The organism is Acinetobacter sp. WCHA39 (assembly GCF_002165385.1).
Taxonomy (GTDB): Bacteria; Pseudomonadota; Gammaproteobacteria; order Pseudomonadales; family Moraxellaceae; genus Acinetobacter.
The window spans coordinates 1-46,523 of the sequence record NZ_NHRP01000024.1; the positions used below are offsets into that span (position 1 = coordinate 1).

General features: G+C 38.2%; 40 protein-coding genes and 4 pseudogenes. 32 read left to right on the top strand and 12 right to left on the bottom strand.

Translation table 11 applies throughout. The annotated features are described in order from the left end of the window. Together CDG56_RS12050 and CDG56_RS12055 are read left to right on the top strand one after the other, a co-directional pair. Positions 1 to 140 (top strand): annotated as a pseudogene (locus tag CDG56_RS12050) (IS4 family transposase); the annotation flags it as partial. 18 nt (positions 141 to 158) lie between these two features. Continuing rightward, positions 159 to 1,103: pseudogene (locus CDG56_RS12055) on the top strand (D-amino acid dehydrogenase); the annotation flags it as partial. Positions 1,104 to 1,150: 47 nt separating this feature from the next. Here the strand turns inward: CDG56_RS12055 and CDG56_RS12060 are convergent. Further along, a complete protein-coding gene (locus tag CDG56_RS12060) occupies positions 1,151 to 1,798 on the bottom strand; it encodes a hypothetical protein (RefSeq protein WP_087536144.1) in 648 nt (215 codons plus the stop codon). 98 nt (positions 1,799 to 1,896) lie between these two features. On the opposite strand from CDG56_RS12060, the gene ispF reads away from it, so the two are divergent. Then, positions 1,897 to 2,388: a 2-C-methyl-D-erythritol 2,4-cyclodiphosphate synthase gene (gene ispF, locus CDG56_RS12065; RefSeq protein WP_087547999.1), complete on the top strand. Its 492-nt coding sequence runs from the start codon at positions 1,897 to 1,899 to the stop codon at positions 2,386 to 2,388. Here ispF and CDG56_RS12070 read toward each other — a convergent pair. The 5 genes from CDG56_RS12070 to glnL all read right to left on the bottom strand — a co-directional run bounded on the left by CDG56_RS12070 (position 2,376) and on the right by glnL (position 7,725). Next, positions 2,376 to 2,900, bottom strand: coding sequence for a protein tyrosine phosphatase family protein (locus CDG56_RS12070; RefSeq protein WP_087548000.1), 525 nt, complete (start codon positions 2,898 to 2,900; stop codon positions 2,376 to 2,378). The genes ispF and CDG56_RS12070 overlap by 13 nt on opposite strands. A gap of 151 nt (positions 2,901 to 3,051) precedes the next feature. Beyond that, positions 3,052 to 3,972: an ornithine carbamoyltransferase gene (argF, locus tag CDG56_RS12075; protein ID WP_087548001.1), complete on the bottom strand. Its 921-nt coding sequence runs from the start codon at positions 3,970 to 3,972 to the stop codon at positions 3,052 to 3,054. Between the two features lie 361 nt (positions 3,973 to 4,333). Further along, positions 4,334 to 4,993, bottom strand: coding sequence for a TetR/AcrR family transcriptional regulator (locus CDG56_RS12080; RefSeq protein ID WP_087548002.1), 660 nt, complete (start codon positions 4,991 to 4,993; stop codon positions 4,334 to 4,336). Between the two features lie 148 nt (positions 4,994 to 5,141). After that, complete coding sequence (gene glnG, locus CDG56_RS12085; protein ID WP_005216038.1) at positions 5,142 to 6,629, bottom strand: nitrogen regulation protein NR(I); 1,488 nt, start codon at positions 6,627 to 6,629, stop codon at positions 5,142 to 5,144. Beyond that, entirely contained in the window at positions 6,616 to 7,725 is a 1,110-nt protein-coding gene (gene glnL / locus CDG56_RS12090; RefSeq protein ID WP_005160313.1) for a nitrogen regulation protein NR(II), read from the bottom strand. Before glnL ends, glnG begins: the two co-directional genes overlap by 14 nt. A 328-nt stretch (positions 7,726 to 8,053) precedes the next feature. On the opposite strand from glnL, the gene rimO reads away from it, so the two are divergent. From rimO to lpxA, 12 genes are all read left to right on the top strand, one after another. Next, positions 8,054 to 9,397: a 30S ribosomal protein S12 methylthiotransferase RimO gene (gene rimO, locus CDG56_RS12095; protein ID WP_087548003.1), complete on the top strand. Its 1,344-nt coding sequence runs from the start codon at positions 8,054 to 8,056 to the stop codon at positions 9,395 to 9,397. Between the two features lie 51 nt (positions 9,398 to 9,448). Continuing rightward, positions 9,449 to 10,177 carry a UMP kinase gene (gene pyrH, locus CDG56_RS12100; protein ID WP_004662027.1) on the top strand — a complete coding sequence of 243 codons (729 nt, stop codon included), beginning with the start codon at positions 9,449 to 9,451 and terminating at the stop codon, positions 10,175 to 10,177. A gap of 77 nt (positions 10,178 to 10,254) precedes the next feature. Beyond that, positions 10,255 to 10,809: a ribosome recycling factor gene (frr, locus tag CDG56_RS12105; RefSeq protein WP_087548004.1), complete on the top strand. Its 555-nt coding sequence runs from the start codon at positions 10,255 to 10,257 to the stop codon at positions 10,807 to 10,809. Positions 10,810 to 10,814: 5 nt separating this feature from the next. Beyond that, positions 10,815 to 11,564, top strand: coding sequence for a polyprenyl diphosphate synthase (uppS, locus tag CDG56_RS12110; RefSeq protein WP_087548005.1), 750 nt, complete (start codon positions 10,815 to 10,817; stop codon positions 11,562 to 11,564). Positions 11,565 to 11,566: 2 nt separating this feature from the next. After that, complete coding sequence (locus tag CDG56_RS12115; protein WP_087548006.1) at positions 11,567 to 12,394, top strand: phosphatidate cytidylyltransferase; 828 nt, start codon at positions 11,567 to 11,569, stop codon at positions 12,392 to 12,394. After that, the gene (ispC, locus tag CDG56_RS12120; RefSeq protein ID WP_005160305.1) at positions 12,395 to 13,591 is read left to right on the top strand and encodes a 1-deoxy-D-xylulose-5-phosphate reductoisomerase; all 1,197 of its coding nucleotides are present in this window, start codon (positions 12,395 to 12,397) and stop codon (positions 13,589 to 13,591) included. Positions 13,592 to 13,596: 5 nt separating this feature from the next. Next, complete coding sequence (gene rseP, locus CDG56_RS12125) at positions 13,597 to 14,952, top strand: RIP metalloprotease RseP (RefSeq protein ID WP_087548007.1); 1,356 nt, start codon at positions 13,597 to 13,599, stop codon at positions 14,950 to 14,952. A gap of 35 nt (positions 14,953 to 14,987) precedes the next feature. Beyond that, positions 14,988 to 17,501, top strand: a complete 2,514-nt coding sequence (bamA, locus tag CDG56_RS12130; RefSeq protein ID WP_087548008.1) for an outer membrane protein assembly factor BamA — start codon at positions 14,988 to 14,990, stop codon at positions 17,499 to 17,501. Positions 17,502 to 17,541: 40 nt separating this feature from the next. Further along, positions 17,542 to 18,042, top strand: a complete 501-nt coding sequence (locus CDG56_RS12135) for an OmpH family outer membrane protein (RefSeq protein WP_005160299.1) — start codon at positions 17,542 to 17,544, stop codon at positions 18,040 to 18,042. A 3-nt stretch (positions 18,043 to 18,045) separates the two neighbouring features. Further along, the gene (lpxD, locus tag CDG56_RS12140; RefSeq protein ID WP_087548009.1) at positions 18,046 to 19,116 is read left to right on the top strand and encodes a UDP-3-O-(3-hydroxymyristoyl)glucosamine N-acyltransferase; all 1,071 of its coding nucleotides are present in this window, start codon (positions 18,046 to 18,048) and stop codon (positions 19,114 to 19,116) included. A 6-nt stretch (positions 19,117 to 19,122) separates the two neighbouring features. Beyond that, positions 19,123 to 19,608, top strand: coding sequence for a 3-hydroxyacyl-ACP dehydratase FabZ (gene fabZ / locus CDG56_RS12145; RefSeq protein ID WP_005160297.1), 486 nt, complete (start codon positions 19,123 to 19,125; stop codon positions 19,606 to 19,608). Continuing rightward, entirely contained in the window at positions 19,605 to 20,393 is a 789-nt protein-coding gene (lpxA, locus tag CDG56_RS12150; protein WP_087537067.1) for an acyl-ACP--UDP-N-acetylglucosamine O-acyltransferase, read from the top strand. The genes fabZ and lpxA overlap by 4 nt, the downstream gene beginning before the upstream one ends. Positions 20,394 to 20,438: 45 nt before the next feature. Here the strand turns inward: lpxA and CDG56_RS12155 are convergent, their stop codons facing one another. Beyond that, entirely contained in the window at positions 20,439 to 21,371 is a 933-nt protein-coding gene (locus tag CDG56_RS12155; protein ID WP_087548010.1) for an AraC family transcriptional regulator, read from the bottom strand. 188 nt (positions 21,372 to 21,559) lie between these two features. Here CDG56_RS12155 and CDG56_RS12160 point away from each other — a divergent pair, with 188 nt between their 5' ends. Beyond that, a complete protein-coding gene (locus tag CDG56_RS12160; protein WP_087548011.1) occupies positions 21,560 to 22,804 on the top strand; it encodes an alkane 1-monooxygenase in 1,245 nt (414 codons plus the stop codon). A 154-nt stretch (positions 22,805 to 22,958) separates the two neighbouring features. Beyond that, a complete protein-coding gene (gene gorA / locus CDG56_RS12165; RefSeq protein ID WP_087548012.1) occupies positions 22,959 to 24,311 on the top strand; it encodes a glutathione-disulfide reductase in 1,353 nt (450 codons plus the stop codon). A gap of 67 nt (positions 24,312 to 24,378) precedes the next feature. Here the strand turns inward: gorA and CDG56_RS12170 are convergent, their stop codons facing one another. From CDG56_RS12170 to CDG56_RS12185, 4 genes are all read right to left on the bottom strand, one after another. Next, positions 24,379 to 25,578 (bottom strand): acyl-CoA dehydrogenase family protein, encoded by a 1,200-nt coding sequence (locus CDG56_RS12170; protein WP_087548013.1) that lies wholly within the window; start codon positions 25,576 to 25,578, stop codon positions 24,379 to 24,381. Between the two features lie 15 nt (positions 25,579 to 25,593). Continuing rightward, the gene (locus CDG56_RS12175; RefSeq protein WP_171295159.1) at positions 25,594 to 26,880 is read right to left on the bottom strand and encodes an acyl-CoA dehydrogenase family protein; all 1,287 of its coding nucleotides are present in this window, start codon (positions 26,878 to 26,880) and stop codon (positions 25,594 to 25,596) included. 237 nt (positions 26,881 to 27,117) lie between these two features. Continuing rightward, positions 27,118 to 28,491 (bottom strand): ABC1 kinase family protein, encoded by a 1,374-nt coding sequence (locus tag CDG56_RS12180; protein ID WP_087548015.1) that lies wholly within the window; start codon positions 28,489 to 28,491, stop codon positions 27,118 to 27,120. 193 nt (positions 28,492 to 28,684) lie between these two features. Next, on the bottom strand, positions 28,685 to 28,990 hold the full coding sequence (locus tag CDG56_RS12185) for a hypothetical protein (RefSeq protein ID WP_087548016.1): 306 nt from the start codon (positions 28,988 to 28,990) through the stop codon (positions 28,685 to 28,687). 164 nt (positions 28,991 to 29,154) lie between these two features. Here CDG56_RS12185 and ybaK point away from each other — a divergent pair, with 164 nt between their 5' ends. The 15 genes and pseudogenes from ybaK to CDG56_RS12260 all read left to right on the top strand — a co-directional run. Next, the gene (gene ybaK / locus CDG56_RS12190; RefSeq protein ID WP_087548017.1) at positions 29,155 to 29,622 is read left to right on the top strand and encodes a Cys-tRNA(Pro) deacylase; all 468 of its coding nucleotides are present in this window, start codon (positions 29,155 to 29,157) and stop codon (positions 29,620 to 29,622) included. 318 nt (positions 29,623 to 29,940) lie between these two features. Further along, a complete protein-coding gene (locus CDG56_RS12195) occupies positions 29,941 to 31,725 on the top strand; it encodes an IucA/IucC family protein (protein ID WP_087548018.1) in 1,785 nt (594 codons plus the stop codon). Then, entirely contained in the window at positions 31,718 to 33,199 is a 1,482-nt protein-coding gene (gene acbB, locus CDG56_RS12200) for an acinetoferrin biosynthesis monooxygenase AcbB (protein ID WP_087548019.1), read from the top strand. The genes CDG56_RS12195 and acbB overlap by 8 nt, the downstream gene beginning before the upstream one ends. Beyond that, entirely contained in the window at positions 33,196 to 35,013 is a 1,818-nt protein-coding gene (gene acbC / locus CDG56_RS12205; protein ID WP_087548020.1) for an acinetoferrin biosynthesis protein AcbC, read from the top strand. The genes acbB and acbC overlap by 4 nt, the downstream gene beginning before the upstream one ends. Positions 35,014 to 35,043: 30 nt before the next feature. Then, positions 35,044 to 35,682, top strand: coding sequence for an acinetoferrin biosynthesis acetyltransferase AcbD (gene acbD, locus CDG56_RS12210; RefSeq protein WP_087548021.1), 639 nt, complete (start codon positions 35,044 to 35,046; stop codon positions 35,680 to 35,682). Further along, complete coding sequence (gene actB, locus CDG56_RS12215; RefSeq protein WP_004281762.1) at positions 35,679 to 36,050, top strand: protein ActB; 372 nt, start codon at positions 35,679 to 35,681, stop codon at positions 36,048 to 36,050. Before acbD ends, actB begins: the two co-directional genes overlap by 4 nt. Then, positions 36,047 to 37,282 (top strand): MFS transporter, encoded by a 1,236-nt coding sequence (locus tag CDG56_RS12220; protein WP_087548022.1) that lies wholly within the window; start codon positions 36,047 to 36,049, stop codon positions 37,280 to 37,282. Before actB ends, CDG56_RS12220 begins: the two co-directional genes overlap by 4 nt. 9 nt (positions 37,283 to 37,291) lie before the next feature. After that, positions 37,292 to 39,559, top strand: a complete 2,268-nt coding sequence (locus CDG56_RS12225; protein WP_087548023.1) for a TonB-dependent receptor — start codon at positions 37,292 to 37,294, stop codon at positions 39,557 to 39,559. A gap of 26 nt (positions 39,560 to 39,585) precedes the next feature. Then, a complete protein-coding gene (locus tag CDG56_RS12230; RefSeq protein ID WP_087548024.1) occupies positions 39,586 to 40,842 on the top strand; it encodes an MFS transporter in 1,257 nt (418 codons plus the stop codon). 195 nt (positions 40,843 to 41,037) lie between these two features. After that, positions 41,038 to 43,164: a bifunctional mannitol-1-phosphate dehydrogenase/phosphatase gene (mtlD, locus tag CDG56_RS12235; RefSeq protein ID WP_087548025.1), complete on the top strand. Its 2,127-nt coding sequence runs from the start codon at positions 41,038 to 41,040 to the stop codon at positions 43,162 to 43,164. Positions 43,165 to 43,249: 85 nt separating this feature from the next. Next, positions 43,250 to 43,873 (top strand): 2'-5' RNA ligase family protein, encoded by a 624-nt coding sequence (locus CDG56_RS12240; protein WP_087548026.1) that lies wholly within the window; start codon positions 43,250 to 43,252, stop codon positions 43,871 to 43,873. 2 nt (positions 43,874 to 43,875) lie between these two features. Beyond that, positions 43,876 to 44,394, top strand: coding sequence for a bifunctional adenosylcobinamide kinase/adenosylcobinamide-phosphate guanylyltransferase (cobU, locus tag CDG56_RS12245; protein ID WP_005160251.1), 519 nt, complete (start codon positions 43,876 to 43,878; stop codon positions 44,392 to 44,394). A gap of 1 nt (position 44,395) precedes the next feature. Next, positions 44,396 to 45,466, top strand: coding sequence for a nicotinate-nucleotide--dimethylbenzimidazole phosphoribosyltransferase (gene cobT, locus CDG56_RS12250; RefSeq protein ID WP_087548027.1), 1,071 nt, complete (start codon positions 44,396 to 44,398; stop codon positions 45,464 to 45,466). After that, positions 45,456 to 46,055, top strand: a complete 600-nt coding sequence (locus CDG56_RS12255) for a histidine phosphatase family protein (protein WP_087548028.1) — start codon at positions 45,456 to 45,458, stop codon at positions 46,053 to 46,055. Before cobT ends, CDG56_RS12255 begins: the two co-directional genes overlap by 11 nt. Before the next feature lie 115 nt (positions 46,056 to 46,170). Continuing rightward, positions 46,171 to 46,365 (top strand): annotated as a pseudogene (locus tag CDG56_RS12260) (histidine-type phosphatase); the annotation flags it as partial. 18 nt (positions 46,366 to 46,383) lie between these two features. Here the strand turns inward: CDG56_RS12260 and CDG56_RS12265 are convergent. Continuing rightward, positions 46,384 to 46,523, bottom strand: a pseudogene (locus tag CDG56_RS12265) (IS4 family transposase); the annotation flags it as partial.

Genomic DNA, 46,523 nt, shown 5'->3' on the forward strand with positions numbered 1-46,523 from the left:
CAGTAAGTTTATTTCGCTACGGTTTGGACTATGTTCAAATGGCTATTCTACGTTTGATTGGTTTTGGAAAAAAAGAAGAATTTAAGAAAGTGCTCGCAATTTTAAGGAAGAAAAAGCCTGATAGGACAAGGGCCCTATGAAATTTGTCGTGTACAAAGAAAGTAAATACAATTGAAACAGTTCGTTTGGCGTTGTTAGCAAGACAACGATTATTTGAAATTGCAGAAAAAGAGAATATTGCTTTTGATTTAGAAAAGCGTGGTATTTTGCATATGTACCACAGCAAAGAAGACTTTGATGTCGCAAAAAAAGTGAATGATGTTTTAGTGGAAGGTAAACTTGAACGTCATGCAATTACACCTGAAGAAATGAAGGCAATTGAGCCAAATTTAACTGGTGATTATTATGGTGGATATTACACAGCAGGCGATGCAACAGGTGATATTCATAAGTACTCTGTTGGTTTGGCGGAAAGAACGCAAGCGTATGGCGTGAAATATCGCTTTGGTTTGGATGTTGTTGATGTTAAATGTTTGCAAGATAAAGTGATTGTTAGCTGTAAAAAGAGTTCTGAGAATATGAACTCAAAAGCAGATGAGCAGACCATAATGGAAGCAGACTTAATCGTTGTGTGTGGTGGCGTTGGAAGTTACCAATTAGCCGATATGCTTGGTGATACTGTCAATGTCTATCCCGTAAAAGGATATTCAATTACAGTTCAGCTTAAAGATGAGCGAAGTGTAAAAAATGCGCCTTGGGTCAGCTTGCTAGATGAAAGTGCAAAGATTGTAACCTCAAGATTAGGCGTGGATCGTTTCCGTGTAGCTGGTACAGCGGAGTTTAATGGTTACAATCGGGATATTCGAACAGATCGAATCCAACCTTTAATTAATTGGGTTAACCAAAATTTTGATATTTCAACTGAGCACGCTGTACCATGGGCGGGCTTACGTCCGATGATGCCAAATATGTTGCCTGTGGTGAAACAGGGGAAACATGCGCGAGTATTTTACAATACTGGGCATGGGCATTTAGGCTGGACTTTATCTGCCGCAACAGCGGTATTGATTAGCGAGGAAATTGCACAAAAATTCCCAAGCTAAATATAAAAAGCCGATGTGAAAACATCGGCTTATATCACTTTTATTAATTAATCATACAAACGATAAATTCCTGTAAAACGTTCACAATCTTTTTGCCCACTTTTTATAATTAATAAGGCTTTTTGAAAGTCAAATTGGTACTGGCATTTTTTTTCATTATCAATAATGAGATTCTTTTGTTCGGGAGTGGTGTAGGCAAGTAAAGATAAAGTTTGAGTCTCCACACGATTATTGGGATTACGATAAGCAATTCCTTCGATTTTTAACTTATCTTTATCAAGTTGATGAATCTGAATGTGAACAGGTTGTTTGGCTAAATCACCATGTTCAAATTTTAAATAGTGTTGTGTAAGCGTCTGATTCATTGAAGTATAAAAGTTTAAATCATCTAAACGAACATCAAATTGTTGCTGATAACAATTTTTAGATTTGCATTGTTGGATTTGATTAAGCCAAAGTTTTTGTGTGTCATGTAGTAGTTGAATTGGAGCATCAGTCACAAGATAAGCGGTTAAAAACTTATTATTCAGCTTAGTTCGTTGGTCTTGATATTGCTTAGAACAAATTTTTTTTTGCTCAGCATTCTGTGTTGTACAATTAATCGATGCGGCAAATACAAATGATGAGCAAAAACAACTCAATGTGATGATATAACCAGATTTCTTTAATTGATTTATTAAGGTGTTCAACAGCATAATCACTTATATGTTCAGCCTAATTTGCTCACTGTACTATAGCGAAATAGAAAGCCTGAATACAAGATTTGTTCAGTATATTGTAAAAGGAAAATCATATGGTTGCTCAAATTCGTATTGGACAAGGAATTGATGTACATGCTTTTGAAGAAGGCAATTTCGTTACTTTAGCTGGGATTAAAATTCCGCATACGCATGGTTTAAAAGCCCATTCTGATGGTGACGTGGTGCTGCATGCGCTGTGTGATGCATTGTTGGGTGCATTGGCTTTAGGCGATATTGGACAACATTTTCCTGACACTGACCCAGAATATAAGGGTGCAGATAGTCGTGTGTTGCTTAAGCATGTGTATCAGTTGATTCTGGATCGTGGTTATCATTTAAATAATGCTGATATCACAGTTGCGTGTGAACGTCCAAAGCTCGCAAAACATAATTTAGAAATGCGCCAAAGTATTGCTGATGTACTTGAAGTCGATATCACTCAAATTAGTGTCAAAGCAACGACAACGGAACAACTAGGATTTACAGGTCGCCAAGAAGGTATTTTAGCAACAGCAACTGTCTTAATTTCACATCAAACAAGATGATGTACATTCATCAATGATTGTTCAAGTTCAAGTGTTGCTTTACGACCTTGCAGTTGTAAAGTAATACTATGAATTAAACCTGTCCAAGTCTCATTCGGTTCCCAAATTTCGTGAAGTAATGCTTGAGCCGTTGGCATATCCATATCCATATAAAATTGACGATATAAATACATCAAACTACTTACACGCATGTTTTTGGCACAATGCAGCCAAACAATTTCATTTTGAACAAGATGAGCAATTAAATCTAAAACGAATAAGCATTGTTCTGCACAAGGAAGATCCCAATCAATAGGAATATGAATGTAGTTTAAGCCTAAATCCAAGCAGATTTGGTCTTGTTCAGCTAAATGATTTTCTGATTTGCTTGTCGCAAGATTGATTACTGTACTACAGCCATATTCTTTAATTTGCTGTAATTGTTCAACGCTAGGCTGAGCAGAACTAAATAAATGCTCGTGCACCAAAGAAAAACTAGGAATTTCAGAAAGTGCTTGTTCGAGTGAAGTCATAATGTTCGCTTTGTAGTTATCAAAGTTTCAACCAAGATGAGAAACTTCTTCTAATAAAAGATTTTTCTACTATAAGTGTTTTTATTTAAGTGTTCAATTTAGATCGCAAAAATAAAAACAGCATCATGATGATGCTGTTTTCTTTAGCTATTTAGTCTTTTTTTAAATTCTCATTGAGTAGGAATTCCATCAATGCCTTTTGGGCATGTAAACGGTTTTCTGCTTCATCCCAAACCACTGAATTTTTATGATCGAGCATGTGCTCAGAAATTTCTTCGCCACGGTGTGCGGGTAAGCAATGCATAAATAAACAATCTGGATGAGCCAGATCCATTAATTTTTCATTCACTTGGAAATCAGCAAATGCTTTTTCACGAAGCTTTTGTTCTTCTTCTTGCCCCATGCTTGCCCATACATCAGTTACGATCAGGTCAGCATTAACCGCAGCATCCTCAGCTTTATTAAACACTTCTACACAATCGGCAAATTCAGTCAAAAACTCAGGTTTTGGTTCATAACCTTCAGGTGCAGCAATTTTGAGTTTAAAACCCATCATATGTGCTGCCTCAATGTATGAATTACACATATTATTGCCATCGCCAATCCAAGCAACGGTTTTACCTTTAATGCTTCCACGGTGTTCTTGAAAGGTTTGTAAGTCAGCAAGTAATTGACATGGATGGTGGTCATCCGTTAATCCATTAATGACAGGAACTTTCGAATAAGAAGCAAAACGTTCAACAATATCATGGCCAAAAGTACGAATCATCACGATATTAAGCATGCTTGAAATGACACGTGCTGAATCCTCAATTGGCTCACCACGACCTAATTGAGTATCTCGTGGAGAAAGGAAAATTGCATTACCACCAAATTGGCAAATACCGGCTTCAAAAGAAATACGTGTACGTGTACTCGATTTCTCAAAAATCATTCCTAAGACTTTACCTACAAATGGTTGAAAAACCGTATTTGCATGTTGCATGCGTTTCAATTCTTGTGCACGGTCTAAAATGCGTTGCAACTCTAAAGTTGAAAGGTCTCGTAAAGTCAGGAAATGCCGAAGCGCCATAGTTACTCCCACAATAATTATTGAATAAAAACAATAATTAATTGTTATTTAATGGGTGGTGATAAAAAAGGAATTGACTACTATACTACACCCCAAAAAAAATGCAAAAGAATTAAGGGCCTGTTGCCATTTTCTCTATGGTTGCGACAGAGGACGTTTTTTAGACGATACAAGGCATGTTTTGCGAAATTTAGTGATCTAAATGAGAGAAACATAACGCAGTAGCGGCAAAAAATGTCCCTGTCCCAAAGGGTTGTGGCTAAAAATCCCTCATACCTCGTTATGAAACTTGGCAAGGGAATAGCCATTGCCTGCATTTCACGCCTTGTCTGATGAATTTTTAGCCTACAACGCAACTCATTTATAAAGTGGCAACAGGCCCTAGATTTTGATGAGCTTTTAAGAATAAATCAACGGAATAATTAATATAATCAGTTATTTCAGCGTCATTTGCTGATACTTCTAAACCCATTAAAAGTCGCCACTCGACATCACGTAAAATTCCGAAATACATCATGGCAGAGAAATGAGGGTTAGAGCAGTATATTTCATTGAGGTCGTGTGCCTGACCTAAAGCAAATGCAATCGTATTCTGTATATTTAAAGCACATTGGTCATAAAAATAGTGAGCTAATTGTATATCTTTTTGAGTTTGCTCGGTGAACATGCGCATAAAGGCAATATTTTCAGGTTGAATAATATGTTGATAAAAGCGTTTTAATGTTTGTACAAGGTATGTTCTTAAATTATTTTGTTCTGAAGTGTATGGAAAGCAAACACCTTTAAAAAACACTTCACGACGATAATCACAAATCGCAGTAAAGAGACCTTCTTTGTTGCCAAAATATTTATAAATAGAAGCTTTTGAGCCACCTGCATGATTGACAATATCATCCAAGGAAACCGCATCATAACCTTTTTCAAGAAATAAATCGGTTGCACATAGTAATAAGGCAAGGCGACGTTCTTGACCACGACGAGTTTGAGGTTGTTCGCAACTTGGGTAACAAATATCAGTCATTATATTCAATGAGCGTTAAGGGAATATTTTTATTATAGCAAAAACCATATGTCTTGTATGGCTATGACATTAGATCATGTATCTAAACATCTCAATGTAAAAAAGCGAGTAATGTGATCATTACTCGCTTTTATGGACTGTTTATGATTTATGCTGAACGCACTTCATCGTCTTCATCATCGTCTGTTGAATCCATGCCAAGCTCTTTAAGTTTGCGAGTCAGCGTGTTACGGCCCCAACCTAAAAGCTCTGCTGCATGGCGTTTGCGACCACGTGTTTGTTGTAGGGCTGCATTAATCAAAGTGCGCTCAAACATTGGTGTTGCGATATCTAAAATTTTCATTTCACCATTTTTTAACTTTTGGATCGCCCATTGAGCTAGTAGCTCATCCCAATGATGTACAGCAATTCTTTCAACTAATGCTGGGCTTGTAGCTGATGCATCATTCGTCGACTTCTGTATAGCAACTTGTTTTAGCTCAGCAGGTAGATCTTCTGGATAGACTTCACGTCCAGTAATCATGACTGTTAACCAACGACAAGTATTTTCTAATTGACGAACGTTACCTGGCCAAGGGAGTTGCTGCATATAGTCAGTTGTTTCTGTACGTAAGATTTTAGGACTAACACCTAATTCTTTACCTGCACGCGCCAAGAAATGTTGCGCAAGCATCGGAATATCTTCACTACGATGAGCAAGTTTCGGAATATGAATGCGAATCACATTAAGGCGATGGTACAAGTCCTCACGGAAACGACCTTCATTCACTAACTTCTCTAAGTCTTGGTGGGTTGCGGCTACAATTCGGACATCAACTTTAACTGGAATATGTCCACCAACACGGTAGAACTCGCCATCAGCAAGGACGCGTAGTAAACGTGTCTGGGTTTCAAATGGCATATCACCAATTTCATCAAGAAATAATGTACCGCCGTTGGCTTGCTCAAAGCGACCTTGATGCTGAGTATTTGCACCTGTAAATGCACCTTTTTCATGCCCAAATAACTCAGTTTCGATTAAGTCTTTTGGAATGGCAGCCATATTGAGTGCAATAAATGGTTTGGCACGACGAGGGGAATGCTTGTGTAATGCATGTGCGACAAGTTCTTTACCTGTACCTGACTCACCATTTATAAGAACCGTGATATGGGATTGAGATAGACGTCCAATGGCACGAAACACCTCCTGCATTGCAGGTGATTCACCAATAATTTCGGTTGATTGTAAAGGTGTCGTTGCTTTGGTTGCTTCTTGTTGTTGCAATTTATTGATATGTAAAATAGCACGATTCACTAATGCTAAAGCTTCATCGATATCAAATGGTTTTGGTAAATACTCAAATGCACCAGTTTGGTAACTTGAGACGGCAGATTCTAAATCAGAATGTGCTGTCATGATGATGACAGGTAGATCTGGATGCGTGTTTTTAACTTTAGATAGGAAAGTTAAGCCATCAATTCCAGGCATACGAATATCTGTCAAAATGACATCGGGTGCAGCATCATGCAAACGTTCTAGCGCTGTTTGTGCTTCTTCAAAGTTGGTGACGTCAAAACCTTCTTCTTTAAAAGTTTTTTCGAGTACCCAACGCATGGCACGATCGTCATCAATTACCCAAATTTTATTTCGTGACACGGTCTGACTCCCAAGGTAAATATAAGCTAAATATGGTTTTTCCTGGAACGGATTGACACTCGATCATTCCGTTGTGTTGATGCATGATGTTTTGCGCGATACTGAGGCCAAGCCCTGTTCCCTTTGCTCGCCCAGTCACAAGAGGGTAAAATACAGACTCTAATATGCTTTCTGGAACACCTGGTCCATTGTCTTCAATATCAATTCTTATCGATGAGCGATTCAGAACACCGTTAATTGTGACTAAGCGTTGAATGCGCGTTCTTAAAATTAGCTCTGGTTCTGAATCGACAAAAAAATCTTTATTTTCAGTCATTGCTTGCACAGCATTTACGCTGATATTGAGCATGACTTGAATCAGTTGATCACGGTCAGCCATCACATCAGGTAAAGACAGGTCGTAATCACGAGTAATCTTAATTTTTTTCTTCGTTTGGTTCACAATAAGTGAACGAACGCGCTCTAAAGGTTCATGTACATTAACCAGTTCGTAGCTTGGTAATTGACGTGAACCAAGCATGGTATCTGCGAGATTGGTTAGGCGATCGACTTCACTAATAATAATGTCGGTAAACTCACGATAGCTTTCATCATTTAAGCTGCGAGCAAGTAATTGTGTTGCACCACGAATGCCCGCTAGAGGATTCTTAATTTCATGTGCCACGCCGCGAACTAGTTGGCGTGCGACTTGATGTTGTTGTACTAAATTTTCTTCTTTAGAAATTTTCAACATCCGATCAATTGGATTGAGTTCGATTAATAAAAGTGGGTGATAACTTTTACCTGCATTTAGTTGTGAGACCGTATAATCCACATGGATTGGTTTAAAATTCACATTAATTACAGCTTCGCGGCGTGTGTAATGTTGTCCGCTTTTTAATGTATTTAATAAAGCTTCATGTGTATTAAATGAATCGTCATGTGCATGAAGTAGATTGAGCACAGGCTGACCTGATGCGCGAAGTAAACTAACATCGAATAATGCTTCACAAGCCGAATTTAAATAAAAAATATTAAGTTTACTATCGACCAATAATATGGCAGTGGTCAGATTATCTACGAGCAGTCGATAGTCGATAGTGTTATGTTGATCCATTTGTGAATCGTCCTGTTTTAAAATGGCGCAATAAATATCAATATAGATGAATAGCCATTAACTTCTGAAATGTATTTAATGCAAAATGCAAGCCAACTTTGTATTAGCTAATTTTCAATAACTTAATTCATAAATAATGAGTTTATGCTGTATTTTTCACATAGATTGAGTTATTTCAATATTTTATCATGCTTTAAAATGGTGCGTTGTTAGGGTTTGTTTAAAATTTTGGTTGTATTTTGGTGCATTACACAAAGAGATAGCTTTGTAGCTATGCGGCAGCAAAGAAAAGTCATACAATACGCCGATTCAAGTGGAGCGCAGATTCATGAAGACCCCCAAAGTCGGTTTTGTATCTTTAGGTTGTCCTAAGGCATTGGTAGATTCTGAACGAATTTTAACTCAGTTAAAGACTGAAGGTTATCAAGTTGCATCAGATTACGACGGTGCAGATTTGGTTGTTGTTAACACCTGTGGTTTTATTGAATCTGCAGTGCAAGAGTCTTTAGATGCCATTGGCGAAGCCATGAGCGAAAACGGTCGTGTGATCGTTACTGGTTGCTTAGGTAAAGATGAAGATAAAATTCGTCAAATGCACCCAAATGTGCTTAAAGTTACAGGGGCGGCAGCTTATCAAGATGTAATGGAAGCTGTACATGAATATGTACCAGCTCCTCCAAAACATAACCCATTTATTGATCTAGTCCCAGAACAAGGTGTGCGTCTAACACCAAAACATTATGCTTATTTAAAAATATCAGAAGGCTGTAACCATCGTTGTACTTTCTGCATTATCCCAAGTATGCGTGGTGATTTAGTTTCTCGTCCTGTGGGTAGTGTGTTAGATGAAGCAGCAGCATTAAAACGTGCTGGTGTAAAAGAAGTATTGGTTATTTCTCAAGATACTTCTGCTTATGGTGTCGATACCAAATACAAGTTGGATTTTTGGAATGGTCAACCTGTAAAAACTAAGTTCTATGATATGTGTGAAGCACTTGGTCAGCTTGGTATTTGGGTGCGTTTACATTATGTTTATCCGTACCCACATGTCGATGCAGTTATTGACCTAATGGCACAAGGGAAAATCCTGCCATATTTAGATATTCCTTTTCAGCATGCCAGTCCGCGCATTTTAAAATTAATGAAGCGACCAGCCCATAGCGAAAATACATTAGAGCGTCTGAAATTGTGGCGTGAAAAATGCCCTGAATTGGTGATTCGCTCAACTTTTGTTGTGGGTTTCCCTGGTGAAACTGAAGAAGATTTCCAAATTCTATTAGAGTGGTTAAAAGAAGCTCAATTAGATCGCGTGGGCTGTTTTACTTATTCGCCAGTAGAGGGTGCAACGGCAAATGATCTACCTGATCACGTACCTGAAGAAATTAAGCAAGAACGTTATGAACGTTTTATGGAAGTCCAACAAGAAATTTCTGCTGCAAAACTACAAAAGCGTATCGGTCAAAAGATGACTGTGCTTGTAGATAGCTTGGAAGATGAATTTCCAGTAGCGGTAGCGCGTTCTTACGCGGATGCACCTGAAATTGACGGTAATGTTTTTGTAGAAGATATTGATAAAAGTGTGATTAAAGCAGGTGATCTGCTTGAAGTCGAAATTACAGATGCGGATGAATATGATTTATTTGCAAAGTTAATTCAGATTAAATCTGCTTAATATTAAATGCGATAAAAGAATTTATGAGATTGGTCGGTTTGGAGTAAAAGTATGTCAGCTTCTAAAAATCCACGTTATGCACGTATTTTGTTAAAGCTTTCTGGTGAAGCTTTAGCGGGTAATAAAGATATGGGTATTGATGCCCAAGTATTAGATCAGATGTCACTTTCAATTGCACACTTGGTTGGTTTGGGTGTGCAGGTTGGTATTGTTGTGGGTGGTGGTAACTTATACCGTGGTAGTCAGTTGCAAAAAGATGGGCTTGTAGGTCGTGTAACAGGTGACCAAATGGGGATGTTGGCAACTGTAATGAATGGTTTGGCAATGCGTGATGCATTAGTGCGCCGTAATATTAAAACACGTTTAATGTCTGCACTTCCAATTGGCACGGTTGTTGAATCTTACTCAAGTCGTGATGCAATTCGCCACCTAAGCCAAGGTGAAGTTTGTGTATTTGTTGCGGGTACAGGTAATCCATTCTTTACCACAGATACAGCTGCTTGCTTACGTGGTATTGAAATTGAAGCAAACCTCATCTTAAAAGCAACTAAAGTTGATGGTGTTTATAATAAAGATCCAAGTAAATATGATGATGCGGTTAAGTATGATAATTTAACTTTCGATCAAGTACTTGATGAAAAGTTGGGTGTAATGGATCTTACAGCAATTTGCTTATGCCGTGATCATAATGTCCCATTACAAGTATTCGATATGAATAAATCGGGTGCTTTACTTTCTGTTGTTATGGGTGAAAAAGAGGGTACTCACGTTACGAATTAATGTACGTGAGCCATAAAGCGCTTTATACTAATGTCTAAATATTTTGTAATACCTAATGAATAAGTAAGGAAGATCATATGATTAACGATCTCAAAAAAGATAGCGAACAACGCATGCAGAAAACTCTTGATTCTTTAGAACAAGGTTTTGCTAAAGTTCGTACTGGACGTGCTCACCCATCAATTTTAAATGGTGTGATGGTTCCTTACTATGGTTCTGACGTTCCTTTGAATCAAGTTGCTAACGTAGGTGTTGAAGATTCTCGTACGCTTATTGTTCAGCCATTTGAGCGTACAATGGTTTCTCCAATTGATAAAGCAATTCGTGAAAGCGATTTGGGTTTAAACCCAATTACAGCTGATTCAATTCGTGTACCTTTACCTGCGTTGACTGAAGAAACTCGTCGTGACATGCAAAAAGTTGCTCGTAATGAAGCTGAAAATGCAAAAGTTGCTATTCGAAACATTCGTCGTGATGTTTTAGGTGATATCAAAGCATTATTGAAAGAAAAAGAAATTTCTGAAGATGATGAACGCCGTGCTGGTGAAGATATTCAAAAGATCACAGATAAATATGTTGCAGAAGTAGATAAACGTCTAGCTGCAAAAGAAGCAGAATTAATGAAGGTCTAATTTTTATGACCTTACAAGAAGAACCGCTTCTTCCAAAACATGTTGCCATCATTATGGATGGCAACAATCGTTTTGCAAAAAAAAATAATTTGCAAAAAGGTGATGGGCATCGAGAAGGTAAGAATGTCCTTGATCCGATCGTTGAACATTGTAAAAGAGTTGGTGTTCAAGCTTTAACTGTTTTTGCATTTTCAAGTGAAAATTGGAATAGACCTCAGTTCGAAGTTGATTTGTTAATGAAATTGTTAGAAGACACAATTCATGAACAACTACCTCGAATGGAAAAATTCAATATAGCATTACGTTTTATTGGTGATCGTTCTAAATTATCAAATGAATTAAAAGATTTAATGTTATATGCAGAACAAAAAACGGCATCTTTCAATTCTATGACTTTAACGATTGCAATCAGTTATGGCGGAATGTGGGATATGGCGCATGCAGCCAAGTGTATCGCTCAAGATGTTCTTGCTGGAAAAGTTCAAACAAATCATATAAATGTTGATTTATTTGATAAATATGTCAGTCTAAATGACCTACCTGCTGTGGATTTATTAATTCGTACAGGGGGAGATTATCGCCTTTCAAATTTCTTATTGTGGCAAGCTGCGTATGCAGAATTGTACTTTACAGAAACTTTATGGCCAGAGTTTAAGGTCGAAGAATTGGATTACGCATTTCGTGTTTTTTCAGGACGTGAACGACGTTTCGGTAAGACGACAGAACAGATTCAACAAGCGAAAATAGAGAATTAATAATGTTAGAGCGGATTATTACCGCATTGGTGTTAGTTGCTGTTGTTTTAAGTTGCATGTTTGCGACGCAATCACATTATCCAATGTTTGTGCTTATGATTTTAGCAGCTGGGGTTGCAGGCTATGAGTGGTTTAAGCTTATGCCTCATAAAGAAGCTATTGTTTCAAAACCTAAGGCTTGGATATATGGTATATGTGTAGCATCGGTTTCAACACTCGCATTATTTTTTGATGATGTTGCATTGTTGCTATGGGCAGCATCTATTCTTACGTGGCTAGGTAGTATTTACTGGGTTAAAAACTTTCCAGAATCAGATAATTGGTACAATGTATCATTATATGCAATTGGTTTTATTCTAATTTCTGCAGCAGTGACTGCGCTTTATGCGGTTTGGCATAGCTCACCTTGGTGGCTGATGTATTTGTTCTTGTTGGTTTGGGGGGCAGATAGTGGTGCATATTTTGTTGGTCGTAAATTGGGTAAAAGAAAACTTGCTCCTACAGTAAGCCCAAATAAATCGGTTGAGGGATTGTATGGTGGTATTGCAACAACAGTTGTGATTATGTTGGTTGTACAACATTTCTATTTAGACTTAACTGTAATACAGCTTATCTTATTCCTGATTCTTTCTATTATTACCGTTTTTGCATCAGTATTAGGTGACTTGTTTGAGTCAATGATCAAACGTCGTGCAGGCATTAAAGACTCAGGTCGTGTACTTCCTGGGCATGGTGGAGTATTAGATCGAATTGATTCACTTCTTGCTGCATCGCCTATTTTTGCAACTGGTATGTATGTATTGGTAAAACTTATTGGTGTAGATCTATAAATGACACAGGCTGTTTGTATATTGGGTGTTACGGGCTCTATTGGGCAAAGTACCTTAAAAGTATTGGCACGACACCCAGACCAATACTCTGTTTATGCGGTTTCTGCATATAGTCGTTTAGATGAACTGGTAGAAATATGTAAAAAATACAGCCCTAAAATAGTGGTTGTTCCGAAAATAAAAGCTTTAGAACTAGAGCAACGTTTAAATCAAGAAAACCTAAAAAATATTGAAATTTTAACAGATGAAGCGGGTTTGATAGCGATTGCTGAACACGATGAAGTTGATATTGTTATGGCTGCAATTGTCGGTGCTGCTGGTTTATTACCAACACTTGCCGCAGTCAAAGCGGGAAAACGAGTGTTACTTGCAAACAAGGAAGCCTTAGTGATGTCAGGTGACATCATGATGCAGGCAGCACGTGATCATAATGCTTTATTGCTTCCTGTCGATTCAGAGCATAATGCGATCTTTCAGTCATTACCGCACAATTATTTACAGATTGAGAGAACAGGTGAGCCACAACTTGGAGTGTCTCAGGTTTTATTAACAGCTTCTGGTGGTCCATTTCTTAATCATTCTTTAGAACAATTACATGATGTAACGCCTCAACAGGCTTGTAAGCATCCAAATTGGTCGATGGGGCAAAAAATTTCGGTAGATTCAGCGACTTTAATGAATAAAGGTTTGGAATTGATCGAAGCGTGTCATTTGTTTTCAATATCAGAACATTTTGTTACAGTTGTTGTTCATCCACAGAGTATTATTCATTCCATGGTGCAATATGTGGATGGATCAACTTTGGCACAAATGGGTAACCCAGACATGTGTACGCCAATTGCGCACGCATTGGCATGGCCGCAACGATTAAAGACGGATGTTCCTGCTTTAAATCTGTTTGAAACAGCTCAATTAAATTTTCAGGCACCTGATAATATTAAGTTTCCAGCTTTAAATTTAGCTCGTCAAGCAATGCGTGAGGGTGGGTTGGCTCCTACAATTTTGAATGCTGCCAATGAAATCGCGGTCGCTGCATTTTTAAATCGGCAGATTCGATTCACTGAAATTACGCAAGTGGTCGAGCATACTTTACAAGCTGTACAAAATGCTAAAGCAGAAAGCATAGACATCATTTTGCAGACTGATATGATCGCAAGAGGTAATGCAGAGAAGTACATCGTGGGTATAGGGGGTTAAATCGTATGAGCGCACTATTTATGATTGTTGCGGCGATTTTATTATTAGGCCCACTGATCGCGATTCATGAGTTTGGTCATTATTGGGTCGCACGTAAATTAGGTGTTAAAGTTTTAGTCTATTCTATTGGCTTTGGACCCACTTTGCTTAAATGGCAATCGAAAAAATCAGGTATACAATACCAGCTTTCTGCATTGCCGCTTGGTGGTTATGTCAAAATGTTAGATGAGCGTGAAGGTAATGTTGCTGAGCAAGATTTACCTTATGCGTTTAATCGTCAGTCACCTTGGAAACGTATTGCAATTGTTGCTGCTGGACCGCTGATTAATCTTATTTTTGCTGTTTTATTGTTTTGGATTTTGTTTTTACCAGCTCAGGAACAATTAAATACACGTATTGGTAAGATTGTACCAAATACACCTGCTGCTCAAGTCAATTTACATGTTGGCGATAAAGTAGTAATGGTTGATGGTCAAACGACACCGACATGGGAAAAACTAAACTACGCTTTAGTTAATCGTGTTGGAGAGACAGGTCAGGTTTCAATTGTCGTTGAGCGTACTGGAATTGAAAAACAGTTTAGTTTACCGATTAAAGATTTTCTAAAAGATCAGAGCCAATCGCCTTTGGATGAGTTAGGGTTTTTACCTTATCGTCCTGTGATTCCAGCGATCGTAAAAGAACTGAGTACTGATGGTGCTGCAATACGTCAAGGTATGAAAGTCGGAGACAAAATTGTTGCGATTAATAACGTTGCAATGAAAGATTGGTTTGATGTCGTTGATGTTGTACAAAATTCACCTGAAAAACTCTTAAATATTGATGTGCTACGTCAAGGCAAACTGGTTCATTTACAAGTGATGCCTCAAGGCCAACGTGACAATATGGGTAATATGAGTGGTGTTCTCGGAGTGAAAAGTGATGCAGGTAAAATCACAATTCCGAATGACTATAAACAAACCATTCAGTATTCACCTGTAGAAGCTTTCGGGGTTGCTGTTGAAAAAACAACACAATTGTCAGGTATGATTTTTAGTTCGATTACTAAAATGGTACGTGGACTAATTGGATTGGATAACTTATCAGGTCCTATTACGATTGCTAAAGTTGCAGGACAGAGTGCTGAAATGGGGTGGCAAACCTTTATTTCTTTTATGGCATTGATGAGTGTTAGTTTAGGAATTTTAAATTTATTACCAATACCGATGCTTGATGGCGGTCATTTAGTTTATTACTTTATTGAAGCAATTCGTGGTAAACCTGTTTCTGAACAAATACAGATGTTTGGTCTAAAAGTTGGTATGTTACTGCTCGGTAGCATGATGCTTTTGGCTTTATTTAACGACTTCATGCGTTTATAAAAAACGCAAACGGAATTTAACTTACTGGAAAATATATGGGCATGCGTCACACACATTTATTAATGCCTTTGGCACTGGTTAGTGCGATGGCAGTGGTACAACAAGCATACGCAGCAGATGAGTTTCTTGCACAAGATATACGAATTGATGGCCTCGTGCGTTTAACACCTGCAAGTATCTATTCTATGTTACCAATAAATAGTGGCGATAGAGTAAGTGATCCAATGATTGCTGAGTCGATACGTGGTTTATATGCTTCAGGTTTATTTGATGACATTAAAGCTTATAAAGAAAAAGACGTATTAGTGTTTAAAGTTGTAGAGCGTCCAATCATTTCAAAATTGGAATTCAAAGGCAATAAACTTATCCCTAAAGAAGCCTTAGAACAGGGCTTAAAAAAGATGGGTATTGCTGAAGGCGAAGTGTTCAAGAAATCTGCATTACAGATTATTGAGACTGAGCTTGAACAACAATATACTCAGCAAGGTCGTTATGATGCAGATGTAACAATTGATACTGTTGCTAGACCAAATAACCGTGTTGAGCTCAAGCTTAATTTTAATGAAGGTACTGCTGCAAAAGTATTTGATATTAATATCATTGGTAATACTGTATTTAGTGATAGTGATATTAAACAAGCTTTTGCAGTTAAAGAAAGCGGTTGGGCTTCTATTGTTACACGTAATGATCGCTATGCACGTGAAAAAATGGCAGCAAGCTTAGAAGCGTTACGAGCTCTATATCTGAATAAAGGTTATATCAACTTTAATATTATCAATTCACAACTCAACATTAGCGAAGATAAAAAACACATCTTTATTGAGGTTTCAGTTGATGAAGGTAGTCAATTTAAGTTTGGTGAAACCAAATTCTTAGGCGATGCACTCTATAAACCTGAAGAATTAAAAGCACTAAAATTATATAAAGATGGTGAAACTTATTCACAAGAAAAAGTAAATGCCGTTAAGCAGTTGCTACTTCGCAAATATGGTAATGCAGGTTATTACTATGCAGAAGTGAATGTTGTACCTGAAATTAATAATCAAACAGGGATTGTGAATCTAAATTATTATATTAACCCTGGTCAGCAAGTCACTGTTCGTCGTATTAACTTTACTGGAAATAGTAAAACAGCTGATGAAGTATTACGTCGTGAAATGCGCCAAATGGAAGGTGCTTTAGCAAGCAATGAAAAAATTGACTTATCCAAAGTGCGTCTGGAACGTACAGGTTTCTTTAAAACTGTTGATGTAAAACCTGTTCGTGTACCTAATTCACCAGACCAAGTTGATTTAAATATTAATGTCGAAGAGCAACACTCTGGTACAACGACACTTGCGGTCGGTTATTCTCAAAATGGTGGTATTACTTTCCAAGCAGGTTTAAGCCAAACCAACTTTATGGGTACTGGAAACCGTGTTGCGATTGATTTATCTCGTTCTGAAACACAAGACTATTATAACTTAAGTGTGACGGACCCATATTTTACTATTGATGGCGTGAGTCGTGGTTATAACGTTTATTATCGAAAAACGAAGTTAAGTGAGAACTATAACGTTAATAACTATGTTACTGATAGTGTCGGTGGTAGTTTAAGTTTTGGATACCCAATTGATGAAAATCAGAGTATTAGTGCGTCTTTAGGTATCGATGAAACTAAAGTAAGAACAGGTCCAAGTGTATCTACATACATTCGTGATTATTTGTTGGCAAATGGTGGTAAAGCAACTGCACAGAACACTTATTGTCCTGAAGACCAATTAGATAAAGATTTAGATGGTAACTATACAGGTAAATGTAAACCAGGTGGTGAGATTACTTATAATAGTGCTTTCGAGGGTAGTTTCCTAACTTATACTTTGAATTTAGGTTGGTCTTATAACACCTTGAACAGACCACTTTTCCCGACGTCAGGTATGTCGCACCGTGTTGGTCTAGAAGTAGGCCTTCCAGGTAGTGATGTTGACTATCAAAAAATGACTTATGATGCTCAGGCATTCAAATCATTACCTATGGGTTTTGTGCTTAGAGGTTATGGTAAATTAGGTTATGGTAATGACCTACCATTCTATAAAAACTTCTATGCGGGTGGTTATGGATCAGTCCGTGGCTATGATAACAGTTCATTAGGTCCTAAATATCCAAGTGTTATTTTCCAGGAAATGGGTAAAGATGACTTATCAAAAGAGGAAGTGGGTGGTAACGCACTAGTTCAATTTGGAACAGAATTGGCGCTTCCTTTACCATTCAAAGGAGATTGGACACGTCAAGTTCGACCTGTACTTTTTGCCGAAGGTGCTCAGGTATTTGATACGCAATGTAATATACCAAAAGGTAATATATTAGTAGGTTCTAGTACGGTTGATATCAAACAATATTGTAATGATAACTACAAGTTCGATTTTGGTAATATGCGTTATAGCGTTGGTGCTGGTTTCACATGGATTACGATGATTGGTCCATTATCATTAAGTTATGCTTATCCACTTAATGATAAGAGTGGTGATAATACCAAATCAATCCAATTTGAAATTGGTCGTACTTTCTAAGTACGGCCTTTAAGCTCTTAAAATATAAAAGGACGAAATAATGAAAAAATTAACGATGTTGATGTTAGGCTTAGGTTTAACGGTTTCTGCTATGACGAATGCTGCTGGTATAGGTGTTGTTGATCTAGCTCGCGTAGTTGAAAGTAGCACATATCTTAAACAACAAAATGCTGCTCTTGGCCAATCAGTTAAACCAACATCGACACGATTAGAACAATTAGGCAAAGAATTGGAAACTATGCAGCAAAAAGCGCAAACTGATGGTCCTAAGATGAATCAAGCAGATATTCAAAAAATGACTGCGCTGTATCAAGCTAAGTTAAATGAGTTCAATACAACTCAACAGGGTTTACAGACTAAAGTACAGTCTACATTACAGTCAATGAACACTGCATTTGAAGGAAAAGTGAAGCAAGTCGCTGAGCAATTAAGAAAAGAAAATAATTTAGATCTTATTTTGAATAAAAATTCAACAATTGCCTCTGACGCTCAGTATGATTTAACTGATAAAATGATCCAAAAGGTTAACGCACTGAAATAATCAATGAATAGACGTATTTATCGTTTAGAAGAAATAGCTCATCTTGTAAAAGGTGAGCTTTTTGGTGATAAAGATTTTAAAATTTCTAATTTGTCTAGTTTGGAACAGGCACAAAATCATCACATTTGTTTTGTAAATGGTGAAAAATATTTAGCACAAGCTGAAGCAAGCGAAGCAGGTGTTTATATTGTGACAACTGCATTAAAACAACAATTATCATCGAAGCAAAATTTTATCGTTGTAGAAAATCCTTATCTCGCTTTTGCAATTCTTACACATTTATTTGAGAAGAAAGTTTCTCAAAGAGGTATCGAAAGTACTGCTCAAATTCATCCTTCTGCGATTGTGGCTGATAATGCTTATATAGGACACTATGCTGTCATTGGTGAGCATTGTGTTATTGGACATAATACAATTATCCAAGCACATGCTTTTATTGATGATGATGTTGAAATTGGTAACGACTGTTTCATTGATGCGCATGTCACGATTACTGGCGGTGCAAAGTTAAAAGATCGGGTTCGTATTCATGCGAATACGGTGATTGGATCAGAAGGTTTTGGTTTTGCACCTTATCAAGGAAAATGGCACCGTATTGCTCAACTCGGTTCGGTAAGAATCGGAAATGATGTCCGTATTGGTTCAAATTGTAGTATTGATCGTGGCGCATTAGATGACACAATTTTAGCAGATGGCGTCATTATTGATAACCTTGTGCAAATTGCTCACAATGTTCAAATTGATCAACATACAGCCATCGCTGCAAATACGGCAATCGCTGGAAGTGTCCGAATTGGCAAAAACTGTATTATTGGTGGTGGCAGCGCAGTTGCAGGGCATTTAAATATTGCGAATAATGTGACGCTTACTGGAATGTCAATGGTCACAAAAAGTATTTCTGAAGCGGGAACCTTTTCTTCGGGAATTGGACTATTTGAAAATAGTCACTGGAAAAGAACTGTTGTACGCCTTAGACAATTAGCAGATGTGCCATTGACCCAAATCACTAAAAGGCTTGATCATATGCAAGCTCAATTAGAGTCCCTTGAATCAACCTTTAAGTTACGTAAATAATTTATTATGACTGAGTCTACATCTCCAGCATTTACAATGCCTGAATTACCCATGGATATTCTTACGATTCGTGAATATTTACCGCATCGTTATCCTTTTTTACTTGTTGATAGAGTTACAGAAATAACTGAGAATAGTATTGTCGGCTATAAAAATGTCTCTATTAATGAAGAGTTTTTGCAAGGGCATTTCCCGACATACCCGATTATGCCAGGTGTGTTGATTATTGAAGCTCTTGCACAGGTCTCAGGAATATTAGGTTTTGTTTTGACAAATCAAAAGCCAAAAGAAGGATCTTTGTTCTTATTTGCTGGCGCAGAAAAAGTAAGATTTAAGAAACAAGTTGTTGCTGGTGACCAGCTTGTCTTAAAATCAGAACTAGTGATGCAAAAGCGTGGCATTTACAAGTACAATTGTAAGGCTAGTGTCGACGGTATTGTCGCTGCAACAGCAGAAATCATGATTTCCCACCAAAAAATTGAGCAGACATGAGTAGTCAAAAACTAATTCACCCAACCGCAATTATTGACCCATCTGCAGAAATTGCATCTGATGTACAAATTGGACCTTATTGTATTGTTGGTCCGAATGTAACAATTGATGCTGGGACTAAATTACGTTCACATGTGGTAATTGGCGGTTTTACGAAAATTGGAAAAAATAATGATATTTTTCAGTTTTCGAGTGTCGGTGAAATTTGCCAAGATTTAAAGTATCAAGGTGAAGAGACATGGCTAGAGATTGGGGATAATAACTTTATTCGTGAACATTGTACTTTGCATAGAGGTACGGTTCAGGATAACGCAATAACAAAAATTGGCAGTCATAACTTATTCATGGTGAATACCCATATTGCGCATGACTGTGTAATTGGTGATCACAATATTTTTGCCAATAATGTAGGCGTTGCAGGTCATGTTCATGTCGGCAATCATGTTATTGTAGGCGGTAATGCGGGTATTCATCAGTTCTGTCGTATTGATTCATATAGCATGATTGGTGGAGCAGCTTTAATTCTTAAGGATGTTCCTGCTTACGTGATGGCATCTGGTAATCCTGCACATGCATATGGTATGAATATTGAAGGCATGCGACGCAAAGGTTGGACTCGAGACACGATTCAGGGTTTAAGAGAAGCATATAAGCTGATTTATAAGGCTGGTTTAACCACTGAGCAAGCGATTGAACAGATTCGTAGCGACATACTGACGAAGACGCCTGAAGCACAATTGTTTATTGATTCACTCGAAAAGTCTACACGCGGTATTGTCCGTTAAAATTTACAGAAATAAAAAAGACACCTCGGTGTCTTTTTTAATATTCTAATTTTCTGCTTCGATGAATTGCTGTCGATACTGCTTAGGTGATACTTCAAAAGTTCGTTTGAATGCTTGGCTAAAGGCTGTTTCAGAAGAATAGCCCACTTTATTTGCAATCAGATGAATGGAGTAATTACTTTTACGTAAATATTGGCTTGCTAAGCGCATACGATGTTGTTGTAGATAAGCCAAGGGAGATTCTCCGATCACCTCATGAAATAAACTTGCAAATTTTGAACGCGACATGCAGCATTGTTCTGCAAGGGTTTCAACTGTCCATGCATCTTCAGGATGGTTATGAATTGCAGCAAGGCTATTGCTGAGTTCGGGGTGGTTTAAGGCACTCAGCCAGCCATGTTGAGTTGAGATCTGTTGAATATGATCTCTGATACATTTGATCAATAAAATATTTACAAGATGATCAATAATAATATCTCTGCCTGCCTGAATATTTTGTGTCTCTAATGCTAAAAAGTGTAAACCAATTTGTAACCATTCAGGTGCTGTATTTTCTCCGTGTTGAATATGAATGATTGAAGGTAACGCTTGAATAAAAGGGCGCGCCATGATGGTGTCAATCTGACAACGAACACTTAAAATAAGATTTTTCTCTGACGAATCTGTTCCGAATTCAATAGCATCTTCTTTATGTCCATCAAACAATTTTGAAATATCGACTGCATTCACAAGCTTTGTGATGGAGTTATCGGCACCCGTATGTGCTGTTCCAGAAGGAATTAGGACAATTTCACCAGCATGAGCAGTTAAACTATTTTGTGAATCAATTTGAATGAAAACTGAACCAACTAAAACAATGTATACGATAAGTGCTGTTTGATCCTGACAGATAAAACTCCATTCTCCCTGAGTTTTCAAGTAGATATATTCGGTGTGATTTAAATGTATATCAGCAAATATTTTACTTAAAGCATCCATATGATTTTTAAATTATGTATTGATTGTAAATTATAGAGAGCTACTGTAATAACTCAATATGTGTTTTTAGGACAAAAACAGGGGTGATGATGCCAAAGACTTTGACATAGGTTTTTTGGACGCTTGCAACTGTCATGAAATTCATAATTCATCAAAATATACATATATACAAAGACATGGATAAGATGATGAATGCACCAGTAAATGTTGAGCAAGAACTTACGCCAGTAAGCATTTCAAAATCGAAAACTGAATTGGATCGTAAACGTTATTTATGGGCAATTAGCCCAGCTTTACCTGCAATTGGAATTGGCATTTTAGCAGGTTATCAATTTGCTCCTCGCCCATTCAAAAAGATTTTTGCGCTGGGTGGTCCAATCGTTCTACATATTGTGATCCCAACAATTGATACTCTTATTGGTAAAGACGCAAATAACCCAACTGATGAAGATATTAAACTACTTGAAAAAGATCCGTATTATTCACGCTTAGTGAAAAGCTTTCTTCCATTACAATATGCAGCTAATTTTTACGCATGTTATTTATCTAGCCGTAAAGAAACTTCATTTATCGATAAAATCCTATTGGGTATTTCAATGGGTGCGATCAATGGTATCGCAATCAATACTGCACATGAGCTTAGCCATAAACATGATCGTATAGATCATATTCTTTCTCATCTTGCTCTTGTACCTACAGGATATAACCATTTCCGTGTAGAACATCCGTATGGACACCATAAACGTGCTGCAACACCTGAAGATCCGGCATCTTCACAAATGGGTGAAACATTCTATGAGTTTTGGCCACGTACAGTCATTGGTTCTTTCAAATCTGCTATTGAAATTGAAACTAATCGTTTAAAACGTAAAGGTAAAGAATTCTGGTCAACTGAAAATGAATTATTGCAAGGCTGGGGAATGAGTGCTGCTTTTCATGGTTCAATGATCGGATTATTCGGTAAAGGTGTCATTCCTTATTTAGCCACTCAGGCATTCTATGGGATTAGTCTGTTCGAGATTATTAACTATATTGAACACTATGGTTTGAAACGCCAGAAAGATAAGAATGGTAAATATGAACGTACGATGCCAGAGCATAGCTGGAACAATAACAATATTGTGACCAACTTATTCTTGTATCAATTACAGCGTCATTCAGATCATCATGCTTATCCAACACGTCCATTCCAAGCACTGCGCCATTTTGATGAAGCACCAGAATTACCTAGTGGTTATGCAACAATGCTATTACCAGCATTAATTCCACCACTATGGTCAAAAATGATGGATAAGCGTGTATTTGATCACTACAAAGGTGATTTGAATAAAGCCAATATCTATCCAAAACGTCGTGCAAAACTATTTAAGAAATTTGGTGTCTTGGATCAATCTTTAGTTGAAACTTCAGCTGAAGCCGTGGCAGCCGAATAACTTAAAACTTTCCCAAAGCAGAAGCATTGATCACTCATGGTCAGTGCTTTTTTCTTGTATTAAAAATTTAAAAAACAAAAGTTTTTGCATCATGTTGCTGTATATCTATAAAGAGTACTTAAAAATAATTGTGTAATTACAGCATGAGGCGATGATGACAAAACATTATGATTATATTGCGATTGGTGGTGGAAGTGGTGGGATTGCATCGGTCAATCGTGCTGCGATGTATGGGAAGAAATGCGCCTTGATTGAAAAGGCTGAAATTGGTGGCACCTGCGTCAATGTCGGCTGTGTGCCTAAAAAAGTCATGTGGTATGCAGCACATATTGCTGAATCAATTCAAAAATATGCTCATGATTATGGCTTTAACAGTAAAGTTGAATCTTTCGATTGGCAGACACTGGTCAAAAATCGTCAAGCTTATATAGAACGAATTCATCTATCTTATCAAAATAGCCTAAGCAAAAATAAAGTTGATTTAATCCATGGCGCAGCTCATTTTATTGATAAAAATACTATCGAAGTCAACGGTGAGAAATTCACAGCAGATCATATCCTGATTGCAACGGGGACACAGCCATCATTGCCTGATATTGATGGTGTTGAATATGGCATTGATTCGAATGGTTTCTTTGAACTAACGGCTTTACCTAAAACAGTTGCAGTGATTGGTTCGGGTTATATTGCAGTTGAATTGGCTGGGGTACTTAATTCTTTAGGTTCACAAGTTGGATTATTTATCCGTAAAGATCTACCTGTTCGACGTTTTGACTCTTTCTTAAGTGAAACTTTGGTTGAAGTGATGCAAACAGATGGAATTACTATACATACACAAGCTGTTCCTAAAAAAATCACCAAGAATGCCGATGGCTCTGTCGTATTACATTTAGAAAGTGGCGAAAGTCATACTGTCGATTGCTTGATTTGGGCAACAGGCCGTGAGCCAAATACGGCGAGCTTGAATTTAGAAAAAGCCAATATACAGCTCGATGATCGAGGATATATTCAAGTCGATAAATTCCAGAATACATCCCAAACAGGCATTTATGCGGTGGGAGATATCACAGGGAAAATGGAGCTTACACCTGTCGCAGTTGCAGCAGGTCGTAAATTGTCTGAGCGATTATTCAATCATAAGCCAGATGAGCATTTAGATTACGATAATATTCCAACGGTTGTTTTCAGTCATCCTCCGATTGGAACAGTGGGGGTAACTGAGCAAGAAGCGATTGATAAATATGGTCAGCAAGTTGTGAAAGTTTATAATTCATCATTTACTGCGATGTATAGCGCCATTACGCAACATCGTCAGCCGACCAAAATGAAGCTAGTCTGTGTGGGTGAAAATGAAAAAATTGTCGGTATTCACGGTATCGGTTTTGGCATGGATGAGATTCTGCAAGGTTTTGCAGTTGCTTTAAAAATGGGAGCGACTAAAAAAGATTTTGATAATACCGTTGCGATTCATCCAACATCTGCGGAAGAGTTTGTGACGATGCGATAGCGCGCTATATGGAAATAAAAAGGACGTAAATAACGTCCTTTTTAAATTTTTTGTTTAAAATGGGTATTTATTTCAATTCACTCGAAGATTTACCCAATTCACGACGAGCAATAATGAGCTGTTGAATCTGTTGTGTACCTTCAAAAATATCAAGGATTTTTGAGTCACGTGCCCATTTTTCTAATAACTCATCTTCACCATAACCTACACTTGCAGCAAGTTCTACACATTTGAGCGTGATTTCATTACCAACACGACCAGCTTTAGCTTTGGCAATCGAAGCTTCTTTAGAGTTGGGCTTTTTATTGTCAGCCATCCATGTGGCTTTAATCATAAGTAGGCGAGCAGCTTCCCACTCAGCTTCCATACGGTAAATCTGTGCGGCTAAATTTGAGGTTTGTAAATATGGTGTTTTGTAGTCAGGATCAAGCTGGTCTTTGAAAATTTCCTTGATACGCTCCAATGAAGCTTTGGCACAACCAACCGCCATAGCTGCAACAAGTGGACGAGTGTTATCAAAAGTTTCCATAACACCAGCAAAACCTTTAGCAACATCAATTTCTGGATTACCCAATAAATTGGCAGCAGGTACACGGCAGTCCGTAAAGCTAATCACCGCCGTATCTGAGGCTTTAATCCCGAGCTTGTGTTCCAGACGTTCAACTTTCATACCTACTGTACCTTTAGGTACAACGAAAGATTTAATCGCAGCACGACCCAGCTTTTTATCTAGAGTTGCCCAAACCACAACTGAGTCAGCACGTTCACCAGAAGTGACAAAGATTTTTTCTCCATTTAAAATGTAATCATCACCATCTTTGGTTGCTGTTGTACGAATAGCCGCTGAGTCTGAACCACAACCAGGTTCAGTAATCGCCATAGCAGCCCAAGTCCCTTTGAAACGTTCAAGTTGTTCATCATTCGCAACTGCTGCAATGGCAGAGTTGCCTAAGCCTTGACGTGGCATACTGAGCAGTAAGCCTGTATCACCATAACACATTTCAATAATACCAAGTGCCGCAGACATGTTACCGCCATTCACAATGTCATCTGGGTTCGCTGTCCCTCGTTTACTCGCATTGGCAGCACCCACACCTTCGCCACTTTCATTCATACCATCCAATAGGGCAGCGAGCATATCGAGTTCTTTTGGATAGGCATGTTCAGCTTTATCATATTTGCGTGAGATTGGACGCAAAACATTGATTGCAGTTTCATGCGCCTGATCAACCAACATTTTAAATTTTTTCGGATTTTGTAAGTTCATTATTATTCTCCAAAATTACGTATGCAAGCCAGAATGTAAGATAGCGGTTGCACGTAGATCACGATACCAACGCTCAACAGGATGCTCTTTAGTAAAACCATGACCACCTAAGATTTGAACACCATCTGTACCGATTTTCATAGATTTTTCGGCACAAAGTAAGCGAGCAAGATAGGCTTCACGATGAAATGGTTGACCCGCTTCAGCCAAGCTTGCCGCATTTAAAACCAACATACGCATAGCATCAATTTCAATGGCCATATCGGCAATCATGAATGCAACACTTTGACGATGCGAGATGGGTTCGCCAAAAGCAGTACGTTCATTGGCATATTTAATACAGTAAGCTTTGATTGCTTCTCCTGTACCAATCGCCATGGCGCACCACATTAAGTTTCCAAGGTCGACAAATGCAGTGTAATCAAAATCAGCATCGCCTAAGCGTAAAGCTGGTGTTTGATTGAAGTGAAGTGTTGCTGTTTCAGTTGCTTTTAATCCCATTGCTGGATTAGCTTTGATTGCAATCGTTTCATTTGACTGTACAACAAAAATGTCAGATTGACCGTTAAACTCGGCACTGACAAGGAATACATCGGCTGTATCACCCAAAATTACCAACGTCTTTTCACCTGTAATGGTCATTTGTCCATTTTGTTCAGTTGCTTTGGTTTTTAACTGATATGGATTAAATGCAGGAGTCGCTTCTTGAAATGCAAATGTTGCCGTAACGTCAGTATCTTCAGCAAACACAGGCAAATACATCGATTGAACTTGTGTTGAACCCCAACGGGTAATTGCATTAATAACGCTAAATGTGCTGAGCAGACCTGCTGTTAAACTGAAATCACCTTTTGCCAAACTTTCTGCGATTAGTATATTACTGACAATATTTTGTTCAGCTGCGACACCACCTAATGCTTCAGGAAGTGCATAATAATTTAAACCGAGGTCAACCAAATGCTGCCAAAGTTGTTCTGGGAATTGTGCTTGATGATCAGCGTCATGCGCTAAAGCATATAAAACTTCTTCAGCGAATTGAGACATTGCATCAACTGTCATTTGCTGTTCTTCAGTCAGGCTGAGATCAAACAAATTTTTATTAACTTGATTCGGGAGGCGTTGCTTATCAATTGCTTGTGGTTTAAACGCTTTTTGTGTTTTATTCAGTACTTTAAAACCTGTTTTTGATCCTTGATATAATGATTTCTCTACAAATTTTCTTAATTTGAGTTGATCTAATACTTCGCTTCCTGCGATTTTAGTGATCAAAGATAGCCCAAAGCCTTGAGCTTTATTCATCATATTCGACATGATTTTATCCTAGAGGATGGTTGTAAAATTATGCTGACATGCTCTAGTCAAAAAAACTATGTCTTGTTTGACGTGCTAAATTAAGAAAGATAAAGGGTAAAATAATTCGTATATAGATTTTATATTATTGTTTTTAAATGAATAAAAAAAATATCAGAAAAATAAATTTTTAAAAAGATTGACCAAACTGACAAATCAGATTGGTCAAAATGACTTTAGATATAGTGCTTATGCAAACTGACGAATCATTTTTCGTACATTTGTCTTTGCTTCGATCACGGTCATAAACGTATATGCACCAATAAACTTACGGCTAATAAACATAAATTCTTTTGGTGGAACCGAGAAATAACGAGATGCCATAGACTGTGCTGCCTGTTGCATGACACGACTATGGAGTTGGCTTTTTTTCCAATCGTAGCGATCTTGCTCATCCATTACACCTGCTGGCATGTCAGGATTGTTAGCTGGACAGCTAAATGCTTCTGTGGCGATAAGGAACACATCTGCCATACCTGGTTTGATACTTTCAGGCATTGCATCAAAGAACTCGTAGCCTGTCATCGCTTTAACCATTTCATCTTTGTTATGGTTATAACCAGCATGGATCAGGTTACGTGCAACAGTGAGCAAATTTTCATCGAACTGACGAATTGCACCAAAGTCTAGGAGAACGATTTTGTCCTTTATATCATCGCCGTTACCCAAACGAACAAGATAATTACCGAAGTTCGGATCGGTTTGCATTTCGCCCCATTCAAACAGCTCACGTACTGCAATTTCCAAAGAAGCTTCGCCTAATTGGTTACGACGTTCTTGGGGGAGGGAGAGCATGACAGGGCTATTTACAGGCACACCACGTTCAAAGGTCATGCACAACACTTTTTTAGCGCAAAATTCATCGACAATTTCAGGAACGATATAACGAGGATCATCTTTCAGGCGTGCAGCAAAGCGGCGAGTTGTCGCTGCTTCGATGTCATAGTCGACTTCTCGATGCATCATTTCACGAACTTCATCAAACCACTGATCAAATTCACGAGTTTGTGGCACCATACGTGTGAGTTTAAGCATGTTCTTAAAGAGATTCATATCAGAATCAATTGCTTCCGCTACACCAGGGTATTGAATTTTAAGAACCAGTTCTAAACCATCTGATTTACGTGTCGCACGATGAACTTGAGCAAGTGAGGCTGTACCGATTGGTTCATGATCAATCGTGAGTTCATCTAATTTTGAACCTAACTGTTCTTGCAAATGCGCTTTGATTGCAGGCCAAGCTAGTGCGACAGTTTGATTGTTCAGTGTATTTAATGCTTGTGTAATTTCTTCAGGTAAGAAATGTTCGCCGTATAAAGCCATCATTTGACCAATCTTTACGATTGATCCTTTTAGTTTTCCTATTTCAGAAACTAAATAATGAGCTTGTTCAGCCATGGCTTTTTTACGCTTTTTCTCTTTTTCTTCTTCACTAGAAAAAATTGAAGTAGCGCTAGCAGTCGCCCAACGTGTTCCAGCGAGTAAAGAGGCTTTTGCAATAGATAAGCGACGATCTACAGAGGAGGTTTTTAGATTCTTAAGCTTATCGTTCTGATCTGACATGAAAGAAAAATCCTATGCTGAAATCGGAGGGTTGAAAGCCGAGACTTAAATTGTAGCGAATATTACAGCTTTTGAACGTATTAAAATAGTTCAATCTCTTGAATTATCAGTCTAAATTTGTGAATTAGGTCAATAAATCAGAATAGCCTAAGTAAAATTTAACTTTCAAATTTGGCTTTCGTATACAGATGTCCTAAATCCTGAACTGAATTTTTAGAGTAGATTTTCTCATTAAAGCAGCACGATTAGTATGAATATGAGCAATCAACATACGCTTTACATGACTATGATGAAAGCCTAAAGCATGAGCTTTCACAATAATGATACTGGGTAATGTAAAGAAAAAATACTTGGTGTCGTCTAAAGTCGCATTTTTAAAAATATCTTCTTCAATCAAAGTATTCCGAAGAAAAATTTTCTCTTCTTGTACAGCAGGAGATGACTCATCATCCCAATAATTCTGACGCATTGCCATCAAATTATTATGTTTATAACTCATCGTTGCTTGAGCTCATTTTGTTTACTATTAGCAAATATATGTGGTTAATTGAGTGTTTATCAAGAATAGATTTATCTCAAAAATAGCCTAAGTAAATTTAATCCTTAATTTTTAAATGCTACACTTATACTACTTTAATCACTAAAGCAAAGAACTGAAAAAAAATGACTCCAGCTTGTAAGTTATTAGAAAAAAATAAAATAGCATTCACAATTCATGAATATGAACATGATGTAAATGCAAAAAGTTTTGGCTTAGAAGCCGCAGAAAAACTCAATCTAAATGTAGATGAAGTATTCAAAACGCTAATGGTCACCAATGAAAAAAATTATTTCATCGCAGTTTTGCCAGTGAATTATCAATTAAATTTAAAAAAAGTTGCATCAGCAGTAGGGTGTAAGAAGTTACAAATGGCCAATCCAAAAGATGCTGAACGTTTAACTGGTTATTTAGTAGGTGGAATTAGTCCTCTAGGGCAGAAAAAACGACTCAAAACTGTAATAGATGAAACAGCGAAATCATTAAATAAGATCTATGTCAGTGGTGGAAAAAGGGGGTTGGACATTGGTCTTAACCCAATTGATCTAGCTAGGTTACTGGAAGCTACATTTTCAGATATTTTAGATTGTTAATATCTTTAAAAGGGCTATAAAACATAAAAGCCCTTTTTTATTTGATTTATAAAAACAATAAAAGAATAAATCATAATTAAAATATTTAATAATTAGAATTATTATCTTTTGTATTTTTCTTGATCTAAATTAATTTTTCACCATAAAAAACAAAGTATTAAGTTCAAAAAGCTAATTTGTTTTATAATTGCTATTATTAATGATAATTATTACCATTAATAATAGCAATTACGGTGAATAGCATTGTAATAAGGTTTGTTTAGAGCTCAAAACATTCGAAAAAAAATTAACTCTCTCTTTATAAGAGGATACCGACAGATGCAATCACTTGCCAATCGGTTGGCGATACAACACTTCGTCAACGCATATACGCAAGAAACTGGCAAAGGTCACTTTCTTAATAAAAATCAGCAAAGTCTGCAACAACATGCGTTTAGCCAAGGTTTGACGCTGTTATCAATCCCAATACATTCTATTCAAGCACAATGTAATTTTCCTTTATCTTATGTCAGTCGAGTCGGGAGACATCGCTTAGCAGATCTTCCACAAATTATTATTCATGGTCAAATCAAGACATTTAGTCCTGTTGCAATAGTCGGGTTATTGCTTGAAGAACTGGTTTTTGAATCGTCTATTCCATTAGATGCTGCATCTTTAGTAGAGAAGTGGATTCAAAGTCGTGATGCGCTACAACAGTTTTTAGCACACCGTGAAACTGATTTTGATGATTTGGTCAAAGCAGGGCAGAGTTTCATTGAAACTGAGCAGGCACTCATACTGGGGCATAGCATGCATCCAGCGCCGAAAAGTAGAACAGGTTTTGTACATGAAGATTGGTTAAAGTTTTCACCTGAACATAAGGGCAAGACACAACTACATTATTGGCTGGTGCATCAGGACTATATTTCCGAAGGTTGTGCTACGGATGAAAGTATTTCAACTCAATTAAAAACAGCGTTACAGTGGTATTTGTCTGAAAATGATCTCAATCTGCTCAAGACTCACACCGAATATAAATTACTCCCATTACATCCTTGGCAAGCCCGCTATTTGCAGGGTAAAGCTTGGTTTGAACGTTTGAAGCAAACAGGGCAATTAATTGATTTAGGTTTACGTGGTTGGCAATTCTCTCCAACCACTTCTATCCGAACACTGGCGAGTTTTAATGCACCATGGATGGTTAAACCATCACTTTCAGTGATGATTACCAATTCAATTCGTGTCAATTTAGCCAAAGAATGCCATCGTGGTGAACTCACTCATCGTCTATGGCACAGTGAGTTTGGTCAGAATATTCTAAAAAAATTTCCAAGTTTAAAGGCAGTCAATGACCCAGCTTGGATTGCCTTAAAAATTGATGATGAAGTGGTGAATGAAAGTATCTGTATTTTCCGTGATCAGCCATTTCATCCTCAACAGCAAGTCACTTGTATTGCATCCTTATGTCAGGATCATCCAAATAAACCTTTAAATCGTTTTAATGCTTTATTTGCAAAAATTGCAAAAGCACATCACGAAACCGATTTCTCAGAAATTGCTTTGGATTGGTTTAATCGTTTCCTTGAAGTCAGTTTGCAACCGTTGATGTATGTCTATCATCGCCATGGCATGGCATTCGAATCACATCAGCAGAATGTGCTGTTGGAATTAGAGAATCATTTCCCAAAAACCTTATGGCTACGTGATAACCAAGGTTTTTATTATATCGAAGAGTTTGCAACTGAAATTCTGCAAGCGCTGCCTGAGCTAAAAGAAAAAGCGTTTGCCGTCGGACCTAAAGATTTCGTGGATGAACGTTTTAGTTATTATTTCTTTGGCAATACCTTGTTTGGCATTATCAATGCGATTGGCGCAACAGGCTATATTACTGAAGATGAATTACTTGGGCATCTAACAAGTTTATTGCAAGAGCAATTGCAGCAATATCCAGACAGTAGCTTATTACAGGGATTATTGTTCAATGCAACCTTGCCTTATAAAGGTAATTTGCTCACACGTTTACATGAATTAGATGAGCTGATTGCGCCTGTAGAAAACCAATCTGTCTATGTCGAACTGCCAAATCCGCTGTGTATTTCACAGAAGGATGTCAGTTATGCTTGATTTTATTGGAATTGGTTTAGGGCCATTTAATCTGAGTCTGGCCAGCCTGCTGCATAATAAAAGCACACTTAACTATGCAATTTTCGAACAGAAAGCTCAGTTTGACTGGCATGCAGGGATGCAGTTACCCAATACGGTATTGCAAGTGCCGTTTATGGCAGATCTGGTCTCAATGGTTGATCCAACCAGCCTATTTAGCTTTTTGAATTATCTGCGTCATCAGCAACGCTTATATAAATTTTACTTTTTAGAACAGCCGCATATTCCACGTTGTGAGTATAACCATTACTGTCAATGGGTTGCAGAACAACTTGATTGTATTGAATACCAATCTCGTGTCTTGAGGATTGAACCTCAAACGATGGGTTTTAAAGTAGTCGTTGAATCAAATGGTGTTCAGCAAAGTTATTTATGCCGTCATTTAGTGATTGGAAGTGGTAATGTGCCATATTTGCCTGAATGTTTGGCAAAGATTCAGAAAATCCGTCCGCAACAATGTCTGCATTCAGCACAGTATGTGACGCATGCAGATACAGATTTACATGGCGATATTGTTGTACTAGGTTCGGGGCAATCCGCAGCTGAAGTGTTTATCGACTTGTTTGACGAACAGCAAGATACCGATAATCACCAGTTTGATTTGCATTGGTTTACTCGTTCTCAAGGTTTCTTCCCAATGGAGTATGCACCATTAGGTTTGGAACATTTTAGTCCAGATTATGCTCAACATTTTTATGATTTGACTGCGCAGCAGAAGGAACAGCAGTTAAAGCAACAAGCCTTGTTATACAAAGGGATTAGTGCAAAAACCATTCGGGAAATTTATCAAAGACTTTATCACCGCAGCATAGCAGGTCAAAGCTTACAGACACATTTACATAGTCAATGTGATTTGAAAGATGCAGAAGTCTTAGATATGCAAAAAATCCGACTGCATTTCGAACATCGTGCTACAGCTCAGTCTTTTCATCTCGACTGTGATTTTCTTGTAGCCGCAACGGGTTATTTCACACCTGATTTTGGTTTTATGCAATTGCTTAAGCCATACATCGAATTTGATCATAAACAGCGTTGGCAGATTACAGAAGACTATCGCGTTGTACATAGGTTGAATGGCCATATCTTTGTTCAAAATCAAGAAATGCATAGTCATGGTGTCGGCACGCCTGATTTAGGTCTTGGTGCTTATCGTGCAGCAACGATCATTAATCAACTGCTTGCTGAACCTCTTTATGAATTAGGCAATCAAGCGCAAACCTTCCAACACTTTAATCTCTCTCAAAATCCAAAAATTTGTATGGCAGACGACAAAGCACAATCAAAGGAGTGCGTTTGTGAAAATTCTGCCAATAAAAACCATTCAATTTTCAAGAAAACAGAACAGAACGTGATGACGGCGCATCCTAATCGTCGTGGTGCAAACACACGTACACAAACTGCTTCTGTACATTCAACTTATGAGAAACTGATATGAACTTTGCAACTTTAAAAATTAATCAGCAGCAATGGCGTGCCGCAGGGCAACGTCTTATTGAAATGGCGATTGCAGAGTTTCTATATGAAGAAATTATTGAAGTTAAAGCATTGTCAGCAGGACGTTATCAGTTAGATTTAGGCAATCGTCAGTATGAGTTTCAAGGAAATCAATATCTACTCGGACACTGGAATATTCAGGAAGCTTCGGTACGTGATGTGACTCATAGTCAGGAAAATGATCAACCTGCTTGGAACTTACATGAGTTTATTGTCGCAATGTCTGACAAGGCAAATGTAAAGCCATTCACCAAAGCATATTTGATTAAGGAAATGAATAATACATGGTTGGCAGAAGCGCATCTATTCAATGAAGCGCGTTTACCAAGCACAGCAGTGCTGACTGAACCACACTATAAAGTTGAAGGCATGCTACGTGGTCACCCTTGGCTGATTATGAGCAAGGGCCGTATGGGCTTTGGTTATGATGATTATTTAAGTGCTGCACCAGAACTTTCTCCTGAAGTTAAAGTGTTGTGGTTAGCTGTACATCGTGATTTAGCAGAGTATCGAAGTACTGAAGATTGGAGTGCATGTGGTTTATATCAACATGAATTTGATGCCAATGAACTACAGCAATTCATCAATATTCTCCAAGAAAAAAATCTAGACCCTCAAAATTATTTTTTGATTCCCGTACATGCATGGCAATGGCACCAATGGCTCGTGCCAACTTATGCCAATGAAATTGTCGACCAAAAAATTATTGAGCTGAACATTAGCCAAGACAGCTATGTACCAATGCAGTCTATTCGGACATTATGCAACACATCAAACCTACAACGTCATTACATTAAACTGCCAGTCAGTATCTTTAATACCGCTGTCTATCGTGGATTGCCGTCTAAGCGTAACCTTGCAGCGCCAGCAGTAACTGCATGGTTAAAGCAAATTCATCAGCAAGATCAAGACTTACAGAATACAGGTGTGATTTTCTTAGGTGAGGTTGCAACTTTAACCATTCACCAGCCATGTTTTGACCGCATTGACGGCGCACCATATCAATTTAAAGAACTATTCGGTTGCTTATGGCGTGAAAGTGTCGATCGCTATGTTGATCAATCTCAACAAGTGCTTTCTCAGGCAGCACTTTTGCATCGAGATATTTCAGGTCAATCGATTCTAAGTGTACTGATTCAAGCGTCTGGTTTGAGTCCTTTGGCATGGTTAGCACAATTTGCCCAAATCTGCCTCAGTCCGTTACTGCTTTGCCTGTATCGCTATGGCTTGGCTTTTTCACCGCATGGTGAAAACACCATGTTGGTACATGAAAATGGTGTGCCAAAAGCCTTGGTATTAAAAGACTTCATTGATGACATCAATTTAGTGGATGAAGATTTCCCTGAATTGGCTCAATTCCCATCTGAAGGCGGTTTGTTATTACGTCATGAAGCAACAGATTTAAGTCATTTTATTTTCACTGGGCTGTTCATGGTGCATTACCGTTATATCTGTAATGTGTTCTTACAAGATTATCCAGAATATTCAGAACTTGATTTTTGGCAGACCATTTCCAACACCATTGTTGCGTTTAACCAACAGCATCCAGAACTGGCTGAACGAGCTGAAAAATTTGCGATGCTGCGCCCAACTTACACCAAAATTTGTTTAAACCGTGTTCGTTTATTTACCACCAGTTATAACGATGAAGCAGAGCGTCCAGTACCGGTATTCCTTGATCCAATCCCGAACCCCGTCAGTCCTGAAACATTGGCTGAATGGTCGATTCAGCAAACTGAATCGAAAGCGGGTTAAGCCTTCTTCTAAATTTTATAAAGGTTCGATATGAAAACAATTTCTCAGCAATTACCTGACTACTTTGAATACCACGAAGATGGAACACAGTATTACTTACGTCAAGTGCAATATCCCCAAGATATTCCTTTGTTACATAAGTGGATGCATGAGCCACATGTAATTCCGCAGTGGCAATTGAATAAGTCGGAACTGGATTTACAGGTTTACTTCGACAAGATGCTGGCAGATGACCATCACCGTTTATTAATCGTCGGAATTGATGGCAAAGATGTGGGCTATACCGAAATTTATGAAGGTAAACGTGATCGTTTAGGTCGTTATTACGAAGGTGATGCCAATGATCTCGGTTGGCATTTGCTATTTGGTGATAAATCTGTGTTTGGTAAGGGCTTTTTACGTCCAACCATTCGTTTGCTCAGCTTCTATATTTTTGAACATTCACAAGCGAAAAAAATTGTGGGTGAGCCAGATCATACCGTTAAACCTTATGCAGCAGTGGTGGCAGAGCTTTGTTATGAAAGCCAACGTTTAATACCGATGCCTGAAAAAACAGCGATGTTGTACTACTGCTTTAGAGAAACTTTCTATAACAAGTTTGGGGAATATTACCAAACATCACAACAACAGCTAGCAGATCAGCCAGCCAAATTCCTGAGTGTTACATGAGCTTATATATCAATGAAATGCATATCTTAGACATGCGCTTTGCGGCGAATGTCTCTGTTGCAGAATTTGAACAATGGTTAGCACGGATTCAGCACTATTTCGAACATCAGCGAAATTTTGTGTTGATCATGCAAACCGATGCAAATACAGAATTTCCGGAGGAATATAGAGCAATCCAAGGCAAGTGGTATAAACAATATAAACAAGATTTTTACCAATATTGCTTGGGTTTTGCTCGTATTGCTCAAGATGAAGAAGATCGTATTCGATTGGATACACCAGCTCTGCACAAAGCTTGGCATGTTCCATATTTTGTGAGCGTAGATAAAGCTGAAGCCACACAATGGGCTTTGCAGAGGTATTTATGAATCAAAATTCATTAAATATTCAGAAAGTCTCAGCCTTGAGCCTGAGTGTCGTGGTGGTTTTATATCTCGCGCATGCCTTACCACTGTATTTTTATAATGTGGCCTTACCTGCGATTCTGCGTCATCAAGGCGTAGATTTACGTTGGATTGGCATGTTGTCGCTGCTCTATATTCCTTGGGCATTCAAGTTTTTTTGGGCACCACTAATTGATCGTTTTTATTTCAAAAAACTCGGTAAACGTAAAACTTGGCTTTTGTTTACGCAAATAGCTTTGGTGTTGGGGGTCGTTGCTTTGGCACTTACCCAATTCGATTACGGTCTTGGTGTATTTGTTATTGTCGGTTTATGGATTTCAACTTTTGCTGCAACTCAAGATATCGCAATTGATGGCTATACGGTCGAAACCTTTTCAGAATCTGAGTATCGACTAGGCAGTATGGCGCAAAGTATAGGTGTTGCGCTTGGCAGTATGGTTGGTGGAGCAGCAACTTTATGGCTGTATGAGCTTTATGGTTGGCAAACTGCACTGATTTCCTTAGCCGCTATGACAGCATTGACGATGTTGGCTATTTTCCAAATTAAAGAAAAATCAAATGCAGAGAAAATCTCAAAACAGCAGCCAAGTTTGATCCGTGCATTTAAACGTCCAGAAATGTTATGGGCATTAGCCTTGATCGTATGTTATCGAATTGTCGAAGCACCAGCTATGGCGATGCTGAATCCGATGCTGATTGATCAGAAATGGTCGTTGGCACAGATCGGCGTACTGATGTCAGTAATAGGTGCAGGGATTGGATTATTAGCTGCTGTTTCAGCTGCATTTTTATTAAAAAAAATAGCCGCAACACAATTGCTGATCTGGGCTGGTTGGGCACGAAGTTTGGTTTACGCCTTGTTGGGTGTAGCCGTTTTGCTCAGTTGGTTGAATCAATGGCATTTACTTCTTGGTGGCTTTGTCATTGTCATTCTTGCCATTCGCTACATCGCGATGACAGCCTTGTATGCACATTTCATGCAGACCAGCTCCAAAGAACAAGCTGGTACTGATTTTACGATTTTAGTTTGCTTCGAACTATTGGTTTATTTCATTGGCGGTGCGGTCTCAGGTTTCTTGGCCAAAGCATTTGGTTATGGAAACTTCTATCTCATTCTCGCAGTTTCATCTGTTTTAAGCGTGTTGCTTAGTCAACTGCTTATTCGCAAAGCAAAACAAACGCAACAACTCATCTAGGGGTCATTTATGAAAGTTCGTTCACTTTCGACATCATTAACACTGCTCAGCTTGGCGATCAGTACGCAACTTTATGCTCAAAATGTCGAGCAGACTTCAACCGTAAATCAAAGTGCAACGGTTGAGGCTGAGATGCCAACTCAACTGGCACCAATTGTTATGACAGCAACTCGCTCAGCTCAAAGTATCGCTGAGATTGCGGGAACTGTTTACAGTATTAGCCAAGAAGACATTGCAAAACAAGCTGCTGCTGGTAAAAGTACCGCAGATATTTTAGGACTGTTGGTTCCATCTTTAACACCAAGTTCAGGTACGACCAGTAACTATGGGATGACCATGCGTGGTCGTACAGTGCAATATATGATTGATGGTGTTCCGCAAACGGGCTCACGCGATAGTTCACGCCAATTAAATAGCATTAGCCCAGACATGATCGAACGTGTTGAAGTCGTGTCAGGTGCAAGTAGTATTTATGGTGCAGGTGCTACAGGTGGGATCATCAATATCATCACCAAAAGAGGTTCGGGTGATGGTGTAAATTTTGAAACCAAACTCGGTATAACTTCAGGTGATAATTTCAAAAGTGATGCTTTAGCTTATGAAGCGTTTCAGTCTGCATCATTTAACCAAGGGGATTGGAGTGGTTTTATAGGTGCTAGCTATACACAACGCGGTGAAATTCAAGATAGTCACGGTGATCGTGTAGGTCCAGAAGTTGCACAAACAGATCGTCAAGATACTGAAACTGTAGATGTGAATGGTCGTTTAAACTGGCAGTTGGCAGATAAGCAAAAATTAAGTATCGGTGCGCAATACTATAATGATGAGCAGGACAGTGAATATGGCGCTGATTATGGTCCAGGCTTATCTGTTTTACTTCGAGGCGCAAAACCTAGTCAAAAAGCGGTGAAAGGTTTAGAGCTTGATACTCAACCACGTACTAAGCGCAGTGCAGTAAATGCACAATATGAAAATCAGGATTTTCTTGGTCAGACTTTAAATGCAGAGGCCTATTATCGTACTGAAAAAGGGCGATTCTTCCCAAGTGCAAATGCTTTAGCACATGCATCCATTCCAGGTGGAAGAACATTTATTGTTACCCAATCAGAAACAGATATTGATGTTTTTGGTGCTCGTTTAGCACTTCAAAGTAAGCTCAATCTGGCAGAACGTGCATTAAATCTAACTTATGGTGTGGATTACGATAAGGAAAATGGCAAACAAACAGCACAACTTTATGATCTAAATACTTTTATCAGTAGTAATGGTCTAAAGTTTAAGCCTTTAAATAATTATGCTTTTGGTCCAGATGTAGATACTGAGAAGCTTGGTTTCTTCTTACAGAGTCAATTTGAAGTCACTGATCACTTAAACCTACAAGCAGGCGTGCGCCATGAACGAATTGATAGCCAAGTGCAGGATTCTGTTCCTTATTCTGAAGCGATGGTTGCAGACTTCGTCTCAGGATATAGTCCTAAAACTTTAAATGGTGGTTCGGTCAAGCATGATGCAACTTTATTTAACTTAGGCGCAGTTTATCATTTAACAGATGCTCAACAAGTCTTTGCCAATTTCTCTCAAGGTGCAAACTTACCAGACGTACAACGTATGCTCAGAGACGTTCCAGCAAACTTTGTTGTAAGCAATCAAACCATTGATCCAATTAAAGTGAATAGTTTTGAGCTAGGTTGGCGTCTACAAGACAATGCGTTAACCACAGGGCTTACGGCGTTCTATAACAAGTCGGATAAATCTTTGAAATTTGGTCCACCAAACTTTGCAATCGAAGTGATTGATACCGATGAACGTGTTTATGGCCTAGAAGGCAATGTGAAGTATGCGGTGACTGATGCATGGAATGTCGGTGGTACTTTAGCTTATACACGTGGTCAATTTAAAAATACAAATGGAAAATGGCAAGAGTTAGATGCGATTCGTGTAGCACCCTTAAAAGGTACCGTATATTCAGATTGGCAATTTAATGATGGTCTAGGTTTACGCGTTCAAACTCTGGCTGTTGGGGGTACGGATAAAGCGTGTAAAGATGCAATTAAGTATGGAAGCCGTCCACCAGCAGAAATTAAAGGTTTTGCAGTGATGGATGTGATTGTCAATGCGAAAGCCGGTCCGGGTACATTAGGATTTGGTGTTTATAACGTTTGGAATACTGATTATAAGTCTGTATATAGCCAAGCAGTTTCGACTGTGTATGGCGATATTTCTAGTCTAGCTGCACAAGGTCGTACTTATGGTTTGAGTTATACCCTCAAATACTAATCTAATCAAAAAGGCATCTGTTTTAGATGCCTTTTCTTTTGATGATTTTCATGATGAACAATAATTTAAAGTTTTTAGCGCTAGCTGCTTTGATCAATGGAACTTGTTTTTCCATGATTCTCCCTTTACTTGCCCCATTGACACGACAATTACATTTATCTGAATTCCAAGGTGGTGTGATTGTTTCAGCAGGGGCAATCTGTATGGCAATTGCCTCGATCTGGATTGCGAAAAAGAAAAATCAGCTATCTCCCAACCAACTCGTCAATTATGGTTTTTGGGGAATGACCTTTACTTGGGCTATTTTCACCTTGATTCTGTATTTTGGAACACATGCGATTTTACCCACGTTATTCATTTTTATCTTACTGGTATTGAGTCGTGCTTCTACAGGCATTTTTATGGCTTTACCGCAAATTGGCCTGCAAAGCTATGTAATGACACATGCGAGTGAAGCCGCTGATCGTAGCAAACAAATGGCGATGTTTGGTGCGATGAATAGTTTTGGGATGATTATCGGCCCGTTTGCAACCTCAGTTTTATTGTTTGGTGGTTTGCTTTTCCCAATGTGGATTGCTGTGGCTTTACTTGGCTTAGTCAGTATTGCACTCGGCATCCTGTTTAGTAAAAGTCCGCAAGTTCAGGCTGAGTCATTCAATCCGCAACAAGATAAAGATAATGCACGAGCGAATGAGCCAATTCTGAAGCAAAGTCTGATCTGGTTAACTCTAGGTTTTGTCACTTATGTTGCAATTGTGACTTTAAATATGACGGCAGGTTTTTATATTCAGGATAAGTTTTATCTCAGAAGCCAACAGAGTGCAGTTTATTTTTCTCAATGCATGTTGGTTGTCGGTGTTTGTTTGGTGCTGACACAACTTTTAATTGTGAAAGTGTTTAAACTCAAATTAAATAGTTTGGTGATTATTGGTTTAGTCACCATGTGTTTTGGTCTATTACTTTCACTCTACGCACCTACAATTTTTGTGTTTCAGGCAAGTTATATTTTTTATGGTATTTCTGTGGCGTGCTTATTACCTGCATTTACCACAGGCGCTGCTCAAGCCGTATCTCAGCAATCACAGGTTAAAATGGCAAGTTTTTGTACTGCGACACAGGCATTGGGTTTAATTGTTGGCCCCTTACTCAGTACATTCCTGTACCGTTTTAATACCCATTTCCCATTCTATTTATTACTGTTCTTAACCCTATCGATTGGTCTTTATTTTAGTTGGATATTGATTCGAAAAGAGGGTGAAACTGCATTGCTACTTGATGAATAAAAGGAATTTTGACTAAAAATGACTCATCTTTTTCCTCATAATGCAAGTATTCCGACTGTTTCAGTCATATATTGCTGTTATGAGTCGTCTTTATGTTTATTTTTTAATCAGATTTATTTCATTTGTTTACTATCTGAATTTTAAGCCTATTTTTTAGTTACTCTATAAAAAGTATAACAAAACAGAGGAGTAACAATGCTGATTTTTCATGATTATCCTGTTCAAGGAGCACTTTTTGACATGGATGGAACAATGTTTGATACCGAGCGTTTACGCTTCCAGACATTGAAACAGGCATCAAAAGAGCTGATTGGACAGGAATTTTCAGATGAATATTTGATGCAGTGTCTAGGGTTAAGTGCCAAAGCATCTGAGCAGCTGGCACAAAAGTTTTATGGTACAGATGTTCCTTATACTGCTATCTGTAACCGTGCGGATGAGGTTGAATTAGAGTCTGTACGTAAAAATGGTGTGCCGATTAAAAAAGGACTAATTCAAGTTTTAGAACGTTTAAGAAAGTCTGGTCTAAAAATGGCCGTTGCGACTTCAAGTCGTCGAGCAATTGCAGAAGAATATTTAATTAATGCCAATGTCTACAAATTTTTTGATCTATTGGTCTGTGGTGATGAAGTTGAAAAAGGCAAACCGCATCCAGAAATATTTTTAAAAGCGGCACAGAAACTCAATCTACAACCGCAACAATGTTTAATGTTTGAAGACTCGGAGAATGGTATTTGTTCAGCCTATGATGCAGGCGGAATTACGATTTTATTCAAAGATATTAAAGAACCCAATGATCAGATGCTTTCTAAAGCAAATTTTTACTATCAGGACATGTATGAGTGCCTGAATGCTTTGGATCAATATATCCCTGAAATAGGTATGCCACAATTACAAGAATTATTTCCGCAAAGTGTCAATCAATTGACTGTTGGGATTCATGGCTTTGGTGCTATTGGTGGGGGATATGTGGCACAGATTTTGTCCTATTGGGATGGTTACACACGCCCAAAACGCATTCTGGCATCAACCCGAAATCGCTTATATTTAGAATCAGTGAACAGTTTTGGTAGCTATAGTATTCGATATGGTCAGTCTTGTTATGATGAGCGTATTGATAATCTGACTGTGATTGATGCTGACAATGAACAGCAGATGTTAGAGATGTATATGCTATCTAGCCTGATTGCACTGTGTTTACCAGAACAAGCGATTGAGTCCGAGGCGAAAACGATTGCGAAGGGACTATTGGCCCGTTTTATGTCAGCAGATGCGGACAATAATGAGCCCATTACCTTTTTGATTATTCTCAATAAAGTGTGTGCAAAGTATTTGGTCTTAAAACATATCCGTGAAGCCTTACTTTCCATGACGAATGAAGATATTGCAGAACATATTTTAAGTGAACATTATTTTTGCGATACTGTGGTCAATCGAATGGTGTCAAAACTGACGGATCAGGCCTTATATCGTCAGCTCAATATTAAGCATAATCTGTTCAAACAATATCAAAATGATCTCAATCCAGAAACGATTGAACTTTCAGAGGAAACTGCTCTGACTGTAAAGCAAGAACAGCAGATTACCCATTGTTTAGAAGACATGCGTGGGCAGTTTCAAACAGGGCAATTCTTACAAAATATGGATCTGATCCTATTCCATAGTGAAATGGATATGCCGATTTATGTGGAAAATCGCAGCCCATTGTTGGGCAAAATGCGTCAAATGATTTTGGTGGATCAGATTTCTGAGATTCAAATCATTAAAAATCGTTTGTGGAATGGCTGTCATGCGATGCTTGCTTGGTATGCCAGTTTAAATGGGTATGAGACGATTGGTATTGCGATGGCTGATTTAGCAGTTCGACAATATGCTGAAAGACTGGTTGATGAGGTTAAATTAGGTTTAGCTAATTTAATCCCAAATCAAAAAAAGCAATTGGATCGAATGGCTGAGAGTTTTTTAAACTCATGTCGATCTGCTTATAAATATCCATGTGAACGTGTAGCTCATGATCCGCTTAGAAAACTCAATTTGAATGAGCGTGTTTTAGGTAGTTTAGAATCTCATGTACAGCAACAACTTCCTTATCAGAAGTTAATGCAAGGTGCAATTTATGGCTATGCCTATGCACTAAAAATGCTTGGGCTGGACGAGATTAAGATTGTAAAGCATGTCCAGAGCAATATCGAACATATGGACATTACTGAAAATCAGAAGAAAGCCTTATTAAACCAGCTCTATCAAGGGATTCAGACAGAGCTCAAGGATGAAGTATTCCTGTCACAACAATCTGAGGAATTCAAACCTTTAACCGCTTAGGCATTAGTGATTATAGTGTAAAGCAGCTTAACTTCGATCTAGGTTTATGTTTGAATAACATAACTTTAAACAGAATGCTAAAGTTGTGTTATTACAAGCAGACACCCAGCTGATTGCGACCGAAATACGTGATTATCCCGAATGGCACAAGGGCCGTTCAGATTATGGGCTTTGGTATATTGAGATTGATCAACCTGAATTGATTCAATATTTAGATGAAATTCAAACACAGTTTTCTGATCTATTACTTGCTACACAGCAACGCCAATATCACATTACTTTATTTGTTTGTGGTTTCTTACAACCTTCAGCTCATCAGTACGATGACGATTTTCAGATTCAACAATTACAGCAGCAGATCAAGCTGATTGAAGCATTACAGCTCAAACCTTTTGAGCTTGAAATCATACAGATCGATAGCTTTAGTAGTGCTTTGTTTCTACAGATTAAAGATCATCAGGGCGTACTAGAACTAATTCGTCAACAATTTGCTCAAGTATCTGAGGAAATTGCAGCACTCGAATATTGTCCGCATATTACTTTAGGCTTGTATCGTGAAGCTTGGCTGAGTGATATTGTACTTGAGCGGATGCAACAACTTTCGGTAAAAACTATAAATATTGAGGTCAAAAAACTGACTTTTGGTTATTATAAAGCACAGATTTTACAAGGATTCCTATATCCTTATCGGCAAATTGAACTAGGTTAGACATGTTGCAACTAATTTTAGGTGGGGCGCGCTCAGGTAAAAGTCGTTTGGCAGAACAAACAGCCAAAGAGACAGGTTTATCGGTCATTTATATTGCAACGGCGCAGGCCTTAGATACTGAAATGCAGCAGCGTATTGCGCATCATCAACAACAACGTCCTGATGATTGGCAATTGTGTGAAGAACCTATTTTTCTTGCGGATCAGCTGTTGCAATTAGATCAAGATAATCAAGTGATCTTGGTGGATTGTTTGACCTTATGGCTCACCAATTTATTGTTATCCGATCATGCTGAATTACAACAGCAGCAAACAGACAAATTTTTAAACCTATTACCCCAACTCAAATCACATATTATTTTAGTGAGTAACGAAACTGGACTGGGTGTCGTTCCTATGGGTGAAATTAGCCGTCGTTTTGTGGATGAAGCGGGACGGTTACATCAAGCTTTAGGGCAATTAGCAAATAAAGTGGTGTTCTGTGTGGCTGGTTTCCCAATGATTTTAAAAGATGAGAAATAATATGACTCAACAAGCGCAATGGTTTTTAGCCGCAGTACAACAACCTGATCTAGATGTAAAACAACAAGCTGAGCAACGTCAACTTCAATTGACCAAACCAACAGGCGCATTAGGTGATTTAGAGCAAATTGCGATTAATTTATCTGCTTTACAAAGAACAGTTTTCCCTAAAATTAACAAACCTTGGATTACTATTTTTGCTGGTGATCATGGTGTTGTAGCAGAAAATGTTTCAGCCTATCCTCAAGCAGTAACTCGTCAAATGTTGCAAAACTTTGCTTCGGGTGGTGCAGCAATTAGTGTAATTGCTAAACATCATCATGCCCATTTACAAGTGATTGATTGTGGGACAGTAGGCGATAGTTACAATTATGTTGGCGTTGAATGCCATACTATTCGTGCTGGCACTGCTAATTTTGTAGAGCAAGCTGCGATGACCAACAGAGAGTGTTTAGCAGCGTTAGAGCTGGGTAAAAATAGCGCCGATCTTGCTAAGGCGAAAGATGCGGATATTTTTATTGCAGGTGAAATGGGAATTGGCAATACCTGTTCAGCTTCAGCACTTGCTTGTTTGTTGCTGAGCGAATCAGCCCAGCAAGTTACAGGTTTAGGAACAGGAATTAATATTGAGCAATTACAACATAAAATAAAAGTGATTGATCAAGCAGTAAAGCTTCATAGAGCAAATGTGGCCAATGATGCATTAAAAATTTTGGCTGCTGTAGGTGGTTTGGAAATCGCTGCAATCACAGGGGCTTATTTACGATGTGCGCAAATTGGTTTACCTATTATCGTCGATGGCTTTATTAGTTCGGTCGCAGCTTTATGTGCAGTACGTATTCAACCACAAAGCCGTGAGTGGATGCTTTTTGGACATCAATCAGCGGAATATGGTCATCAGCGTGTTCTAAAAGAATTGGATGCCCAACCAATCTTAGCAATGAATTTACGTTTAGGGGAAGGCAGTGGTGCTGGTGCGGCATTATCTATGATTCAGCTTGCCTGTGTCTTACATAATCAAATGGCAACATTTGCTGAAGCTGCTGTAACAGGTCACAAAGTTGCAGATTGATTTACTGCGACATGGTGAAACGACTTTAAGCCATACGCTACGTGGGCACTTGGATGATGATTTGACTGAACAGGGTTGGTTGCAAATGCAATCAACCATTCAGCAGTACATCACTACTCCAGTGGATTGGGATGTGATTATCAGTTCACCTTTGCGGCGTTGTCGTCGCTTTGCAGAGCATTTGGCAGATCAGCTCGGATTGCCAATGCGGGTCAATGAGCATATCAAAGAAATGTATTTTGGTGATTGGGAGGGTATTTCCACCCAAGTAATTTATGAAGCTGAACCTGAGCGATTAGCAAATTTTTGGCAATTTCCGACTCAATATCATGCGCCGAATGGTGAATCTTTAACCCAGTTTCAACAAAGAATTTTCATTGGTTTTGAGCAGATTTATACTCAAATACAAGAACAAAATGGGCAAAAGGCTTTAGTCATTACACATGGTGGCGTCATCAAATTACTTACCTGTTTAGCACGCCAACAAAACTTAGATGATTTATTAAAAATGCCTGCTGAACTGGGCAAGCTCTATCAACTTGAATGCTCTAAAAGATTAGATGAGATGTATTTTGAAGAAAAACATTGATAAATAAGTAATAAGAGATTTTTCGATCATCACACACTGCCATAAAATTGTAATCGAACTGTCATTACTACTGCCTATGATACATGTCATTTCTTAAACGATAAGCAAATTCATTATGAATATATTATTGAAAAGCAGTCTGTTATGTGCAAGTATCTTATTGGCAGCATGTGATAATAATGAGCAACAATCACAGTCTAGCCCGGAACAAAATACCTCATCAAAATATTATCAAACCAAAACACCATACCAACCACAACAAGATCTAAAAAAATACGAAGCGATTCCACAAGGTTTTAAACCTGTTTTTCTTTGTACACGACAAATTTCATAGGGCCCTTGTCCTATCAGGCTTTTTCTTTCTTAAAATTGCTAGCACTTTCTTAAATTCTTCTTTTTTTCCAAAACCAATCAAACGTAGAATAGCCATTTGAACATAGTCCAAACCGTAGCGAAATAAACTTACTG

What these genes read in the sequence shown, in the direction of transcription:
- pyrH (WP_004662027.1), top strand. Translation starts at nt 9,449, where the DNA reads ATGTCAGCTTCTAAAAATCCACGTTATGCACGTATTTTGTTAAAGCTT.
- CDG56_RS12185 (WP_087548016.1), bottom strand. Translation starts at nt 28,990, where the DNA reads ATGAGTTATAAACATAATAATTTGATGGCAATGCGTCAGAATTATTGG.
- mtlD (WP_087548025.1), top strand. Translation starts at nt 41,038, where the DNA reads ATGCTGATTTTTCATGATTATCCTGTTCAAGGAGCACTTTTTGACATG.
- ybaK (WP_087548017.1), top strand. Translation starts at nt 29,155, where the DNA reads ATGACTCCAGCTTGTAAGTTATTAGAAAAAAATAAAATAGCATTCACA.
- CDG56_RS12070 (WP_087548000.1), bottom strand. Translation starts at nt 2,900, where the DNA reads ATGACTTCACTCGAACAAGCACTTTCTGAAATTCCTAGTTTTTCTTTG.
- fabZ (WP_005160297.1), top strand. Translation starts at nt 19,123, where the DNA reads ATGACTGAGTCTACATCTCCAGCATTTACAATGCCTGAATTACCCATG.
- CDG56_RS12230 (WP_087548024.1), top strand. Translation starts at nt 39,586, where the DNA reads ATGCCTTTTCTTTTGATGATTTTCATGATGAACAATAATTTAAAGTTT.
- CDG56_RS12080 (WP_087548002.1), bottom strand. Translation starts at nt 4,993, where the DNA reads ATGACTGATATTTGTTACCCAAGTTGCGAACAACCTCAAACTCGTCGT.
- acbC (WP_087548020.1), top strand. Translation starts at nt 33,196, where the DNA reads ATGAACTTTGCAACTTTAAAAATTAATCAGCAGCAATGGCGTGCCGCA.
- ispF (WP_087547999.1), top strand. Translation starts at nt 1,897, where the DNA reads ATGGTTGCTCAAATTCGTATTGGACAAGGAATTGATGTACATGCTTTT.
- argF (WP_087548001.1), bottom strand. Translation starts at nt 3,972, where the DNA reads ATGGCGCTTCGGCATTTCCTGACTTTACGAGACCTTTCAACTTTAGAG.
- bamA (WP_087548008.1), top strand. Translation starts at nt 14,988, where the DNA reads ATGGGCATGCGTCACACACATTTATTAATGCCTTTGGCACTGGTTAGT.
- CDG56_RS12060 (WP_087536144.1), bottom strand. Translation starts at nt 1,798, where the DNA reads ATGCTGTTGAACACCTTAATAAATCAATTAAAGAAATCTGGTTATATC.
- CDG56_RS12175 (WP_171295159.1), bottom strand. Translation starts at nt 26,880, where the DNA reads ATGATGAATAAAGCTCAAGGCTTTGGGCTATCTTTGATCACTAAAATC.
- CDG56_RS12160 (WP_087548011.1), top strand. Translation starts at nt 21,560, where the DNA reads ATGAATGCACCAGTAAATGTTGAGCAAGAACTTACGCCAGTAAGCATT.
- frr (WP_087548004.1), top strand. Translation starts at nt 10,255, where the DNA reads ATGATTAACGATCTCAAAAAAGATAGCGAACAACGCATGCAGAAAACT.
- rseP (WP_087548007.1), top strand. Translation starts at nt 13,597, where the DNA reads ATGAGCGCACTATTTATGATTGTTGCGGCGATTTTATTATTAGGCCCA.
- acbD (WP_087548021.1), top strand. Translation starts at nt 35,044, where the DNA reads ATGAAAACAATTTCTCAGCAATTACCTGACTACTTTGAATACCACGAA.
- CDG56_RS12225 (WP_087548023.1), top strand. Translation starts at nt 37,292, where the DNA reads ATGAAAGTTCGTTCACTTTCGACATCATTAACACTGCTCAGCTTGGCG.
- actB (WP_004281762.1), top strand. Translation starts at nt 35,679, where the DNA reads ATGAGCTTATATATCAATGAAATGCATATCTTAGACATGCGCTTTGCG.
- lpxD (WP_087548009.1), top strand. Translation starts at nt 18,046, where the DNA reads ATGAATAGACGTATTTATCGTTTAGAAGAAATAGCTCATCTTGTAAAA.
- CDG56_RS12155 (WP_087548010.1), bottom strand. Translation starts at nt 21,371, where the DNA reads ATGGATGCTTTAAGTAAAATATTTGCTGATATACATTTAAATCACACC.
- ispC (WP_005160305.1), top strand. Translation starts at nt 12,395, where the DNA reads ATGACACAGGCTGTTTGTATATTGGGTGTTACGGGCTCTATTGGGCAA.
- glnL (WP_005160313.1), bottom strand. Translation starts at nt 7,725, where the DNA reads ATGGATCAACATAACACTATCGACTATCGACTGCTCGTAGATAATCTG.
- lpxA (WP_087537067.1), top strand. Translation starts at nt 19,605, where the DNA reads ATGAGTAGTCAAAAACTAATTCACCCAACCGCAATTATTGACCCATCT.
- rimO (WP_087548003.1), top strand. Translation starts at nt 8,054, where the DNA reads ATGAAGACCCCCAAAGTCGGTTTTGTATCTTTAGGTTGTCCTAAGGCA.
- CDG56_RS12220 (WP_087548022.1), top strand. Translation starts at nt 36,047, where the DNA reads ATGAATCAAAATTCATTAAATATTCAGAAAGTCTCAGCCTTGAGCCTG.
- CDG56_RS12115 (WP_087548006.1), top strand. Translation starts at nt 11,567, where the DNA reads ATGTTAGAGCGGATTATTACCGCATTGGTGTTAGTTGCTGTTGTTTTA.
- gorA (WP_087548012.1), top strand. Translation starts at nt 22,959, where the DNA reads ATGACAAAACATTATGATTATATTGCGATTGGTGGTGGAAGTGGTGGG.
- CDG56_RS12180 (WP_087548015.1), bottom strand. Translation starts at nt 28,491, where the DNA reads ATGTCAGATCAGAACGATAAGCTTAAGAATCTAAAAACCTCCTCTGTA.
- cobT (WP_087548027.1), top strand. Translation starts at nt 44,396, where the DNA reads ATGACTCAACAAGCGCAATGGTTTTTAGCCGCAGTACAACAACCTGAT.
- acbB (WP_087548019.1), top strand. Translation starts at nt 31,718, where the DNA reads ATGCTTGATTTTATTGGAATTGGTTTAGGGCCATTTAATCTGAGTCTG.
- cobU (WP_005160251.1), top strand. Translation starts at nt 43,876, where the DNA reads ATGTTGCAACTAATTTTAGGTGGGGCGCGCTCAGGTAAAAGTCGTTTG.
- CDG56_RS12170 (WP_087548013.1), bottom strand. Translation starts at nt 25,578, where the DNA reads ATGAACTTACAAAATCCGAAAAAATTTAAAATGTTGGTTGATCAGGCG.
- CDG56_RS12135 (WP_005160299.1), top strand. Translation starts at nt 17,542, where the DNA reads ATGAAAAAATTAACGATGTTGATGTTAGGCTTAGGTTTAACGGTTTCT.
- uppS (WP_087548005.1), top strand. Translation starts at nt 10,815, where the DNA reads ATGACCTTACAAGAAGAACCGCTTCTTCCAAAACATGTTGCCATCATT.
- CDG56_RS12195 (WP_087548018.1), top strand. Translation starts at nt 29,941, where the DNA reads ATGCAATCACTTGCCAATCGGTTGGCGATACAACACTTCGTCAACGCA.